53 protein-coding genes and 1 riboswitch (1 of these 54 running past the window's edge) are annotated in these 57,671 nt (G+C 48.2%); of the genes, 23 read left to right on the plus strand and 30 right to left on the minus strand.

Annotation, left to right across the window (positions count from 1 at the left end):
- Window positions 1–929 precede the first annotated feature (929 nt).
- A complete protein-coding gene (gene phoU, locus FTT68_RS09845; protein WP_005181619.1) occupies window positions 930–1,652 on the minus strand; it encodes a phosphate signaling complex protein PhoU in 723 nt (240 codons plus the stop codon).
- 124 nt (window positions 1,653–1,776) lie between these two features.
- Window positions 1,777–3,117, minus strand: coding sequence for a TolC family outer membrane protein (locus tag FTT68_RS09850; RefSeq protein WP_075174910.1), 1,341 nt, complete (start codon window positions 3,115–3,117; stop codon window positions 1,777–1,779).
- 348 nt (window positions 3,118–3,465) lie between these two features.
- On the opposite strand from FTT68_RS09850, the gene FTT68_RS09855 reads away from it, so the two are divergent.
- The 7 genes from FTT68_RS09855 (at window position 3,466) to FTT68_RS09885 (ending at window position 10,147) form a co-directional block, all read left to right on the plus strand.
- Window positions 3,466–4,488, plus strand: coding sequence for a hypothetical protein (locus FTT68_RS09855; RefSeq protein WP_042119428.1), 1,023 nt, complete (start codon window positions 3,466–3,468; stop codon window positions 4,486–4,488).
- Between the two features lie 60 nt (window positions 4,489–4,548).
- A riboswitch (TPP riboswitch) is annotated at window positions 4,549–4,679 on the plus strand.
- Between the two features lie 84 nt (window positions 4,680–4,763).
- Entirely contained in the window at window positions 4,764–6,659 is a 1,896-nt protein-coding gene (gene thiC, locus FTT68_RS09860) for a phosphomethylpyrimidine synthase ThiC (RefSeq protein WP_005181616.1), read from the plus strand.
- Between the two features lie 77 nt (window positions 6,660–6,736).
- Window positions 6,737–7,345 carry an NUDIX domain-containing protein gene (locus tag FTT68_RS09865; RefSeq protein ID WP_005181612.1) on the plus strand — a complete coding sequence of 203 codons (609 nt, stop codon included), beginning with the start codon at window positions 6,737–6,739 and terminating at the stop codon, window positions 7,343–7,345.
- A 21-nt stretch (window positions 7,346–7,366) separates the two neighbouring features.
- Entirely contained in the window at window positions 7,367–8,170 is an 804-nt protein-coding gene (locus FTT68_RS09870) for a metallophosphoesterase (protein WP_168370316.1), read from the plus strand.
- A 214-nt stretch (window positions 8,171–8,384) separates the two neighbouring features.
- A complete protein-coding gene (gene dksA, locus FTT68_RS09875) occupies window positions 8,385–8,912 on the plus strand; it encodes an RNA polymerase-binding protein DksA (RefSeq protein WP_016659695.1) in 528 nt (175 codons plus the stop codon).
- A gap of 2 nt (window positions 8,913–8,914) precedes the next feature.
- Window positions 8,915–9,835 carry a tRNA glutamyl-Q(34) synthetase GluQRS gene (gene gluQRS, locus FTT68_RS09880; protein ID WP_168370315.1) on the plus strand — a complete coding sequence of 307 codons (921 nt, stop codon included), beginning with the start codon at window positions 8,915–8,917 and terminating at the stop codon, window positions 9,833–9,835.
- A 51-nt stretch (window positions 9,836–9,886) separates the two neighbouring features.
- Window positions 9,887–10,147, plus strand: coding sequence for a zinc-ribbon domain-containing protein (locus tag FTT68_RS09885; RefSeq protein WP_075167819.1), 261 nt, complete (start codon window positions 9,887–9,889; stop codon window positions 10,145–10,147).
- Here FTT68_RS09885 and ftsW read toward each other — a convergent pair.
- The 5 genes from ftsW to FTT68_RS09910 all read right to left on the minus strand — a co-directional run bounded on the left by ftsW (window position 10,136) and on the right by FTT68_RS09910 (window position 15,238).
- Entirely contained in the window at window positions 10,136–11,332 is a 1,197-nt protein-coding gene (gene ftsW, locus FTT68_RS09890) for a putative lipid II flippase FtsW (RefSeq protein WP_160241699.1), read from the minus strand. The two genes, FTT68_RS09885 and ftsW, sit on opposite strands and share 12 nt — an antisense overlap.
- 14 nt (window positions 11,333–11,346) lie before the next feature.
- On the minus strand, window positions 11,347–12,699 hold the full coding sequence (murD, locus tag FTT68_RS09895) for a UDP-N-acetylmuramoyl-L-alanine--D-glutamate ligase (protein ID WP_160241700.1): 1,353 nt from the start codon (window positions 12,697–12,699) through the stop codon (window positions 11,347–11,349).
- Between the two features lie 154 nt (window positions 12,700–12,853).
- Window positions 12,854–13,102, minus strand: coding sequence for a DUF6587 family protein (locus FTT68_RS09900; protein WP_016659699.1), 249 nt, complete (start codon window positions 13,100–13,102; stop codon window positions 12,854–12,856).
- A 25-nt stretch (window positions 13,103–13,127) separates the two neighbouring features.
- Window positions 13,128–14,981: a ferrous iron transporter B gene (locus FTT68_RS09905; protein ID WP_168370314.1), complete on the minus strand. Its 1,854-nt coding sequence runs from the start codon at window positions 14,979–14,981 to the stop codon at window positions 13,128–13,130.
- Window positions 14,978–15,238: a FeoA family protein gene (locus tag FTT68_RS09910; protein WP_005181588.1), complete on the minus strand. Its 261-nt coding sequence runs from the start codon at window positions 15,236–15,238 to the stop codon at window positions 14,978–14,980. The genes FTT68_RS09905 and FTT68_RS09910 overlap by 4 nt, the downstream gene beginning before the upstream one ends.
- 168 nt (window positions 15,239–15,406) lie before the next feature.
- Here FTT68_RS09910 and xerD point away from each other — a divergent pair, with 168 nt between their 5' ends.
- From xerD to thrC, 4 genes are all read left to right on the plus strand, one after another.
- Complete coding sequence (gene xerD / locus FTT68_RS09915) at window positions 15,407–16,324, plus strand: site-specific tyrosine recombinase XerD (RefSeq protein WP_005181586.1); 918 nt, start codon at window positions 15,407–15,409, stop codon at window positions 16,322–16,324.
- Window positions 16,325–16,421: 97 nt separating this feature from the next.
- Window positions 16,422–17,234, plus strand: coding sequence for a DsbC family protein (locus tag FTT68_RS09920; RefSeq protein ID WP_104473377.1), 813 nt, complete (start codon window positions 16,422–16,424; stop codon window positions 17,232–17,234).
- A 122-nt stretch (window positions 17,235–17,356) separates the two neighbouring features.
- Complete coding sequence (locus FTT68_RS09925; protein WP_016659702.1) at window positions 17,357–18,661, plus strand: homoserine dehydrogenase; 1,305 nt, start codon at window positions 17,357–17,359, stop codon at window positions 18,659–18,661.
- Window positions 18,662–18,718: 57 nt separating this feature from the next.
- Window positions 18,719–19,864, plus strand: coding sequence for a threonine synthase (gene thrC, locus FTT68_RS09930; RefSeq protein ID WP_005181581.1), 1,146 nt, complete (start codon window positions 18,719–18,721; stop codon window positions 19,862–19,864).
- A gap of 92 nt (window positions 19,865–19,956) precedes the next feature.
- Here the strand turns inward: thrC and FTT68_RS09935 are convergent, their stop codons facing one another.
- Complete coding sequence (locus FTT68_RS09935) at window positions 19,957–21,039, minus strand: serine hydrolase (RefSeq protein ID WP_127799456.1); 1,083 nt, start codon at window positions 21,037–21,039, stop codon at window positions 19,957–19,959.
- Window positions 21,040–21,256: 217 nt separating this feature from the next.
- Here FTT68_RS09935 and FTT68_RS09940 point away from each other — a divergent pair, with 217 nt between their 5' ends.
- The 3 genes from FTT68_RS09940 (at window position 21,257) to FTT68_RS09950 (ending at window position 24,902) form a co-directional block, all read left to right on the plus strand.
- Window positions 21,257–21,892, plus strand: a complete 636-nt coding sequence (locus tag FTT68_RS09940) for a response regulator (protein WP_005181577.1) — start codon at window positions 21,257–21,259, stop codon at window positions 21,890–21,892.
- A 14-nt stretch (window positions 21,893–21,906) separates the two neighbouring features.
- On the plus strand, window positions 21,907–23,475 hold the full coding sequence (locus FTT68_RS09945; RefSeq protein ID WP_180006911.1) for a PAS domain-containing sensor histidine kinase: 1,569 nt from the start codon (window positions 21,907–21,909) through the stop codon (window positions 23,473–23,475).
- Between the two features lie 71 nt (window positions 23,476–23,546).
- A complete protein-coding gene (locus tag FTT68_RS09950; protein WP_171526345.1) occupies window positions 23,547–24,902 on the plus strand; it encodes a sigma-54 dependent transcriptional regulator in 1,356 nt (451 codons plus the stop codon).
- A gap of 16 nt (window positions 24,903–24,918) precedes the next feature.
- On the opposite strand, the gene FTT68_RS09955 is transcribed toward FTT68_RS09950, so the two are convergent.
- From FTT68_RS09955 to lptF, 4 genes are all read right to left on the minus strand, one after another.
- Window positions 24,919–26,088, minus strand: a complete 1,170-nt coding sequence (locus tag FTT68_RS09955; protein ID WP_005181572.1) for a S41 family peptidase — start codon at window positions 26,086–26,088, stop codon at window positions 24,919–24,921.
- Window positions 26,089–26,111: 23 nt separating this feature from the next.
- Window positions 26,112–27,659, minus strand: coding sequence for a 2,3-bisphosphoglycerate-independent phosphoglycerate mutase (gene gpmI / locus FTT68_RS09960; protein ID WP_005181570.1), 1,548 nt, complete (start codon window positions 27,657–27,659; stop codon window positions 26,112–26,114).
- Between the two features lie 118 nt (window positions 27,660–27,777).
- The gene (lptG, locus tag FTT68_RS09965) at window positions 27,778–28,848 is read right to left on the minus strand and encodes an LPS export ABC transporter permease LptG (protein ID WP_127801557.1); all 1,071 of its coding nucleotides are present in this window, start codon (window positions 28,846–28,848) and stop codon (window positions 27,778–27,780) included.
- Window position 28,849: 1 nt separating this feature from the next.
- On the minus strand, window positions 28,850–29,950 hold the full coding sequence (gene lptF, locus FTT68_RS09970) for an LPS export ABC transporter permease LptF (protein WP_005181567.1): 1,101 nt from the start codon (window positions 29,948–29,950) through the stop codon (window positions 28,850–28,852).
- 158 nt (window positions 29,951–30,108) lie between these two features.
- On the opposite strand from lptF, the gene FTT68_RS09975 reads away from it, so the two are divergent.
- The 4 genes from FTT68_RS09975 to FTT68_RS09990 all read left to right on the plus strand — a co-directional run bounded on the left by FTT68_RS09975 (window position 30,109) and on the right by FTT68_RS09990 (window position 33,028).
- Window positions 30,109–31,557: a leucyl aminopeptidase gene (locus FTT68_RS09975; RefSeq protein WP_005181565.1), complete on the plus strand. Its 1,449-nt coding sequence runs from the start codon at window positions 30,109–30,111 to the stop codon at window positions 31,555–31,557.
- Window positions 31,550–31,957: a DNA polymerase III subunit chi gene (locus tag FTT68_RS09980; RefSeq protein ID WP_075167829.1), complete on the plus strand. Its 408-nt coding sequence runs from the start codon at window positions 31,550–31,552 to the stop codon at window positions 31,955–31,957. The genes FTT68_RS09975 and FTT68_RS09980 overlap by 8 nt, the downstream gene beginning before the upstream one ends.
- Before the next feature lie 23 nt (window positions 31,958–31,980).
- Window positions 31,981–32,601 (plus strand): hypothetical protein, encoded by a 621-nt coding sequence (locus tag FTT68_RS09985; protein WP_016659708.1) that lies wholly within the window; start codon window positions 31,981–31,983, stop codon window positions 32,599–32,601.
- A gap of 208 nt (window positions 32,602–32,809) precedes the next feature.
- Window positions 32,810–33,028 (plus strand): hypothetical protein, encoded by a 219-nt coding sequence (locus FTT68_RS09990; protein WP_005181560.1) that lies wholly within the window; start codon window positions 32,810–32,812, stop codon window positions 33,026–33,028.
- A gap of 82 nt (window positions 33,029–33,110) precedes the next feature.
- Here the strand turns inward: FTT68_RS09990 and FTT68_RS09995 are convergent, their stop codons facing one another.
- The 7 genes from FTT68_RS09995 to glnK all read right to left on the minus strand — a co-directional run bounded on the left by FTT68_RS09995 (window position 33,111) and on the right by glnK (window position 39,256).
- Window positions 33,111–33,656, minus strand: coding sequence for a VTT domain-containing protein (locus tag FTT68_RS09995; RefSeq protein ID WP_005181559.1), 546 nt, complete (start codon window positions 33,654–33,656; stop codon window positions 33,111–33,113).
- A gap of 112 nt (window positions 33,657–33,768) precedes the next feature.
- Window positions 33,769–34,428, minus strand: coding sequence for a riboflavin synthase (locus FTT68_RS10000; protein WP_005181557.1), 660 nt, complete (start codon window positions 34,426–34,428; stop codon window positions 33,769–33,771).
- A 27-nt stretch (window positions 34,429–34,455) separates the two neighbouring features.
- Complete coding sequence (locus tag FTT68_RS10005) at window positions 34,456–35,745, minus strand: DNA adenine methylase (protein WP_005181555.1); 1,290 nt, start codon at window positions 35,743–35,745, stop codon at window positions 34,456–34,458.
- Window positions 35,742–36,830, minus strand: coding sequence for a bifunctional diaminohydroxyphosphoribosylaminopyrimidine deaminase/5-amino-6-(5-phosphoribosylamino)uracil reductase RibD (gene ribD / locus FTT68_RS10010; protein ID WP_168370312.1), 1,089 nt, complete (start codon window positions 36,828–36,830; stop codon window positions 35,742–35,744). The genes FTT68_RS10005 and ribD overlap by 4 nt, the downstream gene beginning before the upstream one ends.
- Before the next feature lie 23 nt (window positions 36,831–36,853).
- Window positions 36,854–37,312, minus strand: a complete 459-nt coding sequence (gene nrdR, locus FTT68_RS10015) for a transcriptional regulator NrdR (RefSeq protein WP_005181550.1) — start codon at window positions 37,310–37,312, stop codon at window positions 36,854–36,856.
- A 139-nt stretch (window positions 37,313–37,451) separates the two neighbouring features.
- Window positions 37,452–38,855, minus strand: coding sequence for an ammonium transporter (locus tag FTT68_RS10020; RefSeq protein WP_075174920.1), 1,404 nt, complete (start codon window positions 38,853–38,855; stop codon window positions 37,452–37,454).
- 62 nt (window positions 38,856–38,917) lie between these two features.
- Entirely contained in the window at window positions 38,918–39,256 is a 339-nt protein-coding gene (gene glnK / locus FTT68_RS10025) for a P-II family nitrogen regulator (RefSeq protein WP_004650081.1), read from the minus strand.
- A 276-nt stretch (window positions 39,257–39,532) separates the two neighbouring features.
- On the opposite strand from glnK, the gene FTT68_RS10030 reads away from it, so the two are divergent.
- Complete coding sequence (locus FTT68_RS10030) at window positions 39,533–39,760, plus strand: accessory factor UbiK family protein (RefSeq protein WP_005181545.1); 228 nt, start codon at window positions 39,533–39,535, stop codon at window positions 39,758–39,760.
- Window positions 39,761–39,829: 69 nt separating this feature from the next.
- Window positions 39,830–41,320 carry a YifB family Mg chelatase-like AAA ATPase gene (locus tag FTT68_RS10035; protein WP_075167834.1) on the plus strand — a complete coding sequence of 497 codons (1,491 nt, stop codon included), beginning with the start codon at window positions 39,830–39,832 and terminating at the stop codon, window positions 41,318–41,320.
- Between the two features lie 73 nt (window positions 41,321–41,393).
- Here FTT68_RS10035 and FTT68_RS10040 read toward each other — a convergent pair whose 3' ends face one another.
- On the minus strand, window positions 41,394–42,158 hold the full coding sequence (locus FTT68_RS10040; RefSeq protein ID WP_171526192.1) for a TorF family putative porin: 765 nt from the start codon (window positions 42,156–42,158) through the stop codon (window positions 41,394–41,396).
- 756 nt (window positions 42,159–42,914) lie between these two features.
- On the opposite strand from FTT68_RS10040, the gene FTT68_RS10045 reads away from it, so the two are divergent.
- On the plus strand, window positions 42,915–44,228 hold the full coding sequence (locus tag FTT68_RS10045; protein ID WP_168370311.1) for an OprD family outer membrane porin: 1,314 nt from the start codon (window positions 42,915–42,917) through the stop codon (window positions 44,226–44,228).
- A gap of 102 nt (window positions 44,229–44,330) precedes the next feature.
- Here FTT68_RS10045 and ppa read toward each other — a convergent pair whose 3' ends face one another.
- The gene (ppa, locus tag FTT68_RS10050) at window positions 44,331–44,855 is read right to left on the minus strand and encodes an inorganic diphosphatase (protein ID WP_005181532.1); all 525 of its coding nucleotides are present in this window, start codon (window positions 44,853–44,855) and stop codon (window positions 44,331–44,333) included.
- A gap of 117 nt (window positions 44,856–44,972) precedes the next feature.
- Window positions 44,973–45,374, minus strand: a complete 402-nt coding sequence (locus FTT68_RS10055; protein ID WP_005181530.1) for an MAPEG family protein — start codon at window positions 45,372–45,374, stop codon at window positions 44,973–44,975.
- A 103-nt stretch (window positions 45,375–45,477) separates the two neighbouring features.
- On the opposite strand from FTT68_RS10055, the gene FTT68_RS10060 reads away from it, so the two are divergent.
- Window positions 45,478–45,864 carry a hypothetical protein gene (locus tag FTT68_RS10060; RefSeq protein ID WP_016659719.1) on the plus strand — a complete coding sequence of 129 codons (387 nt, stop codon included), beginning with the start codon at window positions 45,478–45,480 and terminating at the stop codon, window positions 45,862–45,864.
- A 36-nt stretch (window positions 45,865–45,900) separates the two neighbouring features.
- Here FTT68_RS10060 and FTT68_RS10065 read toward each other — a convergent pair whose 3' ends face one another.
- From FTT68_RS10065 to FTT68_RS10090, 6 genes are all read right to left on the minus strand, one after another.
- The gene (locus tag FTT68_RS10065) at window positions 45,901–47,577 is read right to left on the minus strand and encodes an AMP-binding protein (RefSeq protein ID WP_168370310.1); all 1,677 of its coding nucleotides are present in this window, start codon (window positions 47,575–47,577) and stop codon (window positions 45,901–45,903) included.
- A 149-nt stretch (window positions 47,578–47,726) separates the two neighbouring features.
- Window positions 47,727–49,946, minus strand: coding sequence for a DNA topoisomerase IV subunit A (parC, locus tag FTT68_RS10070; RefSeq protein ID WP_016659721.1), 2,220 nt, complete (start codon window positions 49,944–49,946; stop codon window positions 47,727–47,729).
- A 257-nt stretch (window positions 49,947–50,203) separates the two neighbouring features.
- Window positions 50,204–51,523 carry an MFS transporter gene (locus tag FTT68_RS10075; RefSeq protein WP_005181520.1) on the minus strand — a complete coding sequence of 440 codons (1,320 nt, stop codon included), beginning with the start codon at window positions 51,521–51,523 and terminating at the stop codon, window positions 50,204–50,206.
- Window positions 51,524–51,667: 144 nt separating this feature from the next.
- Complete coding sequence (locus tag FTT68_RS10080) at window positions 51,668–52,312, minus strand: trimeric intracellular cation channel family protein (RefSeq protein ID WP_005181518.1); 645 nt, start codon at window positions 52,310–52,312, stop codon at window positions 51,668–51,670.
- A 63-nt stretch (window positions 52,313–52,375) separates the two neighbouring features.
- Window positions 52,376–52,843, minus strand: coding sequence for a YchJ family protein (locus tag FTT68_RS10085; protein ID WP_168406375.1), 468 nt, complete (start codon window positions 52,841–52,843; stop codon window positions 52,376–52,378).
- Window positions 52,844–52,922: 79 nt separating this feature from the next.
- Window positions 52,923–54,500 (minus strand): TerC family protein, encoded by a 1,578-nt coding sequence (locus FTT68_RS10090; RefSeq protein ID WP_075167841.1) that lies wholly within the window; start codon window positions 54,498–54,500, stop codon window positions 52,923–52,925.
- Window positions 54,501–54,836: 336 nt separating this feature from the next.
- On the opposite strand from FTT68_RS10090, the gene FTT68_RS10095 reads away from it, so the two are divergent.
- A complete protein-coding gene (locus FTT68_RS10095) occupies window positions 54,837–55,457 on the plus strand; it encodes a TIGR00730 family Rossman fold protein (RefSeq protein WP_104470536.1) in 621 nt (206 codons plus the stop codon).
- A 78-nt stretch (window positions 55,458–55,535) separates the two neighbouring features.
- Here FTT68_RS10095 and FTT68_RS10100 read toward each other — a convergent pair whose 3' ends face one another.
- Window positions 55,536–56,501: a hypothetical protein gene (locus FTT68_RS10100; protein WP_016659723.1), complete on the minus strand. Its 966-nt coding sequence runs from the start codon at window positions 56,499–56,501 to the stop codon at window positions 55,536–55,538.
- 159 nt (window positions 56,502–56,660) lie between these two features.
- On the minus strand, window positions 56,661–57,671 hold the 3' portion of the coding sequence (locus tag FTT68_RS10105) for a choice-of-anchor I family protein (protein WP_218947879.1). It continues 804 nt past the right edge of the window; only the last 1,011 of its 1,815 coding nucleotides appear in the window; its start codon lies off the right edge, out of view; its stop codon occupies window positions 56,661–56,663.

Consider the following 57,671-nt stretch of genomic DNA (forward strand, 5'->3'; position numbering starts at 1 on the left):
AATAATTCAAGTGAATTTGTTTGAAAGAAGAACTTTAAAAGCTTTATTTTCACCCGATAAAATACCCATAAAACAAGAGGAAGCTCAAATGAGCTTCCTCTTGTGAAAAATTGTGGGACAGCAATGCTGAAGAGGCTCCTTTTTTATACTCGATACTGCTCCGCCACGCCGCAAGACGAGAAGCTGTGCTTCGAGTAAAAAAGAAAGCGCTGCTTTAAGTTTTACGCAAGACAAGGACGAAGTCCGCGTAGACTTTCATGCAAAAAGAATCTCCATTTTTTGGGGATTTTTTTATGCACGGTTGTAAAAATTACGTAAGACAAGCGAAGCGCGTAGACTTAAATTTGAAAGGCTCCAGAAATGGAGCTTTTCTTTTACTCTATCCAAACCCAAGATCAACCACTGCACATAGGGTTTTATCTCGGAAGATGCTTTTAGCCTTTAATCCAAAAAAATTTCATCGATAAAAAATGAATTCCTCTTCATTCACCCATTTCAGGCTTGGCACAGAAAAAGTAGATGAACTTTGTTGTTTTCCAGCCGCAAGCTCCCTGTTTATAGTGAGCGTTGAGGTGATCTGTTTTTGTTGAATTGATAGGTGTATCTGGACAACTATAAAGTTTTACTTCACCAAAATCAGGGGTTTATAATTTAGATTAAAATTACCCTATTTAACCGATTGGTATTGTAACTGGCCGATACATTTGTTCATAAAACTCAACATTAGACTACAATAAGCTTAAAGATTTCCGCGCATCATCTTCCTATAATAACAATCAAGGAGATGGAAGCATCTCTTATAATAGATATAAATATCCCCGATTTCGATCTCAGATTTCCCCCAAAATCTGGGATTTTTTTTATCCATTTTATGCGTAATCCATAAAAAAAAGCCTGAAATTATTTCAGGCTGTTTCTGGTATTCAAACTTAGCGTTCTTGAACTTTCTGTTCAATTTCTTCCATGCTGGTATGACGCACATCCAGACCTTTGACCATATAAATCACTTGCTCGGAAATATTACGCGCATGGTCACCAATCCGCTCTAGGGAACGCAGTACCCACATTACATTGATGACGCGGGAAATATGACGTGGATCTTCAATCATATAGGTCATTAAAGTCCGGGTGGCCGACTGGTATTCACGGTCGATATCGGCATCGGCCAGCAGTACGCGTAAAGCCTGATCGACATCTAAACGGGCAAAAGCATCCAGCGCATCATGAATCATGACTCGCACCTGGTTGCCAATATGACGGGTTTCCATATAACCGCGCGGCGAGCCACCTTCTTCACACAAGCTTTGTGCAATCCGGGCAATTTTGGCCGCTTCATCGCCAATACGTTCCAGGTCGGTATTGGCCTTGCTCATGGCAATCACCATGCGCAGGTCAATTGCTGCAGGATGACGGCGCGCCAAAATCAGGGTTAATGCTTCATCAATTTCAGTTTCCAGACGGTTCACCGCATTGTCCTGAAATTGCACCTCTATTGCCATCGCGGCATCTGTGTCCAGCAATGCATGAATCGCATTGGCCACCTGCTGCTCTACCAAGCCACCCATGGTCATGAATTTTGTATTGACATCCTGTAGATCTTCATTAAATTGAGAAGAAATATGGTGATTTAACACAGGATTATTTGGACTCAAGAGATGTACTCCAATGCAATAATAACGGACTTATTTGATCATTGATTATTAAATCACATTAAACATTAAGCTTTTATGACAATTTAAACAAGTGCCCGATTGCATCATTTTATTTTATTGAAATTTAAGGTTTTTCTATTAACCACAAGTTCATCTCAGCCAGATCTTTTTCACTGAGTTGCCCCACCGATGCCCGGAGGCGCAGCACATTAATCAGATAATCATATTTGGCATTCAAATAGTCCTGCTTGGCCGAAAAAGCATTACGCTGGGCCAGCAGGACATCGACCATGGTTTTTAGGCCTTCATGATATTGGGCACGGGAGGCGCGCGATACCAGTTGCGCCGATTGCATGGCCGCCTGTCGTGCCTGTAATTTGGACTGATCGGTTTCCACCTGCAAATAGGCACTTTTTACATCGGTATTGGCTTTACGGATGGCCGCATCCAGCTCGGCTTCGGCTTTATCGACATTCACTGCTGCTTTCTGGATATTGCGCTGGGTACGGCCGCCGGTAAACACATTCCAGTTCATTTCAATGCCGACCTGATCAAACTGACCATCCTGAGAAATCAGGCTTTGTGGCGTCTGCTTGTTATAGCCATAAGTACCGACCGCTTCAATTTGCGGATAACGCGCGGCCTGCTCGACCCGTTTCTGGTCTTCGGCATAACGCTGCTGCAAGCGGGCCTGTAAAATGGACAGGTTCTGACTTTGTGCCAGCTCGGTCCATGCCTCTAAACTGGCCGGATAAGGCTTTTGGAACTGAAAGTCATCTCGCAATACCGCCAGATTTTCACGATATGGCCCGATCAGCTGCGCCAGTTGTTCCTGTGCCAGCACCAGCTGCACATGGGTAGCAATCCGGTTGGCCTTGGCATTTTGATATTGCGCCTCGGCTTCGCTGACATCACTGCGCGCAACCAGTCCTTCACGCAGCTTGGCATTCATCATGTTCAGCTGTTCCAGCAGCGCCTGCTCTTCCTGTAAATAGGCGGTGGTTAAAGACTGCTGACGTAGCACATTAAAATAGGCTTCGGCCACATTTAAGATATGCTCCTGCTTTTGCAGTCTTAAGGTGACTTCACTGAGACTGAGTGAGGTTTTGACCTGTTTTAGGCCTTCCCAGGCATCCCAGCGGAATAAAGGCTGGCGTGCAGTGACACTCACCTGACGGGTGGTGGTTGCTGAAGGCGACAGGCTTTCAGAGCTGACTGGAAAACCTGGAATTGTCGCAGCATTGGCGTCCTGACTGCGCCGGGTGATATTGCCAGACACAGTCACGGTCGGCAGCAAATTGCCTTTGGCAATGCCTAAATTCAGTTGATCGGCTTCATATTGCAACAGATTGGCCTGCCAGTTCGGGTCGGTGGCTTTGGCACGCTCATAGGCCTCGACCAGATCCAAGGCTTGCGCCCAAGGGCTAAACAACAGCAGGCCCAATACACATATTTTTTTCTTCATTTTATTCGTTTAACTCATCTCGCCAAAATGGCCATGTCTCAGTCAAGCATTGACTCAATTTGCTCCATAGTAGCGATTTATCGCATTTTTTTCGTATGTTTTTGATTATTTTTTTATATTTTACCGCTTTAACTCAAGCAGCAAGCTGTCCAGTTGAGTTGAGTCAGGAGCGCACTCACAGCCACGTAACCAAACTTCAGCACAACGCTACAATTCACCGGCCCGAAGCTGGTTACAATAGCGCCATACATTCCGCACTTGTTGTTTTTTGCTGCTTTTTTTAATTGGGTTATCGTGAAGCTTATTTCTCCCCGCTGGCGTACTTTACTGCTCAGTTTATGTTCTGCAATGGTTTTGACCGCGTGTCAAAGGCCAGAACCTCCTGTGGTCATTGAACAGAAGCCGAAGCAGGCTGTGGCTGAACAGGCGGTCGATTTAAAGTCGATCTGCCGCGGTATTGAACAGGAAATGCGCGAGATTAACCAGCAGCGCACCACCTTTGCCCTGGAACAGATTAACCAGGATTTAAAAGTCTGTTTGCCACTAATGGATTTCCCCGACCAGCAGCATCTGCTGGAACTGTCTGCCCAGATGTACCAGAATTTTCTGAAAGTCGAACGTACCGCCCAGCAGCAGACCGCTTTTGATCAGTATGCCTTTGATCTGGCCCAGCATCCCACCATTCAGCAAAGCCATTTCGAACAGTTTGCCTTACGCGACCAGTATCTGCTGAAACACAAAGGTCAGGCCTATGTCGACCTGTATGATGCCGGTGAAGGGCAACTGGTCTATCGGCGTAATCCGCAGTACCTGGCTCGTATTTTTGCGCCTTATCTGCCCGATGCCGAACGGATTTTTATTGAAAATCTGGCCGAACAGAATATGCAGCGTCCGATTCGTGATGGCGGCCTGACCATTGATGCCCAGGAAGTGGTGCGTCGTGCCCTGTTCTGGGAAGATTATGTCAAAAACTATCCTGACAGCAGCTATATCCGCGATGCGCGTTATCTGGATCAGGTCTATCGTATGTTCCTGTTCAAAGGCACCTTAAATACCCCGGTTTCAGACAGCTATGAAGCAGAATATGCGATTCAGCCCAGTGTCTGGTATGAAATTGAAAAGCTGGCCAAGCTGGAGCAGTCGCGACTGGCAGATCAGGCGCGTAAATTCCGCAGCTTTGTACAGATGTCGCCACAGGAACGGCGTAACCGTATTCCAGTCAGCCTGACTGCACAGGAACAAAACAATGAACGTGCCAATACCCTGGCGCTAAAGCAGCTGTCCCATTATCTGGATTTACCGCTAAACGGCTTAAGCCCGACCCGTGACTGTTTTAGCGATGCGGTCTGTATGCCCTATCAGAATAACTAAGCCATCCACCAATTTGGCAGTTTTATCACTGGCCTTTTTAAGCCAACCTGTTAAGATTTAAGCAGCTTGACGGAGCGCGAGTAAATCCTCGCTGAGATTGTGTAATTGTCTAACCGTATAGATGATTAAGCACAAGTACCGTTGAACCTGATCAGGTTAACACCTGCGTAGGAATCAAGCGCAACTAAACCTTAAGTTTCGATTTATTGTTCAGGATAAATCCGTTTCGTTTTGGTCGTGCTTGATTCGTTGATGCTCTTCATAAGGATCATGGTATGAACCAATTAACGAATCTTTCTTCTGAGGCCATTTCTGCTCAACACGAGCAAGATGCCAAAGACCTCACCCGTATTTTACCCGCTTCGAGCAAAGTCTATATTCAGGGCTCACGTGAGGATATCCGTGTCCCGATGCGCCAGATTGAACTGACTGAAACCCCAACCAGTTTAGGCGGTGAACACAATCCGCCGGTAATGGTCTATGACACCTCTGGCGTTTACACCGACCCGGAAGTCAATATTGATCTGAACCAGGGTTTACCGAATGTGCGTGAACGCTGGATTGAAGAGCGTAACGATACTGAAATTCTGGATCAGCTCAGTTCTAAATTCGGTCAGGAACGCCTGCGTGACATCCGCACTGCCGACATCCGTTTTGCCCATATCCAGAAACCGCGCCGGGCCAAACGCGGGCATAACGTGACCCAAATGCACTATGCCAAACAGGGCATTATTACCCCGGAAATGGAATACATCGCCATCCGTGAAAACCTGCGCCAGCAGCAAGGCGTCGATATGCGCCAGCATCCGGGACAAAACTTTGGCGCACAAAACCTGCGTGAAATTACCCCGGAATTTGTACGTCAGGAAGTCGCTGCCGGCCGCGCCATTATTCCCGCCAACATTAACCACCCTGAAATTGAGCCAATGATTATTGGCCGTAATTTCCTGGTGAAAATTAATGCCAATATTGGTAACTCGGCACTGGGTTCCGACATTGCCGAAGAAGTGGCAAAAATGACCTGGGCCACCCGCTGGGGCGCCGACACCATCATGGATTTATCGACCGGGAAAAATATTCATGAAACCCGCGAATGGATTATCCGTAACTCACCCGTGCCAATTGGTACCGTGCCCATTTATCAGGCCCTGGAAAAAGTCAACGGCGTGGCAGAAGACCTGACCTGGGAAATCTTTAAAGACACCCTGATTGAACAGGCCGAACAAGGTGTGGATTACTTCACCATTCATGCCGGGGTACTGCTGCGTTATGTACCGCTGACCGCCAACCGTCTCACCGGTATTGTGTCACGTGGCGGTTCAATCATGGCGCAGTGGTGTCTGGCGCATCATGAAGAAAACTTCCTGTACACCCACTTCGATGAAATCTGTGAAATCATGAAAGCCTATGACGTGTCATTCAGTCTGGGCGATGGCCTGCGTCCGGGCTGTATTCAGGATGCCAATGATGAAGCACAATTCAGCGAACTTCGTACCCTGGGCGAGTTAACGCATCGCGCATGGGAACATGATGTACAGGTGATGATTGAAGGCCCGGGTCATGTGCCAATGCATATGATCAAGGAAAATATGGATCTGCAACTGGAAGTCTGCAAAGAGGCGCCGTTCTATACCCTTGGTCCGCTAACCACCGATATTGCACCGGGCTATGACCATATTACCTCGGCCATTGGGGCCGCCATGATTGGCTGGTATGGCACGGCCATGCTGTGCTATGTGACGCCAAAAGAGCATTTAGGTCTGCCGAACAAGAAAGATGTTAAAGACGGTATTATCACCTACAAGATTGCTGCACATGCCGCCGATCTGGCCAAAGGTCATCCGGGTGCGCAGGCGCGTGACAATGCCCTGTCCAAAGCCCGCTTTGAATTCCGCTGGGAAGATCAGTTTAACCTGAGTCTGGACCCGGATACGGCGCGCAGTATGCATGATGAAACCTTGCCGAAAGAAGCACACAAATCAGCGCACTTCTGTTCGATGTGTGGACCGAAATTCTGCTCCATGAAAATCACCCAAAATGTGAGAGATTATGCGCAAAATCAGAATCTTGCTAAAGAAGCCATGCAAAGTGATACAGAGGTTGCGGAAGGTCTCAAAGCCATGAAGGAGACCTATCAGCAGACTGGTCAAAAATTGTACCACGACGTCTAAACTATCGAAAAAGAGTTTGTGTTCCATTTAATCTCAGTTAGGATGAAAACTGATGTTCTTCATCCGTATGATGTTTTATGGAAATACTTAAACAGGCGACCTATGGTCGAAATGAACTGCGCATTCAACAGCGTGAATTCTTGTTTCGTGGCTTTATTCAGGTTGAAAAAGTCAGTCTGAGCCATCGCCTGTTTAATCAAAACCACTATACACCGGTCATTCATCGGGAGTTGATTCAACGCCCGGAGGCAGCCGGTGTATTGTTATATGATGAAAAAAAACATAAATTTGCATTAATAGAACAATTTCGTATTGGGGCAATGGATGATCAGGATTCTCCCTGGCAACTCGAAGTCATTGCGGGCGTACTCGATGGTGATGAGTCACCGGAAAGCTGCATTCGCCGTGAAACCCTAGAAGAATCAGGCTGCGAAGTTGAAGAACTGCAGCATCTGTTTACCTTCTATCCTTCTGCAGGAGCTTGTGCGGAAATCTTTCATTTATATAGTGCGAAAGTAAATTTGCCTGAACAAGGCGGTGTGTTTGGTCTTAGTGAGGAAGGCGAAAATATTCAATTGCATATTTTTGAATATGAGCACTTACCCATCTTATTGGCCAATGGTCGGCTCAGGAATGCGCCGCTGATCATCGCCCTGCAATGGTTACAACAACAAATTAAACCATAAGGAATGTCTAAGGGGTCAGGCATGACTTTTATAAGCAAAAATACACAAAGCTGGACCATCGTCCAGATTTCAGACACACATTTAATGGATCAGGAAGAGCTTAAATTTGTGCAGATGAATCCGGAACACAGCTTTCATGGCATCATGCGTGATATTCAGCAACGTTATCCTGAGCTGGATGCCATTTTTCATACCGGGGATCTGGCACAGGTGCCAGTGCCGGCGACCTATGCGCGCTATCTGGCATTTATGCACCGCCTGAATATTCCGTTTTATCAGATTCCGGGCAATCATGATGAGGTGGAGTATTTTCCGTTTCACCAGCAGCAAAACCGGGTACATGCCATTCATTTGGGTCGCTGGACCATCATGCTGCTGAACAGTGCGGTCAAGAATCAGATTGATGGCCGGATTGAACCCTCCCAGCTCGCGCAACTGGACCAGCTGTTAACCGAACATGCCGGCCAGCATGTGATTCTGGCCTGTCATCATCATCCTTTTGCCATGCAGTCGCATTGGGTCGATCAGCATAAACTGAAAAATACCGCCGATCTGACTGAAGTGATGGTCAAGCACCAGAATATTAAAGCGGTTTTATTTGGCCACGTGCATCAGGATTCACTGAACATCTGGAACAATATTCCTTTTTATTCAACGCCTTCGACTTCAGTACAATTTAAACCGCATAGTGATGATTTTGCCCTGGGACAGGAAGCACCGGGCTATCGGGTCTTACATTTAAAGGATAACGGCGAGTTCGACACACAGGTGCATCGTGTTGAAAATTTAGTCGGTCAAATAAATAATGAAATTTCAGGTTATTAACTTTTCATTTTAATCTTTTTGCTTTAAGTTATGGCTGCGAAGGAAAACGTGATACGACGAAATCCAAACATCAAAGACTATCAATATACATAAAAAGTCTATATGATGACGACCCCCGAAGGGATAATCTTCTCCTTGGGAGTGGATAAAAACACTTGCATATCACCATATTTTTTGCGTATAGATAATACGTATATGATGAGGAATGCCCTACATGGCGAATGACAACCAAAATCAAGTCTTGGACGAACAAACAGATGTTGTAGAGGAAAAATCTACAAAGCGCGTGCGTAAGACAAAGCCAAAGGCGTCAGAAGGTGGTTCTACTGCTAGCTTATTTGGTATTGAGCCTTATCAGCCGAAAAAAAATGAAGAATATATGTCTGAGGGCCAGCTTGAGCACTTCCGTCAGATTCTCTTGGCCTGGAAAGCCGAGCTGATGTCTGAAGTTGATCGTACGCTAAACACAATGCAAGATGAAAATACTGCATTGCCTGACGTAAACGACCGCGCCACTCAGGAAGAAGAGTTTGCTATCGAGTTACGTACCCGTGACCGTGAACGCAAACTGATCCGTAAAATTGAACAATCCATTGAAGCCATTAAAAACGATGACTACGGTTTCTGTGAAACCTGCGGAATCGAAATTGGTTTACGCCGTTTAGAAGCGCGTCCAACTGCGACTTTATGTATTGACTGCAAAACTTTGGCAGAAATCAAAGAGAAGCAAAATAACGGTTAAGCATGTCTATTCGTAATCCCTCCCTGCCCCTCCCTTTAATAAAGGGAGGGAAAGCTGAAGAGAATTACGTGGGCCGGTTTGCGCCATCGCCAACCGGCCCTTTGCATTTTGGTTCCCTCATTACCGCGGTGGCCAGTTATTGTGACGCCAAGGCCCAGCATGGGCGCTGGCTGGTCCGTATTGAAGACACTGACATTCCCCGTATTTATCCCGGCAGTGAAGCGCATATCCTACGTTCTTTAGATGCCTTTCAGTTCGAGCCGGATGGCGAGATTCTGTTTCAAAAAGACCGTTTGGCCATTTACGAAGACGTTCTTGAGCAACTCGCCGAGCAAGGCTGGGTCTATGCCTGTCAGTGCACGCGTAAAATGCTCGGTTCCAATCATATTTATGCTGGCACCTGCCGCAATCTGCAACTCCCCTTTGCACAGCAGGCCATCCGCCTGAAAGTGACCGATACAGACATCTGCTTTGAAGACCGCTTGCAGGGCCGGCATTGCTCCAACCTGCAGCAGGATCTGGGTGATTTTGTCTTAAAACGCCGTGACGGGATTATTAACTATCAACTGGCCGTGGTGGTCGATGACTATCTGCAAGGCATTACCGATGTGGTCCGCGGCGCAGACCTCTTGGACAATACCGAACGGCAAATCTGGCTTGGGCAGGTGCTGGGCTATCCGGAACTGCGCTATCTGCATTTGCCGCTGGCCATGAATGATCAGGGGCAAAAACTCTCCAAGCAGAACCTGGCTCAGCCACTGGATTTGAATCAGGCTCCTCTGCTGTTACAACAGGCGCTCACGGCTTTGCACCAACCCCCGGTAGTTTTAGATACCCCGGCACGTATGCTGCAGCAAGCCATTGCCCAGTGGTCAATTGACGCCATTCCACATACAACTCAGCTACAGGGCAGCTACGCATAACTACACAATTTGCGCTAATCTAGAAAAAAATAACTGCAAGATGGGATTACTATGTTTTTTATTTTCGGGATTGGTCCAAAAACCAAAGTGCTAGAGAAAAACCAGTTTGTCTGTCCGGTCTGTCGCAGCCGCACCAGCTATGAACTGAAGCAGCAGCGCAATTATTTTTCCTTATTTTTTATTCCTTTAATTCCGCTATCCAAAGCCAAAGGCAGCTTTGTCAAATGTCTTAACTGTAAAACGGAAATGCCAAGCACAGTGTTGCACCATGCTCAGCCAGATCCATTTCAGCAGAGCAATCTAGAAGCTTGATTCCTCACGGCTTGGATTGGTCTGCTGGGTAGTACTTTCAATTTTCAGAATCAGACTGACCATCACCGCACACATAATTAGCGATGAACCACCATAACTGATAAATGGCAGGGTCAGCCCTTTAGTCGGCAACATGCCCATATTCATGCCGGCATTCACCAGAATCTGTAACAGGAAGATGATGCTGATGCCATAGGCCAGATAACCAGCACGTAAATACTGATGTCGCAAGGCACGATGACCAATGCGAATACAGCAGACCAGCATGGTGAAAGACAGGCTCAGCACCACCAGGATACCAAAAAAGCCAAATTCTTCGCCTAAAACGGCCAGCATAAAGTCAGTATGTGCTTCCGGCAGATAGGACATTTTCTGGATACTATGCCCCAACCCCACCCCGGCCCATTCACCCCGGCCAAAAGCCATTAAGGCATTTGACAGCTGATAACCGGCCCCGAGCGGATCATTCCACGGGTTAGAGAAAGACATTAAACGTTCAAAACGGTAGGGCTCAAACACCACCAGGAAGGTAAACGCACCCAGCATCGCACCCAAGGCAATCCCGAACTGAATCAGTGGTGCACCGGCCAGGAAGAACACCCCGAGCATGGTCAACGCAATCACCACAGTCGCACCCAAATCCGGTTCTGCCGTAATCAGGCCCACAGTCGCCGCCATAATCACTGCCAGCCGTACCAGACCTTTAATATTATTACGCACTTCTTCGGCACGACGTACCACGTAGTCGGCGGTAAAAATCGCCATCATCACCTTGGCCACTTCTGAAGCCTGCAAGGTAAACCCGGCCACCCGAATCCAGCGTTTGGAACCATTGACTTCGGTACCGACCACCAGTACCGCAATCAGCAAGGCAATGGTAATAATCCATAAAAAGAAGGTGTTATTGAACCAGAGGTTTAAGGGAACTTTATACACGGTATAGGCGGCAATTAGCGCTACCGCAATTGAAATACCATGCCGCAGTACATAATGGAAGGCATTTTCATGCATACGCTCGGCATAGGGCATTGAGGCAGACGCCACCATAATCGAGCCGATACAGAGCAAGGCCAATACGCTAAAAATGAGCACATTGCGTACATTCACTTCGGCCGGTAACCGCGGTAACCAGCGCTCATAGACCTGATTGATTTTATTGATCGTTGTCTGAGCAAAGCCAGCCATATCCCAAATCCTTATTATTCTTGACCAAGTTCGTTGACATAAGCCACGAACTGACGACCACGTTCCGGATAGCCCGAGAACATATCAAAACTTGCACATGCAGGTGACAATAACACGACATCCTGCGGCTGGGTATGCTGCTGGCACAGTGTGACCGCCTGTTGCAGACTGTCGGCATGGAGCAGCGTGGTAGTGCCCTGTACCGCCGCTTCAATCAGCGCGGCATCTTCACCAATCAACACTGCCAGTTTGGCGTATTGACTGAGCGCCTGACGCAGTGCCTTAAAGTCCTGGCCTTTGCCCTGCCCGCCTAAAATAATGGCCACCTGACCACCATACGGCTGAATTGCTGCACCCAAGCCTTCCAGTGCCGCAAGGGTGGCACCAATATTGGTGCCTTTGGAGTCGTTATAATAACGCACGCCTGCGACCTCTTTGACGAATTCACAGCGATGCTCCAGACCTTTAAAGCTTTTTAAGGTGTTCAGCATGCTGTCCATCGGCAGGCCAATCGCTTCACCCAGCGCCAGACAGGCCAAGGCATTGGCAATATTATGCGTACCCTGAATATACATGTCGCTGCTTTTCAGCAGACGTTCACGGCCACGCGCCAGCCAAATGGTGCCATCTGTTTCTTTTAAAATACCAAACTGGTTGATATCTGGTGCGTTCAGGCCAAAGCTCTGCATAGGGGTGGTATCTGGCACCAGTGGACGGGTCAGTGCATCATCACGGTTATACACCACCTGTTTCACGCCCTGAAAAATACGGTGTTTGGCGGTGTGATAACCGAGCATGTCACCATGACGGTCCAGATGGTCTTCACTCATGTTCAGCACCACCGCCACTTCAGCATTCAGGTTTGAGGTGGTTTCTAACTGAAAGCTGGAAAGTTCCAGAATATACAGCTCCGGATCATCTTTGGTTAAATCCAGCGCCGGACGGCCCAGATTACCCCCAACCGCGACCTTCTTGCCAGCATCGGCAGCCATCAGGCCAATTAGTGTGGTTACGGTACTTTTGGCATTGGAACCGGTAATGGCCACAATTGGCTTGTCAGTGGCACGGCGCAAAATCTGGATTTCACTGACCACCGGAATGCCCTGCGCTATTGCCGTCTGAATTTCTGGCAGTTTTGGATCAAGCCCCGGACTGATGATAATTTCTTCAGCAGACAACAGCAGTTCCTGGTCAAACTGGCCAAAACTGGTCTGAACCTCGGCCGGAATCTGGTCATAACCGGGGGGTGTCGCTCGAGAGTCTGTTACGGCAACGCGGTAGCCCTGATCATGCAAGAAGTTGACTGCTGCAACACCTGAAATGCCAAGACCTGCCACAACTTTTAATCCACCGCGTTGTATTAACATTTGAGCTCCATCAATGATTTGGATTTTAAACTGCGGAAATGTTAGCACTTTGGGGTTTTGAATGCTTTTTCTGTTTGCAGTTTCTGGAAAAAATTTTGTGTCAGTGCGTAAAAAAGCCGTCATAGAGATGACGGCTTTTTTGATGCTCAAGGGCTTACTTCCACTTGACCCCTTGTACTTCAGTTTTCTTGCTGGCCTGCTCCGACACCGGACAATCACAGCCACCGCCACAACCGGCAGCCATTTTCGGTCTGAACCATTTGCCCAGCGTGTGCCAGCCTTTTGCCGTACAGGCATCCGACAACTTCAGAAAGACTGAATTTGAAGTCTTCGGGAATACCTTTTTGAAGACCACCAGCGTGCTCCACATCACCAATACCGCCACAATCAATACTTCAATCATTTCAGTCTCCTTTTTTTGTTTCGGCTTAAGCCAACAGGTTGGATGCAATCTGATAGGTCAGGAATGACATCAAATAGGCCAGACCAAACAGATACACGGTCATAAAGCCCACTATTTTCCACGATGCCGTTTCACGGCGTACCGTGGCCAGCGTCGCCAGACAGTGCGGTGCATAAATAAACCAGACCAGTAGCGATAAACCGGTCGCCAATGACCAGCCCAAGTCACCACCGCTGCTGATGATGCTGGCCAGACCATCGGCCATGGCATCTTCGTCCCCTGACAGGGCGTAAATGGTACCCAGTGCAGCCACCACCACTTCACGGGCTGCCATTGCTGGAATCAAGGCAATACAGATCTGCCAGTTAAAGCCCAGTGGGGCAAAAATTGGCTGCATGATATGGCCCAGCATCCCGGCAAAGGTATAATCAATCGCCGGCATGGTCGCGCCTTCTGGCGGCTGCGGGAAGGTACACAGGAACCAGAGCAGAATCGACAGGGCAAAGATGATGCCACCGACCCGTTTCAGGAAGATTCGGGCGCGATCCAGCAAACCAATCCAGACGTTTTTGATGTCCGGGAAACGGTAACTTGGCAGTTCCATCAACAGCATGTGATCGGACTTGTCTTTCTGGAAAAACTTCAGCACAAAAGACACGCCCAGCGCACTTAAAATACCAGCCATATACAGCGCAAACAGCACCAGACCCTGCAGGTTAAACAGGCCCCATACCGTTTGTTCCGGAATAAAGGCGGCAATTAACAGCGCATACACCGGTAAACGCGCGGAACAGGTCATCAGCGGTGCCACAAAAATAGTGGTTAAACGGTCACGCGGGTCGCTGATACTGCGCGTTGCCATAATCCCCGGAATCGCGCAGGCAAAGCTGGACAGTAACGGAATAAAGGCACGGCCACTTAAACCGGCTTTAAACATCAGTTTATCCAGCAAGAATGCGGCACGCGGTAAATAACCCGATTCTTCCAGAACCAGAATAAAGAAGAACAGAATCAGAATTTGCGGCAGGAACACCACCACACCACCGGCACCGGCAATAATCCCGTCCACAACCAGACTGTTCAGTAAAGGATGAGCAATACTGCCACCAATCACTTCACCCAGCCAGCCAAAGAAGGTTTCAATCCCGTCCATAAACGGGGCTGCCCAGGCAAAGACCGCCTGGAAAATGATAAACATCATGACTGCCAGACTGACCAGACCCAGCACCGGATGCAGGAACACCTTATCGAGGAAATCGGAACGTTTATCTTCCTGATCAACGTATTGCACCACATCATTCAGCAGGGTTTCGACCTTCTGATGGGCATCGCCTTTCAGACCGGTCAATTCGGTATGTGGCAGCGCATATTTACCCTGATCCAGCGCATTCATCAGGTTTTCAATCCCGGAACGGCGCACGGCCACGGTTTCTACCACCGGCACACCGAGGCGCTCAGACAGTTTCTGGGTGTTGATCTGCATGCCACGACGACGCGCTTCGTCCATCATGTTCAGCACCAGCAACATTGGACGACCCAGTTCAATCATTTCCAGTACCAGACTCAGATGCAGCTTCAGATTGGTGGCATCAACCACGCACAGGAAAGCATCCTGCTGGCCTTCTTCTGCCAGTTTGCCCTGTACCACATCACGGGTAATGGCTTCATCCGGACTGGCAGCATTTAAACTATAGGTACCAGGTAAATCCAGCACCCGTACCGGCTTGCCTGAAGGTAAATTAAAATGACCGACTTTACGTTCGACCGTTACGCCGGCATAGTTGGCAACTTTCTGACGTGTACCGGTTAAATGGTTGAATAATGAGGTTTTACCGCAGTTAGGATTCCCTACAAGGGCAATACGTAAGGCATCACTCATGTAGTGACTCCATCTTCAATTTCAATTTTCTCTGCTTCATTTTTGCGTAAGGCAAAACGGGTAAAACCGACCTGAATCAGAATCGGATCCCCGCCAAAAACACCTTTGGTAATGACCTGAACGCGCGTGCCCGGCACAAACCCCAATGTTTCCAGACGGCTGGCCACCAAGTCATTGTGTGACTCGCCCCCCTCATCCTGCCGGATAATCTGGCGGATAATAGCCGTCTGCTTTACCTTTAACTCTGATAAACGCACTGTGAAATTCCTAAGCTCTTTTAAATAGTATACAAACAAATGAGAATAATTAACAAATAAGGATTGATTACGTTTCCGTTCTTATATCACATCGACAGCCCGGAAAAATTACTCTACATTGGAGAATTCCAATGATCTTGATCGAATTCTTAAATTAAAGTGATCCACATGCTCAATAAAAAGCCCCGCATTCCTGCACCTGTCACCATTCCGGAACATTTAAGCTATTTGCAGGGCTTTCGCGATCATCTAGTAGCACAAACCGTCAGTCCACATACCCGCAATGCCTATCTGTCCGACTTAATGTTATGCAGTGCCTGCGTGCCCAGTTCGATGCTGGACTGGAGTCATGATGATATTTCCGATGTCCTGATTGAATTGACCAAACAGCAAAAAAGCCCACGTTCGATTGCCCGCTGCCTATCGGCCTTAAGGGCCTTTTATAAATTTCTGCGTGAACAGAAACTGCGCGCCGACAATCCGGTCGCCGCACATAAAACCCCAAAACTGGGCCGGGCCTTGCCCAAAGATCTGTCCGAAGCCGATGTTGAAGCGCTAATTCAGGCACCGGATGTCAATACAGCGCTGGGCCTGCGTGACCGGGCCATGTTTGAAGTGCTGTATGCCTGTGGGTTACGGGTGTCTGAATTGCTGAATTTACGTCTGGAGCTGATTAACCTGAAACAGGGTTATTTGCGCATTGTCGGCAAAGGCAATAAAGAACGTCTGGTGCCTTTAGGCCAGGTCGCCTGTGAATGGGTAGAACACTATCTGCAAGAGGCGCGGCCGCAGCTATATAAAACCAGCACCGATTATTTATTTCTGACCCAGCATGGCGGCATCATGAGCCGGCAGAACTTCTGGTATGCGATTAAACGCTATGCACTACAGGCCGGGATTCAGGCCGAATTATCGCCGCATACCTTACGCCATGCCTTTGCCACGCATCTGCTCAATCATGGCGCGGACCTGCGCGTGGTGCAAATGCTGCTGGGGCATAGCGACCTGTCGACCACACAAATTTATACCCATGTCGCGCAGATTCGCATGCAGCAGCTGCACGCGACCCATCATCCTCGCGCTTAACCGCACTGCCGAAATACGACCAAGAAGTTTTCGATCGGTCATTTTTTTTTGTTATGCTAGCCTCCTTGTTTTTATATCGATAAGAAAAGGGTTAGCAATGACATTTACCCGCGCGAAAATTGTAATGGCCATGACACTTGCTGCAGGCCTGGGCCTGACGGCATGCTCGAGCAATAATGATGAGAAAAAACAAACCACGCTTACGGCCAGTGCACCGGCAACCGGGGAAGCCTCTACCCTTTCTGAACGTAATGCCCAGCAGCGTCTGGTCAAAACCCTGGAACAGCATTTTAAAACTGCTGGCATTCAGGCCAAAATCACGGAAGTTAAAACCACGGAAGTTCCCAATCTGTACTGGGTCAGCCTGGAAGGCATGTCTGCGGTCTATGCCACCAGCGATGGCAAATACATTTTCCAGGGCGATGTGATCCGTTTAGGCGACAAACAGCTACATAACGTCGGTGAGAGCCTGCAAGCCGGCACCAATAAACAGATTTTTGCCAGCCTGAAAGAGCAGGATCTGCTGATCTATAAAGCCAAGGGCGAAACCAAACACGTCATTTATGTGTTTACCGATGTCAGCTGTCCATACTGCCACAAGCTGCATGAACATATGGATGAGCTGAACAGCAAAGGCATTGAAGTGCGCTATATTGCCTGGCCACGTGGTGAACAGTTTATTCCGGCCATGGAAAGCGTCTGGTGTAGCCAAGACCGCCATGCGGCTTTTGATCAGGCCATTGCCGGTGCTGAACTGCCTGCCGCCAGCTGCAAAACGCCAGTACGTGAACACTATCAGCTGGGTCTGAATATTGGGGTGAACGGTACACCGGCAATCTATAGTGCAGATGGGGTTTACCTTGGTGGTTATCTGTCGCCAAGCGAATTGCTGAAGCGTTTAAATAACTAATTTTAATGGGTTAAATTACTGTTTTTTATAGATCAAGAGAAAGTGATTTCTACGCTAGAGTCTTCAGCTTTTTTTAGCTATGATCTAAGCTCGCTTAAAATTGATTAAATATGGAGTGTGACGTGAAACCAGTTCGTCTGGCAATCCTCGGTCTTGGTACTGTGGGTGGTGGTGCCCTTAAACTATTAAAAGAAAATGCTGCTGAGATTAAACGTCGCACCGGTCGTGAAATTGAAATTACCTATGTCGGCACCCGTCGTCCGCGTCCAGACCTGAACCTGCCAGAAACGGTCAAACAAAGCTCGGATCTGCTGGATATCGTGCGTCAACCGGATGTAGATGTCGTGGTTGAAGTCATGGGCGGGATTCATCCTGCATATGAAGTCATTATGGAAGCGATGAAACACGGCAAACATATTGTCACCGCAAACAAGGCCTTGCTGGCTGAACACGGCAACGAACTGTTTAAAGCCGCGGATGATCATGCCGTTCAGATCGCTTATGAAGCTGCGGTAGCTGGTGGTATTCCAATCATCAAGGTGATTCGTGAAGGTCTGGCCGCGAACAAGATTGAATGGCTGGCGGGTATCATTAACGGTACCGGTAACTTCATCTTAAGCGAAATGCGTGAAAAAGGCCGTGCCTTTGCCGATGTGCTGAAAGAAGCGCAAGAGCTGGGTTATGCCGAAGCCGATCCAACCTTCGACGTTGAAGGCATTGATGCAGCGCACAAGCTGACCATTCTGGCCTCATGTGCATTTGGTATTCCGCTGCAATTTGACAAGGTGTATACCGAAGGCATTAGCAAAATTACCGCGCAAGATGTCAAATATGCCGAAGATTTAGGTTTCCGTATCAAGCATTTAGGAATTGCACGCCGTACCGATGCCGGCATTGAACTACGTGTGCATCCAACCCTGATTCCTGAAGAAGAACTGATTGCCAATGTGAATGGCGTGAAAAATGCGGTGCTGGTGCAGGCCAATGCAGTCGGTCCAACCCTGTATTATGGCGCCGGTGCCGGTGCAGGCCCAACCGCTTCAGCAGTGGTTGCTGACGTGGTCGATATTGTCCGTGACATCTCCTATACCGAAGATGGCGCAGGTACAATTCCGCAACTGGCCTTCGAAGCCTTAACTGACCTGCCAATTTTAAGCCGTGAACAGATGACCACGGGTTACTATATTCGCATTAATGCCGAAGACCAGACCGGTGTACTGGCCGATGTCACCACTATTTTAAGCCGTGCCGGTATCAGTATTGATGCCATCATGCAGCAATCTCGCTTAAAAGACCTTATCCCTATCGTGATTCTAACTGACCCAGTTCAGGAATCAAAAATGGATGAAGCGTTACAACAAATTCAAGCTTTGCCTGTGATTCATGGCGAAATTGTACGAATTCGTTTAGAATCGCTTGATAATTAATCGGGTCAAGGGGAATATTTCCCCTTGCCAAGCTCTACACACAATTGGAACATCATCATGTCGAATGCCAATCGTTATACTGGTTTAGTTGACCGTTATCGTGACCGTTTACCAGTGTCTGCAACTACACGTGCAATCTCTCTCGGTGAAGGGAATACCCCGCTAATCAAGCTTGAGAACATTCCACGTATTATTGGCAAGAACGTTGAAATTTATGTGAAGTATGAAGGCTTAAACCCGACAGGTTCATTTAAAGACCGTGGTATGACCATGGCCGTAACCAAAGCGGTTGAAGAAGGTTCAAAAGCCATTATCTGCGCCTCTACCGGTAACACTTCTGCAGCGGCAGCAGCCTATGCAGCGCGTGCTGGTATCAAAGCGTTTGTCTTGATTCCTGAAGGCAAAATTGCCATGGGTAAAATGGCACAGGCCATGATGTACGGTGCCATCACCATGCAGATTCGCGGTAACTTTGACGATGGTATGCGTCTGGTGAAAGAAGTGGCCGATCAGGCTCCTGTAACCATCGTAAACTCGATCAACCCGTACCGTCTGCAAGGTCAAAAGACCATTGCCTACGAAATCGTGGATGAACTCGGCCGTGCCCCAGACTACCACTGCCTGCCAGTTGGTAACGCGGGCAATATTACTGCACACTGGATGGGTTATACCGAAGCTGTGGCTAACCAGCCTGCAGACCAGTTTGAACAAGTGGTGTATGATGCGGCAACGGATGCCTTTACTGGTCCAAAACCGGAAGGTTTACCAGTTATGGTCGGTTATCAAGCCTCTGGCGCTGCGCCATTCTTACGTGGTGCGCCAGTTGAAAACCCGGAAACTGTAGCCACTGCAATCCGTATTGGTAACCCGCAAAGCTGGAACCATGCCAAAGCTGTAGTTCGTGATTCACAAGGCTGGTTCGATGAACTGACCGATGCAGAAATTCTGGAAGCTCAGCGCATGCTGTCCATGTACGAAGGCGTGTTTGTTGAGCCTGCATCTGCAGCATCCATTGGCGGCGCGATGCGTGACATTAAAGCCGGTAAAATTGCAGAAGGTTCAGTAATTGTATGTACTGTTACTGGTAACGGTCTGAAAGACCCAGACACTGCAATGAAACAGTGCCAGGATGCGGTGATGCTGTCGATTGACGCTACCATGGATCAGGTTCGTGATTCTATCCTTTCAAACATGGATCAATAATTCCGGTTTGAAACAAAAATCCCTGCTCATGCAGGGATTTTTTTATGGCTGAGGTTTGAAGTTCTGCACGATTTCGCACAGAACAGTTCAGCTTAAATCCGTTTTGGTAACTGGCTGGTCCAGGACATTAAACGGGTGGCATCGTTATTACGCGCCTGGGTATTGCTGGCCCCTAAAATAATCACCACCGCCGGACGTGAATTTAAAGTGGTGTGCATCACCAGACAACGCCCTGCTTCATTAATAAAGCCGGTTTTAGACAGGTTAATATTCCAGCCACCATTACGCACCAGCGAATTGGTATTGTTCGATTTCAGCACCCGATAACCCAGGTTAAAGTCATAGCTTGGCGTGGTCGAAAACTGGCGAATCAGGCCATATTGTGACGCGGTACTGACCAGAATACCTAAATCACGCGCCGATGATACATTGCGTGGGTCCAAACCGGTCGATTCGGTAAAGCGGGTCGAATGCATGCCCAGCTCACGCGCTTTGTTGTTCATGGCGGCCACGAACGCGCTGCGTCCACCTGGATAGGTACGCGCCAGCGCTGCTGCGGCCGGGTTTTCTGATTTCATTAAGGCAAATAATAAGGCTTCAGCACGGTTCATCTTGTCGCCCACACGCAGGGTCGAACTCGAGTTCTTGCCTGCTGCACCGGCAAAATCAATCTGCTGCAAGGTAATTTGCTCAGACATATTTAAACGCGCATCCGCCGTCACTACCGCAGTCATCACTTTGGTAATTGAAGCAATCGGCAACGCGGTATTGGTATTTTTACTGTACAGCACTTCACCGGTATTGGCATCCATCACCAGTGCGGCACGTGCGTTCACAGTGGGCTGGTTGCTATAGGATGCAGTATCCAGAATCGGGCTGGTTCTACTGACCGTGCTGGCGGGCGCCGGTGTGCTGGAACTGCGTACCGTGGTGGTAATTTTGGTTGAGCCTTGTGGTGACGGTTCCACCACCTGCTCGGTCACAGAAGTCGTGGCGGTGGTCATCACATCGCCATTCAGCAGCTGATTGGCCTCTTCAGATGACCAGCTTAGCGTTGCCTGGGCGTTACTCCCCGAGGAAGGGTTCATGACGATTTCAGCAGTACTGACTGAACTCATGCCGAGCAAAACCGATGCTCCCAGCACATGCATTAATAACTTCTTAGAATTTTTCACTATTGCTTACTCAACTCAGGGAGGTAAGATACATTTGCGTATTACCTCAAATATGCCTTACATTTACAACACAGCACGGAACCAATTTTAGCCTCCGACATTGTGCAGAATTTTTCACTTTAGGTTAAGAATAGGATGGCCAATTTTGTCGGTTGATTGCAAGCTAATTTTGCTATATGTAACAAAAAAGATGATTTTAGTGAGAGGGAGAGTCTAGGTGATCACAGTTTTAGTGGTAGATGATCATGAATTGGTTCGTACCGGCATCTGCCGTATGCTCGAAGACCACACCGATGTTCAGGTCATTGGACAAGCTGAATCTGGGGAAGAAGCCATTAATCTGGTGCGCCAGCATCATCCCAATGTGGTCCTGCTTGACGTGAACATGCCGGGCATTGGCGGGGTGGAAACCACGCGCCGTTTATTACAGACTGCCCCGGAAACCAAGGTATTGGCGGTCAGTGGTCTGGCCGAAGAACCCTATCCTTCTTTATTACTCAAAGCCGGTGCCAAAGGCTATATCACCAAAGGTGCACCTGTCTCGGAAATGGTGCGTGCCATTAAAAAAGTCATGCAGGGCGGTAAATATTTTAGTGCCGATATTGCCGAGCAACTGGCCAGTTCCTACCTGTCAGACACCCAGCAATCACCGTTCGACAGCCTGTCGGAACGTGAAATGCAGGTGGCAATGATGGTGGTGAACTGTATTAGCGCGCAGGAAATTGCTGACAAGCTGTTCGTCAGCGTGAAAACCGTAAACACCTATCGCTACCGTATTTTTGAAAAACTGAATATCGACAGTGATGTCAAACTGACCCATCTGGCCATTCGCTACGGATTAATTAAACCTTAAGCGGTTTAAGCCTCATGGATATCCGCCGTACGCAAGCTGAACTGAACCAGTACCATCTCGGGCTATGGTACGGGGCGTATCGGCTGATAATTGCCTTCTGTTTGCTGCTGATTTATTTACTCACCACTCAAACTCTCAATCATGATTATCAGCATCCACGGCTGTATGCCGCCAGTCTGGTGCTGTATTTTATTTTTAGCTGTGCCCAGCTGCTGTATTTTCGCTATGTCCGGCACAGGATTCCGCTACAACTCACGCTGATTTTCAGTGTTGATGTACTGGTGCTCAGCAGCCTGACCTTTGCGCTGGATGGACCGAGCCTGCATTTAAGCCTGCTGTTTGTGATTGCGATTTTCGCCGCGACGTTATTGCTGGAAAAAAGCAAGGCGCTGTTCATTACTCTGGTGGCAATGATTTGTGTCACCTATCAGCATTTTGTTGGCACATTACTGGATTTTTCCTCTCTGGATCGCATCGGGCAAAGTGCCCTGCTCTCGTTCCTGTTTTTTATTATTTACCGTTTTGGCCAGATTGCCGTCCGCCGTTTCCAGATTCTGGAGCACCTGAACTTTTCCCAATCACTGGAACTGAACCGGCTAAAGAATATTAACCGCTATATTCTGGAACAGACCGATATGGGCTATCTGGTGCTGGATGAAAACTGCCATATTATGGTCAGTAATCCGGCCGCCTGCCATTTGCTGGGTATTAATCCGCTGTATGCTTTCGACAAATATCCACTGTATAAAGTACAGCCCGACCTGTTTCAATTATTGCAGTTTGACCAGCTCTCTAACGGCGAAAAATTCCAGTTTGAATCGCAGCTCAGTCATTTCCTGATCCAGATTCAGGTACAAAAGCTGGTGGTGCCGCAGCAGACCTTAACCTTGCTGGTGCTGCAGGATGCACGGCAAATCAACCAGCGTGTGCAGCAACTGAAACTGGCAGCACTGGGCCAGCTTTCAGCCAGTATTGCCCATGAAATCCGTAATCCGCTGGCGGCCATTGTCCAGGCCAATCGCTTGCTGGCCGGCAGCGATCCCGATCAGCAGCAGATGCTGAGCCAGATGATCGACAAGCAGTCGCAGCGCATTGACAAGATCATTGATGACACCCTGAGCATGGTGAAAAATAAGGAAACCACACCGGTGCAGATTGATCTGGTGCGTTTTATTCCGCAGCTGATCCAGGATGATCTGGCCGATCTGGCCAGCCAGATTCAGGTCAGCCAGCCCGAACCTCTGCAAATTCTGTTTGATGAATCCCAGCTGCGTCAGGTGCTGATTAACCTGATCCGTAATGCCCAGCGCCACAATGCGCCGGATCATCCGATTGAACTGCAACTTTATCGCCAGCAGGACACGATCTATATGGATGTCAAAGATTATGGCAGCGGCGTGGCTTCACATGATATTCGCTACCTGTTTCAACCATTTTTTAGTACCGAAATTAGTGGAACTGGTTTAGGATTATACTTATCACATAGTTTCTGCGAGGCCAATCGGGCCAAGTTGCGCTATGTAGAACAAAAACAAGGAGCATGTTTCAGGATTGAATGCTCACCTGTTGACGTAAATAAATAGTTTTTTGGGGAAGTTTAGTGGAACAACCACTCGTTCTCTTCGTCGATGACGAGGAAGATTTATGCACGCTCATGCAAATGACATTGGCGCGCATGGGGATTCAAACACACGTGGCACACCGGCTGGAGCAAGCACGTCAGCTGCTGTCCAGTCATCACTATGACGCCTGCATCACCGATCTGAATTTACCTGATGGCAATGGCCTGCAACTGGTCGAGCTGATTGCCCAGCATTTTCCGCAGCTGCCGGTTGCGGTGCTGACGGCCTATGGCAATATGGAAATTGCCATTGCCGCACTCAAAGCCGGGGCCTTTGATTTTGTCAGCAAACCGATTAACCAGAAACACCTCGAACAATTACTGGAAAAAGCACTGAATCAGCCGCTGTTTAAAGCACATAGTCAGGAAGCAGACCAGCTGGAACAGCGGATGCTGATCGGGCAATCTCTACCGATTCAGCAACTGCGCACCACCCTGAAAAAAATTGCCCGCTCGCAGGCACCGGTGTTTATTAGCGGTGAATCAGGCACCGGGAAAGAAGTAGTGGCCAATCTGGTGCATCGCCTCAGCAACCGCAGTGACGGGCCTTTTATTGCCATCAACTGTGGCGCGATTCCGGGCGATTTGATGGAAAGCGAATTCTTCGGCCATAAAAAAGGCAGCTTTACCGGTGCAGCGCAGGACAAACAGGGCCTGATTCAGTCAGCACACGGCGGTAGCCTGTTTCTGGATGAAATTGCCGAACTGCCGCTCAATATGCAGGTAAAACTGCTGCGCGCGGTGCAGGAAAAACGGATTCGTCCGGTCGGTTCCGATACGGAAATTGATGTTGATTTCCGGATTATTAGTGCCAGCCATCAGGACCTGGAAGCGTTAGTCCAGCAAGGCCGGTTCCGTCAGGATCTGTTCTTCCGGATTCATGTAATGGATATTGTGCTGCCACCGCTACGTGAGCGCGGTCAGGATATTTTATTGCTGGCCCAGCATTTTATTCAGAAAATTGCCCAGGAATGGGATATACACAGCAAAACCCTGTCAGAACGTGCCCAGCAGTTTTTGCTGGAACAGTATTATCCGGGTAATGTGCGTGAGCTACGCAATATCATTGAACGCGCCATGACCTTGAGTGATGATGATGTGATTGATCTGCCACATCTGCAGACCGCACCCTTACGCAAAATGGCACCGCTGGCCGAGCCAGAAGCTGACCCGGCAACACCGGTTACAGCTGATGCCCTGCCCGCTGCTCCGCGTAAACTGCCGGAAGAAGGACTGGAGCTGTTTCTGGAGAAAATCGAAAAAGAGATTTTGCTGAATGCACTGAATCTGACCCATTGGAACCGGACCCTGGCTGCGAAAAAACTGGGGATGTCGTTTCGTTCCCTGCGTTATCGACTAAAGAAATTCGGACTGGATACCGATGAATAAGGTGCGAACCCTGCGCCTATTTATGACTTAACAGTAGCTCTGCAACATGGTCCAGATAATTGTCTTCTTTCATATCCTGTTGCAGTGCATAGCGCTGGTTCGGTTCAATCCCGACCCCTTCAATCATTTTGCCTTGCGGGGTGTAATAGTGAGAAACCGTCATTTGTAAGGCGGTGCCATCTGACAGCGGAAACAGCTTCTGTACCACCCCTTTGCCATAACTTTTTTCACCAATCACCCAGGCACGGCCATGATCTTTTAAGGCGGCAGTAAACACTTCTGCAGCCGAGGCCGAACGCTGGTTAATCAGCACACCGACCTTTAGATTCTGGAATTCAAAACTCGGTAAAGCCTGAAATTGCTGGTCGCCTTCAGCGCGGCTTTTGGTAGAAACAATTACGCCCTGATTCAAGAACAGATCGGCTGATTCAACCGCCGAGGACAGTAAACCACCCGGATTATTGCGCAGGTCAAACAGTACCGCCTTTAGCCGTGGTGTGCTGTACTGTTCGATCAGTTCCTTGATTTCATTGGCAGTATCTTGCTGGAAGACTTTGACTTTAATCAGTAGTACCTGATTACTCAGCATCTGCGCCTGAATATCGGTTTCGACTTTTCTGTTGCGTACCAGACGAATCGGCTGCGCGCTTGCGGTCAGTTGCAAGGTGATATTGGAGCCAACCGCGCCCATCAACAAGGCATTGACCTGATCCTGATTGAGCTTTTGCAGTTCCTGATTGTCGATTTTAAAGACCGAAATACCATTACGCAGGCCTTGTTTGGCCGAGTCGGCATCGGGTCTTAAATTGTGGATCTGCCATTGATGCTGCTGGGCATCGTAACGTAAATTAAAATCGACCGAGGCCAGATCACCTTCGGTATATTGCACCAAGGCACGGTAATCTTCGGCATTCAGATAACGCGAATACTGGTCCAGTCCGGAAACCAGACCTTGAATGGCTTGAGCAAACAAAGCTTCGTCACTTTTTTCCGTGACATAATTGGCTTTGACCAGCCCATAAATTTTGACAAACTGCTGGATCGATTCGACCGGCACTTCCACATAGTCCTGCTCAGTGGTTTCTTCTAGTGCCAGCGGATCTTGATCTTCTGCCGCCCAGACAGGCAGGTTCACACACATCATCAATGTTGTTGCAACAAGCATGCGTTTCCAGTGTGGAACCATCCTTTCACCTATCTGTTGGCAGTTTATGGAGTCAGGGTAATTAAATTACGCCCTTGCATTTCTGCAGGAATTGGCAGTTGCATCAGACTCAGTAAAGTCGGTGCCACATCGGCCAGAACACCACCCTCTGCAATCACCGCCTGGGTCGGGCCGGCATAAATAAACGGCACCAGCTCGGTAGTATGCTGGGTATGGACCTGACCACTGTCATAGTCCTGCATCTGCTCGACATTACCATGGTCGGCAGTAATCAGCATATGACCCTGCTTGGCCATTACAGCTTCATACACACGGCCCAGACAGGTATCCACTGCTTCTACCGCTTTCACCGCTGCATCAAACACACCGGTATGACCCACCATATCGCCATTGGCATAGTTGACCACCAACAAGTCATATTCACCTGAATTGATCGCTGCCACCAGCTCATCTGTCACTTCATACGCGCTCATTTCTGGCTTGAGATCATAAGTTGCTACATTTGGTGATGGAATCAGAATGCGCTTTTCGCCCGGATATTCATCTTCACGGCCGCCACTAAAGAAGAAGGTCACGTGTGCATATTTTTCGGTTTCGGCAATACGCAGCTGGGTTTTACCCAGGTCTGACAGGTATTCACCGAGCGAGTTTTTTAATGCTTCTGGCATATAAGCCACAGGTGCATCAATGGTGGCCTGGTAACGGGTCAGCATCACAAACTTGGCCAGCTGCGGCACCACTTTACGCTCAAAACCGGCAAAGTCGGTTTCCACAAAGGCTTTGGTCAGTTCACGGGCACGGTCTGCACGGAAGTTCATGAACACCACGCTGTCGCCATCCTGAATTGCCGCAACCTCACCAATACGGGTAGCTTTAACAAATTCATCGCTTTCATCGGCTGCATAAGCTGCGTCCAGACCAGCTACGGCGGTTGCTGCAGTACGGACTGCTTCACCTTCTGTTAACAGACGATAAGCCTGTTCTACACGATCCCAACGATTGTCGCGGTCCATGGCAAAATAACGGCCGATCATGCTGGCAATCCGGCCTTGGCCTGGATATTGGGCAAACAGGGCATCCAGTTTTTGCAAAGAGGGCTGCGCACTTTTTGGCGGAGTATCACGGCCATCCAGAAATGCGTGTAAATAAACAGTTGCACCACGTTTCAGCGCCAGCTCCGCCATTGCCACAATATGGTCTTCATGTGAGTGCACACCACCTTCCGACAGCAGGCCCATTAAGTGCACGGCACCGCCCGCAGCTTTGGCTTTCTCGACTGCATCGACCAGCACTTCATGTTCAAAGAAAGCACCGGTACGGATATCTTTGGTAATGCGGGTAAAGTCCTGATATAGCACACGGCCGGCACCCAGGTTCATATGGCCCACTTCGGAGTTACCCATCTGACCATCTGGCAGGCCCACATCTTCACCTGAACCTGAAATCAACCCATGCGGATGCTTTTCCTGCATAGCGGTCAAATTTGGACGTTGTGCCGCCAGGAACGCATTGTCCTCAACAGCTTCACGATGCCCAATACCATCCATAATGACCAGTACGTGAGGGATTTTGCCTGCAGTTGCATCCGTCATAGTTCACACTCTTTTAGTCTACAAATTAATCGCATATCTTACCGAATTTTCAGTTCGGACACCATGCACGGCTGATGGTTTCAACCGTGCCACACTATCGTTTTGTTCAATTGCCGGCTTATCGGGCGCGTTGCAGCAGATAACCACCCACCACAAACATCAGAATAATCGGGATAAACACAAACCAGGCCGGAGATGGCGCATAAATCAGGCTGGCATAACCGAGGAAATCCTGTAAATAGAAGAAGCCCAGGCCGACAAACAAGGCAATCACCAGACGGAAACCCATCGACTGCTGGCGCAGCGGTCCAAAAATAAAGGAACAGGCAATCAGCACCAGCGCAATCAGGGCAAATGGAGAACCAACTTTTTGCCAGAAAGCCAGCTGATAGCTTTTCGGCACCTGACTGTACTCATGCATATAGCTCATGAAACTGACCAGCTGACTGGGTGATAAATCTTCCGGGTCGATGGTGACCATGTGTACATATTTTGGTTGCAAGGCCAGCGATAAAGGCTGCGTGGCCTGCTGATCAGCAATAGCATTGCCCTCTGGCAGAATGTCCATTTGGCGGCTGTTTTGCAGTGACCAGGCGCCATCTTCGACAAACTGGCCCTGTTCGGCATTTAAGGTACCGCGTAAGCGGAAGTTATCATCGAAGTCGATGACCTGAATATTCTTCAGTGTGCCCTGCGAGTTGGCATAGTCAATATAAATAAAGCGCTGCCCTTCGCGGGTCCAGTAGCCTTTGACTTCACCGAGTTCAGCCACGCTGCGATATTTCTTGACGCTTTCTGCGCGCTCGTTGGTATAGGGAATCACCCATTCACTTAAGGCAAAAGACAGCACCACCAGAATAAGCGCCGAACGCACCACCCAGCCGACAATCCGCCACAGGCTGATACCAGCGGCACGCATCACAATCAACTCACTGTTTGAAGCCAGCGTGCCCAGGCCCAGCACCGCGCCAATTAATGCGGCAATCGGGAGAATTTCATACAGATAACCGGGCGCACCCCAGAGCACATGCCATAAGGCATCCAGCGCGCCATAGCCTTCTTTTAGGGAACCGAGTTCACCCAGATAGGTAAATAATACCTGTAAGCCGGACAACACCGCGGTTGCCCCCAACATCGCCAGTGCGGTCGTTTTGGTCACATGCTTGGCCACTATACGACGTGCGAACATATTAAGACCTCACTCGCTGAATCTGTTTCTTGATTTTGGGTGCCAGTTTCTGTTTACGCGAGAACAGCGCCGCCGCAATGGCATAGACCATCAGCACCAGCGGATAGGCCCAGATACCCATTTCTTCTTTACTGATCCGGGTTTTGACCGCCATTAGCGCCACAATCAGGCTGGCAAAAATCAGCAGGGCCGGAAACAGTTTTAAATAACGTCCCTGACGCGGACTGACTTCTGATAAAGCCACCGCCAGCAGCAGCGCCACCAGAATTGAAAACGGTACGAAGATGCGCCAGCCCAGCTCACTGGCCACCACCGGGTCCTGACGGTTATCCCACAATTGCCCGATTGGCAGGGCTTCCACTTCGGTGCTCTGGAATTTGGCTTCCTGATCACTTTCCAGACGCAAACGATAGCTGGCAAATTCAGCCTGAGAATACTGCGGACGATCCGGATAAATTTCATAACGGCGCCCTTCGACCAGATCGACCACATTGGCCGGATCATTGGACAGTTCAATCCGGGTCGCCTCTTTGGCCAGAATCATGATATCCGGTTTGCCCGGACGGTCAGCACGCTGGTAGAAGAAAATATCTTTCAGATTACGCCGGTCTTCTGACAGGTCGCCGGCATAAATGGTATAGGGCCCCGAAGAAATAAACTCTTTTGGCCGCACCAGATCGAAACCGGTACGGACCGCCTGATTGGTGGTCAATTCTTCAAACTGGCGAATCCCCCACGGTGCTGCCCAAACCATCAGCATGGCCTGCACCGCCAGAAATACCACCGTCATCGGGACTAATAAACGTGCCAGTTGGTTACGACTGACACCGCTGCCGTTTAATACTGCCATTTCATGGTCGACATAAAGCCGGCCAAACACCAGCATCAGGCCAATAAAAAAGCCCAGTGGCAAAATCAGGGTTAAAAATTCCGGCAGACGGTAGCCAATAATGCTAAACAGAATCCCCGCATCCAGACGCCCCTGCGCGGCGACGCCAAAATACTTGATCAGCCGGCCACCCATCATGATCAAGGTCAATAAGGCAATCACAACCAAGGATGTCGACACAACTTGCTTGACCAGATAACGCCGAATAATCAAATTAATGCTTCCAGAAAACGAGGGAATAAAACTAGCGATAGTTTACCCGAATGTTGAAAATATAAAACCTATACTGTTGTTTCACATTGAAACTCTATTCATGAAAATGTTTCAATGGTTTAATGGTTTTAAAATTTTAAAAGGCCTATATAACGCATATGAAACTGACGATTCATCCGACATACCAAGACAATGTCACCGCAGCTGCTTTATTTATTCTGGTCGATGCCAATACCCTTCGTACAACCGCAGATCACTATAAAATCAAAAATTTAGATAGCATCACCCAGGCCGTACAATTTAAATCCGGCTTTAATGAAAGCTTAAGCCTGACAGCACAGGACAACTTGCCGGCATTCAGCCAGCTGATTGGCCTTGGTTCAAGCAGCGAATTACAGCCGGCTAAACTGGCCAAACTGGCGCAAACTATTGTAAAAACCGCACAGAAGAAATTTAGCAGTATTGCGGTAGATCTATCAGTCCTGCCACAAGAACTGCATTATATTTTTGCCTTGAGCCTGACCCAGGCCGCCTACGGTTTTGATGAATTTAAAACCAAAAAGAATGAATTTGTATTAGAGCAGATTCAATTGATTGCCACACAAAGCCCGTTAACTGCCCATCAGCTGAAATTTATTGAAGCGGTACATACTGGTCAGAATTTTGCCCGCGATTTAGGCAACCGTCCGGGGAACATCTGCTTCCCGGAATATCTGGCTGATCAGGCACTGGCACTGGCAGAAGAATTCCCGGATTTACTCAAAGTAACCGTGCTGAATGAACAGCATATGGCTGACCTGGGCATGGGTGCGTTCCTTGCGGTCAGCAAGGGTTCCGAGCGTCCGGGCCGCATGATTACCCTGGAATACAAGGCCAATCTTGAGCAGGCACCTATTGTACTGGTCGGTAAGGGTATTACCTTTGATACCGGCGGTATTTCCCTGAAACCGGGTGCTGGCATGGACGAAATGAAATTCGATATGTGCGGTGCAGCCTCAGTCTTGGGGACCGTGCGTGCGCTGTGTGAATCACGCTTGCCGATTCATGTGGTGGCAGCCATTGCGGCAGCTGAAAATATGCCATCGGGTAAAGCCACCCGTCCGGGCGATATTGTCACCACCATGAGCGGTCAGACTGTCGAAATCCTGAACACCGATGCCGAAGGCCGTCTGGTGCTGTGTGATGCGCTGACCTATATCCAGCGTTTTAACCCGGCACTGGTCATTGACGTGGCGACCCTGACCGGTGCCTGTGTGATTGCGCTCGGTTCGGTGTTAACCGGTCTGTTCACACCAGATGATGAACTGGCACAGGAACTGACCCAGGCCGGCCAGCAGAGTTTTGACCGCGTATGGCGTATGCCGGTGATTGATGACTATCAGGAACAATTAGATTCACCTTTTGCCGATATTGGCAATATTGGTGGTCCAAAAGCCGGTTCTGTGACTGCAGCCTGCTTCCTGCAACGCTTTACTCGTGACTATCGCTGGGCGCATCTGGATATTGCCGGCACTGCCTGGAATTCAGGAACCCATAAAGGTGCAACAGGCCGTCCGGTACCGCTACTGATGCAATTCCTGGCCAACCGTGCAGAGCAGCATGGCTAAAGTCAGCTTTTATCTGTTTGAAAAAAGTCCTGAACGGCAAGTGGACAGCACTTGCCGTTTATGCCGGAAAATCCTGCGTGAACCACAGCGCATCTGGCTGTATAGCGCAGACCCGGCATTGCAACAGGCGCTGGATGAACGGCTGTGGAGCTTTGATGCCAGCAGTTTTATTCCACATGGTATTGATGAGCCTACGGCCCAGGTCTGTATTTCAGCGCAGTTGCCAACTGAAAATGATTGGATTGTGTTTAATTTTAACGAACAGGCTCTTGAACAGTTCGCCAAATTTAGTCACATTATCGAAATCATTGAAAATCATGAAACCGCCAAACAGCTTGGTCGGGAAAAATATAAACAATATCGTCGTTTAGGTATTGAGCCGCAAACCCACAAATTATAGAACCACCCCAAAGGAGATGCAGCGTGGCATTAAATGTTGGTCCAGATTTTAAACAGCGCTGGTTAACTGCGCCTGAAGCTGTGCGTCAGACCTTTATTGATGACCTGCATCGGATTAGCGAGGTGCTGCAACCGGACAGCGACCTCAAACGCTGGGTAGAGTACGATCAGCAGCAACAGCAACAGTCCTTTCAGAAAATTGATCAGGCCTATGCCGAACTGAAAATCCAGTTAATTGAAGAAGCGCGTATTCGCCGCCAGCAGATGCTGGAGCAACGTCTGGCCCAACAACGCGCCGATCAGGCCGCGTATGCGCAGGCTCTGTATCAGGATGAACTGCAACAGTTTGCCGCGCAGACCGAAACCCTGGCCAGTTTACGCACCCAGCTGGATCAGGAGATTCTGGACTACACTGCGCGTTATCAAAAAAATCCGGAAAATGGTAGTTTCAATTTTGCCAAAGGCGTGCGTATTGCCGATGAACAGATTCTGTCGGAACTCGACAGTGTCCGGGTACGTCTGGAACTGGAAGCCGAAACCCGGATTGAAGAAGCAGTACAACAGTTCCGCAGCCAGCTACAAGCCGCTGCCCAGGAAGAAATTGAATATATTTTAAAACATTCCCAATTTTCCAAAGAGGCCTAAATGTCGGCCTTCTGGCGTGAAAAACCCGGTACGGTGTCAGTAAATGCAGATTTAAACCGGCCCATCTGAAAGATCAATCGGGTGTGAGGCAGAATTTCTCGCCCAAGCGTCATGAAAGTGAAATATTTTTGTCACAAGATAGTCATACTTTAAACAGCAGTACTGCTGCCTTTTAAAGTAAAAATTATTTTTATAATTAGGGTTTAAAATGGGTATCTTGACACAAATATCGAGCAAAATTGACCATCTGCATAGTGGTGAACAATGGCATATTACTGCTCAGGATTTATTAATCAGCCGTGCAGATTTCCAGTCGCTTTATATTTACCTGACCAAAGAAGCTGAAAAAGGTACATTTTCTTTAGCACCGGTTGCCGAAGCCAGTCCACGTTTAGGCGGTACCTCTGTCACAGTGATCAAGCACTAAGGTCAGCGAATTTCTCCCCGCAAGATAAAAGTCCACCCCGCGTGGGCTTTTTTGTACGTGCGGTTTTTCAACACTGTTTATATTAAAAAATATGACCCAGCCACGACAGGATATTGCCCAGACCGTAACCGATGGCCAATAAAGACACAATCCAGATAATGCCACCGGCAATGTTATAGGCCGTAAAGCTGGCGATGGGCATATGTCCGGAACCGGCAGCAAACGGTGCAAAAGAACGGACAAAAGGAATAAACCGTGCAATGAGAATGGTTTTACCGCCATGCTTCATAAAATAGCGGTTGGTTTTGACGATATATTCCGGTTTGAAATAACGCGAATGGTCATTAAAAAACTTCAGCCCCAAGACCTTGCCGGTATAGTAATTCACGCTATAGCCAAGAATAGAGGCCAGGCACAGTAAAATCGCCATATAGTGTAAATGCACCACATCGGTGGTTGAACATAAGGCGCCAATGGCAATCAGCAGACTGTCTCCCGGCAGGAAAAACATAAATACCGAACCGGTTTCCGCAAAGATAATTAAAAATAAAATTGCATAAATCCAGACCCCATAGTTGTTGAGCAACACAGGCAGCCACTGTTCAAAATTTAGCAAAAAATCAATCATCTACACTTAACCAACGTAAGTTACTCTGTTTCGCGCAGCCTGAATTATCGCTAAAAATAAAAAAACAGTCTAATTTTTTCAATCAGACTGTTCTGTACAGCAGCGTCAGGACTTATTTTAAGAAACCATTTTCGGCCAGAAAGTCCATGCTGATTTTTGACTGTGCCGTGGTTTCTGCGGCTTTTTCACCGAGCAGTAAACGCTCGATATAACGCGCCAAAACATCCACTTCCAGATTGACTTTGCTGCCAGTTTTCCAGGTACCAATATTGGTACGCTCTGCGGTATGCGGAATCAGGTTCAGGCTGATTACACTGCCACGTAAATGGTTAATGGTCAGGCTGATGCCATCTACAGTCACCGAACCTTTTTCGGCCAGATATTTGGCAATTTCAGCCGGTGCAGTCACTTCGAAATATAAAGAACGCGCATCTTCACGCACCAAGGTAATTTCACCGACCGCATCGACATGGCCACTAACAATATGCCCGCCAAAACGGGTGGTCGGTAACATGGCTTTTTCCACATTCACCGGCTGGCCAACTTTCCAGTTACCTAAGGTAGTCCGGTTTAAACTTTCCCGTGACACATCGGCCGCGTACCAGTTATCGCCCCACTCAATCACGGTCAGGCAGATGCCGTTGGTGGCAATCGAATCCCCCAGATGCACATCGGACATATCCAGATCGGTTTGAATACGCAGGCGGACATCACCACCGACACTTTGCAGGCTGTCCACTTTGCCCACGCTTTCAATAATTCCTGTAAACATAGTCTTTTCTCTTATTGTCTCTAGTGCTTACCACAAGGCCAGTTGGGTGCTGACACCACTGGTATCGACCCCGCCCAGCTCGGCAAAGTGATGCAACTGCCCCAGCAACTGCCGGATTGGCGGGCCAGACTTGGCATGGGTATCGGTAATCACAATAAATTCCAGTACCCGTGCGCGTTCAGACTGACGCTGCTTGCTGACCCGGTAACGCGGTACATCCTGGGTTAACAGGCTGACCCGGCCACGTTTTAAATTGGCCTGCAACAAATCCACTGCACTGATATTGCCATCGGTGGAGTAACTGGTCAGGATATAACGTGCATTAATGGTTTCTAACAGTTTCTCATACGCTTCTTTGGCGTGCTTGGACGAGTTATACGGACTCGGACGCTCTTTGCGCCAAGCACGGTCAATGCCGCTCTTAAAGCCTTTGGTATCCGGGGTTGGTAAATCGACCTGATCCCATAAGGTTAAGGCATTTAACACATGATAGTTACTGCTATAGGCATGCTGGTTATACGGCGGATCTAAATACGCCACATCCACTTCAAAACCGCTCATCTGGTTGGCCAGATGCTGGGCATCAACACACCACATTTCGGCAGCCGGACGTTTCGGATCACCAATTTCACAGAAGCGGCTTGGAGTTAACCACAGTAAAGATTCAATCCGTTCCAGTGCAGTCTGGGTTTTACCGCCCCAGCCATGATGGAAACTTTTAAAGACCCCGGAGGTGTTGCTGACAAAACTGGCCGAATACAGCAAAGGCGCCAGCAGCGCACTCATCTCGACATCATCAATCGCGCCTTGCGCCTGCCAGGTGGCAATCTGCTGGCGGATGGCATCAATACGCATCCCGTTACGGCGTTTAAAGAATAAACGGTCGCGGGTCGGATCATAAATTTCATCATTGCGTGGGCACAGGTTATGCGTGACCCAGCCTTTGACTTCTGGCAAACGGTTTAAATAATCAATCGCTTTCTGATAACCGCCCAGCTCTTTAAACGCCGGTGCTTCCACACAAGCCAAAATCGCATGATTCAGCGCATGGCTATACGGTTCCCAGTCATTGGCAATTACCCGATAGCCATTTTGTCGGGCCAGACGTGAAACCACGCCTGAACCGGCAAAAAAGTCAGCGAAGATCGGGGCGCGGCCGCCTTTGTTCAGGGTGCCGGTCTGCTCCAGCGCTTCCAGAATCAGATGTAACAGACGACGTTTATTCCCCAGATAAGGAACCAGCTGATGGAAAAGATATTCATCTGTCGTACGTGCGGCGTGACGACGTTTGTGATAAACCGTAGACTCTGAATTCATAACGTCTCTTGAGAAGGGGTTAACCTTAAGCGCACATCATCACCGAATTGAGTGACGTCGCAAAGTTTAAATCGAAGTTGTTGTGCCATACGCTCAAATTCTGCCTGAAACATGGCACGTGCAGACCGGCCTAACAGGGTCGGAGCCACATAACTGATCACTTCGTCGACCAATTGCTGCTGTAAAAAGGCGGTCGATAATGTTGCACCGGCTTCAATCAGCACATCATACAGCTGATACTGCTGCACCAAAGTTCGAAGTAGTTGATCCAAAGGCTGAACCTCGAGCTGGATCACGCCCAGCGCTTCCAGCTCGGCCCGATACGGACCCATCACCATCACACTGTCCGGCTGCTCGAGCATTTTGGCGGTTAAGGGCAAGCGTCCCTGACGATCCAGCACCAGCCGTTTCGGCTGGACAATGCTGCTGATGTCCTGATGTATCGCCAGCTGGCGGACATTGAGCTGACAGTCATCGGCCAGTACGGTTTCAATCCCGGTAATCACCACTGCTGAAATTGCGCGCCAGTGCTGCACATCCAGACGGGCCGGATTGCCGGTAATCCATTTCGATTCACCGGAGGCCATGGCAGTACGGCCATCCAGACTTGACGCCACTTTTAAGCGGACATAAGGCTGACCCGTGGCCATGGCTTTTAAAAAGCCCAGATTCAGCTGATGCGCCTGCTGTTCCAGCACGCCTACCTCCACCTGAATTCCGGCATCGCGCAGAATCTGCACGCCTTTACCAGCCACCAGCGGATTCGGATCAGGACAGGCCACTACCACTCTGGCCACACCGGCTTCGACCAGACCTTTGGCACAAGGCGGGGTACGTCCATAATGCGCACAAGGTTCCAGAGTCACGTAAGCGGTTGCACCGCGGGCGGCATCGCCGGCATCACGTAAGGCAAATACTTCGGCATGTGGCTGTCCGGCACGCGGATGATAGCCCTCACCCACCAGCTGTCCATCTTTAACCAGCACACAGCCCACATTCGGATTCGGTTTGGTCGAGTACTGTCCGAGTCGTGCCAGTTCAATGGCACGCTGCATCCAGATTTGGTCTTGAGTTAACTCGGACATGTCACCACTCTTGCGCGTTGAGCTTAGTATTCACGTTGCTGCATTTGTTCAATTTGACGGCGGAAGGCTTCCACATCCTGAAAGTCCTGATACACCGAAGCAAAACGCACATAGGCCACATGATCCAGCGAGAATAAAGACTGCATGACAATTTCCCCGATGGTGCGTGATTTAACATCACGTTCGCCCAGACGGCGGATTTGCAGCTGGATATCACTGAGTACCGTTTCAATCTGTTCCTGAGTCACGGGACGTTTTTGCAAGGCATGCATCAATGAACGGCGCAGTTTGGCTTCATCAAAGGGCTCATTTTTACCGTCCGATTTAATGACGCGTGGCATCACCACTTCATAACTTTCAAAGGTGGTAAAACGTTCACCACAGCTAATACATTCACGACGTCGGCGAATTTGACAGCCTTCAGCTGCCAGCCGTGAATCAATCACTTTACTGTCTGCGGCGTTGCAAAATGGACAATGCATAGTGGTTTAATTGAACAAATCCAGTTGATTTGAGAGTGTAGCAAAAAAACAGGATTTTGTAGAGTTTTACGCAATATATAGAAAAAAAACAGCCCTTTTGGGCTGTTTTACACAATATATTGATTATGCTGCTGAAAGATTATTCAACCCGTTCACCATGCTGGCTTAAATCCAGACCCATGCGTTCATCATCAGATTCAACACGGATACCAATTACCAGATCAATCACTTTCAGGATGATGAAGGTTAATACTGCAGAGTACACAATGGTGGCAATCACACCTTCCACTTGCACCCACAGCTGACCCATCAGGCTGGCAGGTGCCGCATCGCCCATAATGAATTCGCTGGCAAAGAAGGCGGTTAAAATTGCACCTACAATACCACCCACGCCATGCAGGCCAAAGGCATCTAAAGAGTCATCGGCTTTCAGGGCACGTTTCAGTGCAGTAATCCCCCAGAAGCAGACCACGCCACCAATCAGACCCATGGCTAAGGCACCACCGACGGTGACAAAACCTGCTGCCGGGGTAATGACCACCAGACCAGCCACGGCACCTGAAGCACCGCCTAATACAGAGGCTTTACCACGGACCACTTTTTCAGTCACTAACCAGGCCAGTGCGGCTGCAGCTGCGGCAACTTGAGTCACCACTAAAGCATAACCTGCTGAACCATTGGCGCCCAGCGCAGAACCACCATTGAAACCAAACCAGCCTACCCACAGCAAGCTTGCACCCACCACAGTTAAGGTCAGGTTGTGCGGTGCCATCGATTCACGGCCCAAGCCCATACGTTTGCCCAGCATATAGGCAGCCACCAGACCAGCCACACCAGAGTTAATGTGTACCACGGTACCACCAGCGAAATCCAGCGCGCCATCATTGCCTAACCAGCCGCCACCCCAGACCCAGTGGGTAATAGGTGCATAGACCACCACCACCCAGATGGCAATGAACGCAACAAAGGCCCCAAATTTCATCCTCTCTGCAATCGAACCGCTAATAATGGCCACGGTAATAATCGCAAAGGTCATCTGGAAGATCACAAACAGAATTTCAGGAATGGTGCCACTCAAGGCATCGGTGGTAATACCGGCCAGCATGAACTTGTCCAAGCTGCCAATAAAGGCATTGCCTTCGCCAAAGGCCAAGGTATAGCCAATAATTACCCAGACCAGACTGACCACTGCGGCCGCAACAAAACTGTGCGCCATGGTGCTGAGGACGTTTTTCTTGCGCACCATACCGCCATAGAACAGGGCCAAGCCCGGAATGGTCATGAGTAGGACAAGTGCTGTTGAGACCAGAATCCAAGCGGTATCACCAGTGTCTAACACGGCTTCTTCTTCAGCCGCTGCCACTTCAGGTAAAGCAGTTTCTGTAGTGATGATATCGCTTGATTCAATAAGCGCAGGTTCCACAGTATCATTTACTGTGATTTGTTCTGAAGGAGTTGGCGCTGTTACGGCTTCTTCAGCCCAAGTAACAGAACCACCCAAAAGCGCGCCGGACAGGCCGAGCGCAAGTAGCATTTTTTTCATTCGTATCCCCCAACCTAGTTTTTGTGAGTTATTAGGTACTCAGCAAACTTCGTGCCAATTACTTAAACAGCATCTGCACCTGTTTCACCTGTACGAATACGGATGACCTGTTCCAGATTCGTCACAAAAATTTTACCGTCACCGATTTTGCCGGTGCTTGCTACACGGGTGATTGATTCAATCACTGAATCCACCATCTCATCACTAATGGCGATTTCGATTTTCACTTTTGGTAGAAAATCAACAACATATTCTGCGCCACGATACAGTTCAGTGTGACCTTTCTGACGACCGAAGCCTTTGACTTCAGTGACAGTGATCCCTTGAACACCAATTTCTGACAGTGCTTCACGCACGTCATCTAATTTAAAGGGTTTTACAATTGCAGTTACGAGCTTCATGTGTGTTTTCCTTCGGCTTATTTCACCAGTAAGGTTTTATGTTCAAATTTCATGCCAAAACTCCTAAGGTCGGGGGAAATTAGAAGTTACGGCATGTGATTTATTTATATCTTATTTTATACCTTTCTCATGCACCAATCTTCAAAAAATAAACATTTTTCTGTAGAGATTTACGATCTCCGGCATCGAATAAAACCATATTTCATCTGAAACACTATAGTCTGGGCCAGAGCAATGCTACACTGCGCTTTTCAGTCCACTGGAATGGAATTTATGATGATAGAAACCTTATTACAGGCCATCTTAGAACAGGTCGATCAACCGAAAAAAGACTTAGAACATAACCTGCGTGCCCTGCTAAGCGAAGCCGTCAGCAAAATGGATCTGGTGTCCAAAGAAGAGCTGGACCGTCAGCGCACTGCACTGAATAATGCCAATCTTCGTTTAAATGAACTGCTGCAGCAGGTAGAAGCACTCGAACAAAAGATTTTGAACAAAGAATAAGCACCTTCTTAGTGCAACAAAAGACGCATAACGACCAAAAATAACGCACCAAAACGGAACATAACAACAATGTCTTTTGCCAAAATTTATACGCGGGGTCTGCTTGGACTGAATGCCCCATCTATTGAAGTTGAAGTCCATTTAAGTCAGGGTCTGCCCTCCTTAACCATTGTCGGTCTGGCCGAAGCCGCGGTCCGTGAAAGTAAAGACCGGGTCCGCTCGGCCATTATTAACAGTGGTTTTCAGTTTCCCACCAAACGTTTGACCATTAATCTGGCTCCGGCCGATTTGCCCAAAGATGGTTCGCGTCTGGATTTACCGATTGCCTTAGGCATTCTGATTGCTTCCGGACAATTGCCCGAACAGGCCGCAGAAAACCTGGAATTTATTGGTGAACTGGCGCTGGATGGCCAGTTACGCCCGGTCACCGGCACTTTAAGTATTGCCATTGCCTGTCAGGCGGCCGGCCATCAACTGGTATTACCGGAACCCAATGCACAGGAAGCCGCACAATTGCCCGACTTTCAGGTGTTTGCGGCCAGTCATCTGAAACAGGTCTGTGAGCATCTGGCGCAGGCTGCGCCCCTACAGCCTTTTGCAGCAAGCTCGGAAACCCGCTTGGAACGCTATGCTTTTGACCTGGCGGATGTCAAAGGACAGCTGCGACCTCGGCGTGCCCTGGAAATTGCCGCTGCCGGTGGCCATTCCTTGCTCTTTAAAGGTCCACCCGGTACAGGCAAGACTCTCTTGGCCTCACGTCTGGCCAGTATTTTGCCGCCCCTGAATATGCAGGAAAATCTTGAAGTTGCCAGTATTTATTCAATTGCCAATACCCCGCATCGCTTTGGACAGCGGCCATTTCGCGCCCCGCATCATACCGCTTCAGCGATTGCGCTGGTCGGTGGTGGCTCACATCCAAAACCGGGCGAAATTACCCTGGCCCATTTAGGTGTGCTGTTTTTAGATGAACTGCCGGAGTTTGACCGTAAAGTGCTGGAAGTATTGCGGCAGCCCTTGGAATCCAAGGAAATTGTAATTTCCCGGGCATCGCGGCAGATTACCTTTCCGGCCAGTTTCCAGCTGATTGCCGCGATGAACCCCTGCCCGTGTGGCTATGCATTTAATCAGGATATTCGCTGCCAATGTTCCGCAGAAAGTATTAAACGCTACCAGAACCGGATTTCTGGCCCACTCCTGGACCGGATTGATTTGCATATTGATGTACCACCATTACAGGCCCATGAGTTACATGATAAAACTGCGGTGGAAAACTCAGATACGGTTCGCCAGCGGGTGATTCAGGCCTATGAACGGCAAATGCAACGCCAAGGTATGCTGAATATGAACTTAAGTCCAAAACAGCTGGAACAGTTTGCTGCCTTAGCCACACCAGCACAGAACATGATGGATCTGGCCCAGCAGCGCTTAAACCTGTCGGCTCGCGCCTATCATCGGGTCTTAAGAGTGGCGCGCAGTATTGCCGATTTGGCCGAAAGTAGCGAGATTCAAACTGCTCATTTATCGGAAGCGCTGTCTTATCGGGCGCAGTCCAGCCCATAAAACGCATCATTAAAAACAAGCTAAAAAAATAGCCCATTTCAAATGGGCTATTTTTTCAATGTGAAGCCTTAAATTAGAATGCCTTGGTCAATGTCACGACTGCGCCTGTTTCTACGCCACGTTCAACCGCATCGGGTGTGCCTGGACCATAGTCAATATCTGAACCCACCGCAGCCAGTTCTGCAGTTAAGCCTTCAACACCGGCAAAGGCATAAGTTACGCCCAATTTCCAGTCCACATAGCTGTCATCATCACCAAAAATCTCTTCATCTGCCACGGTATAGCCTAAAGCCGCCACTCCACCAAAACCGGTCGCACCAAAAGGCACGCTATAGGTAGCATTGAAATACCAGGCATCTAAATCTGCGCCTAAAAAGTCATTGCTGTAGTTCACTGCGGTGAGCAAGCTGGCATCTTTGACCAGCACATCATTAAAGCCAAGTTTTGCATAGGCTTCTAACCAGTTTAAATCACTTTCACTTGGATAAGCGTAGTACCATAAGCCCACATCCAGTAATGGCTTGCTCGCAAATCCATCTAAGGTTGTGGCATAACCGATATATGGGTCCAGCTCTAAATGGGCCGTACCGCCGAAATCGACATTCGAGCCCCACACCCCGGCATATACACCAGATGCATGTGACAGTGCGAAACCGGCCTGTACTGCAGGATCATTAAAGGTTTGGGTCAGACCACGAAAACGGTAATCTGAAGTCAGCGCTGCAGTACCGCTAAACGATAAAGCAGATGCCGAAGAGTCTTCTGCTGCAGCCACGCTGAAGCTGGCAGTTACGGCAACAAGCGCCAGTGAAAGTGTTTTGATAGAAAATTTCATTATTTGATCCCCTGCTGCATATTTCAATGCTTTTGTGTACTTGTTTCACTCACACAGGAGATAGCAATCCCCATGCCAACACGGGCATTTGCTCACGAAAAATGATTTTGATTTTCTCTAAATTAATATCAAATATTTGTTTTATCTATAATTTAATTATGAGATTAAAATTTAAAAATAGAATAATACTTTTTCAATCCTACTGATGTGCGGATCATTTCACTGCGTTGGGAGATAAACCAGATCATTTATATTTGCTTACATCATGCGCTATTTTGAGTCGCTTAATCATGCAAAAGCCTTTTTACTGCTTAAAAAAAGTGCAATCTTGTATTCTACTAGAATGCACTGATTCACGAGGATGTTCTGATCATAGCTTCAACGAAATGCATAAAAAATTCAGCGAGATAAATCTTGTATGTACGTTTTAATCCCTGTAAAGTGCCAAATTTCCCACATCTTCACACTGTCTAAAACCGCATAATCACAAATTATTTTTTGAATAAAAAGTATAAACACAGTACATTAAAGCGCGAAAATTGCCTTCCTGTTTTGAGAAGCAAATTTTCTGCAATATGACCCAGGAAGGGTGTTTTACAAGAGCAAGGATTGAAACTGTATACGCTAGCGTTTGCATTTTTCTCAAAGAAAAATGGATAAAACGGTATCTTTTTTACAAATTCCCTATAAAATTCTTCCGATTTCTGGGTTCTTTTTAAACAAATTGAAACATAACATTCTGGATGAGGCTCTCTCCCAATGCTAAACGCGAAAAAATTAACATTAGCAGTCCTGGTACAAGCTGCTTTAATTTCTACAGCTGTTGCCAGCGAGCAAAGCGAAGCTAAAGGTTTTGTTGAAGGTGCAGAAGGTTCGGTATTATTCCGTACTGGTTTTATTCACCGTGACAAAACTAACGGTGTAAAAGATCAAAGCTCTTATGCACAAACCGCAATTGTTCAACTTGAATCTGGTTATACCCAAGGCACTGTAGGCGTGGGTGTCGGTGCCGTAGGCGACTGGTCATTTAAACTGGGCAGCAATAACAACGCTGGCAATAACATGATTCCACATGACAACAATGGCGAACCATATGACCAATGGGCTCGTGGTGGTGTCAATGTCAAAGCACGTATTTCCAATACTGAAGTACGTTACGGTACCCAAGTTCTAGACCTGCCGGTATTGGCCAGCAATACGGCGCGTTTAGTTCCAGAATATTTCACTGGTGTTTTAGCCACGAGCCGTGAAATTAATGGCCTGGAATTAACTGCCGGTAAATTTACCAAAAACCAGTTCTCTGACCAGATTGCCACCGATCAAAATGATTTAGATCGTGCCATTGTGTGGGGTGCACGTTATCAGGTGAATGATCAGCTGAATACAGCGTATTTTGGTGTAGACAATAAAGACCGTTTAGAGCGTCACTATGCCAATGTTAACTATAAGCATCCATTGGCAAACCAAAGCAGCCTGACCTTTGATTTTAGCGGTTACCACACTGATTGGGATGCAAAGGCAGACGGCACTGCTCGCACTTACTCGCATACTTCAAATGACTTTAATAACTTAAGCAACAGTATTTGGGCACTTTCAACCACCTATAATACTGGTCCACACAATATTATGGTGGCATACCAGCAAAATACAGGTAATACAGGTTATGACTATAACCTAGGTGTAGGTGTTGCAGATGGTGGCCAAACCATTTATATGCCAAACTCCTACCTGTCTGATTTCATTGGTAACGATGAGAAATCTGTACAACTCCAATACACTTATGACTTTGCTGCAATGAATGTTCCTGGTTTAACTTGGACATCAGCCTTTGTATATGGTTGGGATATTGATGTACCAACAGCTACCGACCGTTCAATGTTATTAACTGATGATGCACAAGAACGTGAATTCTTTAACCAGGTGAAATACACCGTTCAATCTGGCTTTGCTAAAGATGCCAGCTTACGTGTACGTCATTCTTACTACCGTGCAAGTGATGACTACCAAAATAACTACATTGGTGACACCAATGAATGGCGTTTATTCCTAGACATCCCAGTGAAATTATTCTAATTTCCTGACGATGGTCTAAATCAAAAAAACCTGCACACTGTGCAGGTTTTTTTATGACGTCCTCACTAAACAAGACAGATCAGTGAGGGGGAAAAAGCCGTATTATTTTGCAGCTTCAATCGCTTTTAATACTTCAGCTTTGGCAACGTCTGCGCCTTCCCAACCGGTCAATTTCACCCATTTGCCTGGCTCTAAATCTTTATAGTGAGCAAAGAAGTGTTCAACCTGTTGAATCAGTAACGGTGGAAGATCGGTATATTCTTTCACGTCTTTGTAAATTGGAGTCAATTTGTCGTGCGGTACCGCGATCAGTTTCGCATCAATACCACCGTCATCTTCCATGTTCAATTTACCGACCGGGCGGCAACGAATTACTGAACCTGGTTCAACCGGATGTGGTGTTACCACCAATACGTCTAATGGGTCACCATCTTCAGACAAAGTATTTGGTACATAACCGTAGTTTGCTGGGTAGAACATTGCAGTACCCATGAAACGGTCTACAAATAACGCATCAGAATCTTTATCAATTTCGTATTTGATTGGCGCTGCATTGGCAGGAATTTCAATGATTACATAGATATCATTTGGCGCATCTTTACCCGCTGGGATATTGCTGTAGCTCATGGCATCACTCTTTCACAAATTAAATTTTTTAAACCGCGTCAATTATAACGGGTTTCGGCTATTAATGACTTCGCGATTATACATTCATGACATAAAAATAGATATTTTGCTGTGCAATCACGCGGTCAGTTTAATCACCAGCAGCAATAAACAGATCGGGCAAAGTAACGATAATAACCAGATAATCGAGCGCAACGTCGCCCAGTTGGCCAGATAACACAGCCCGTACAGCAGACGAAACACCAGATAGGCAATGCCAAAGGTCATAATAATAAACTGCGGAATCACCATATATTCGGCCAGTAAAATGGCGGCAATAAACAGCGGCAGACTTTCAAAGCTGTTTTGCTGGGCAGCATTGGCACGCGCCGCCAGACCGGTAGTATTGGCTAAAAAAGAACGTGGATTTTGATTATCTTCAGATTTAAAGCCGCCAGCCATTTTTGCAATTACTGCAAATAAATAAGGCAACAGGCAGGCGATTAGAATCAGATAGACGATTCCACTAATACTTTGCATCTATTTTTTCTCGTCGGAATTCTTCAAAACTTTATCATAGCATGGTGTTTTAAGCATAAATTTTGTTAAATAGGGTGTTTTTATTCATTGTGTAGGATTCATGATGGTCAATCCTGATCAAAAAGAAATGTTCGATGTACTTGAAAAACAGCGCCAGCATCAGCTGCAAGTCGATCGGGCCTTAAAAATTGTGATTCCCATTGTGGCCTTTTTATTAACGGTCATCTGTTCCAACCTGAATATCTGGTCGACCCTGTTTACCTTTGTGGTGCTGTGGGTGGCCCTGTATGCTGTGGGAATTAAACGTCTACCTTTATGGCACTGGGTGACCGTAATTCTGGTGTATTGCCTGATTGATAATATTTTAAGTTATGGCAGCTTCCATTCCTCCGGTTTTAGCCGTCAGTTTGGCTCGATGTTTATTTTCCTCGGGGTGATGGGGGTTGGACGTCCTTACTTCGACCGCTGGCTAATGAAAAAAGAGAATTAAAAAAAGCGCCCTTAGGCGCTTTTTTTATTGCAGAATTTATGCAGTCTTACGTAGGTCTTTACGCAGGATTTTACCTACGTTAGATTTCGGTAATTCATCCATAAATTCAACATAACGTGGGCGTTTATAACCGGTCAGGTTTTCTTTGGCAAAGGCCAGAACTTCTTCAGTCGTCAATGAAGGATCTTTCTTCACAACGAACAGTTTTGGCACTTCACCTGATTTTTCATCTGGTACACCAATTGCAGCCACTTCCAGTACTTTTGGATGTTTCGCCACGACTTCTTCAATTTCAGAAGGATAAACGTTAAAGCCAGATACCAAAATCATGTCTTTCTTACGGTCAACAATCTTCACATAGCCTCGTGAATCCATAACACCAATGTCACCTGTACGGAAGAAACCATTAATCATCACTTTGTCGGTTTCATCTGGACGGTTCCAATAGCCTTTCATGACTTGTGGACCACGGATTGAAATTTCACCCTGCTCGCCCAATGCTACTTCATTGCCGGCATCATCCAGAATTGCCACTTCAGTTAATGGCAATGGAATACCAATCGTACCGCTGAATTCTTCAGACGCTGGCGGGTTCGCGGTAGCCACCGGTGAAGTTTCAGATAAACCGTAACCCTCAATGATGTTGGTGCCAGTCACTTTTTTCCAGGCTTCCGCTGTAGATGGTAATACAGCCATACCGCCGCCCATCGCCATTTTCAATCGGCTGTGATCAAGCTGTTTAAACTCTTCATTGTTCACAAGTGCATTGAATAAGGTGTTCACCGCAGGGAAGAAAGTTGGTTGATATTTGCGTAATTCTTTCATTACCGCAGGTAAGTCACGCGGGTTTGGAATCAATACGTTTGCCTGACCTTTATACATCCCGTAAAGCGCGCACACCATAAATGCAAAAATGTGATACAGCGGCAATGCACAGAAAATACGGTCATCTGGCGCGCCATCTTGCGCACCAAATTTACTTTGGAAAATACCATCGCATTGCAGCATGTTTGCCACTAGGTTACGGTGGGTCAGTTCTGCACCTTTAGATACCCCTGTCGTACCACCGGTATATTGCAGTACTGCCGTATCGCTTAGAGTCAGGCTTGGACGCTTGTAGTTGCTGACATTGGCTTTCGACATGGCCGCATTAAACTTGACATGACCCGGAAGGTCCCACGCCGGAATCTGTTTACGCACTGAACGTAAGACAAAGTTCACCAACGTACCTTTTAAGGTGCCTAGCATGTCACCCACAGAGGCAACCACGACGTGCTTGACTGGGGTTTTACCCAGAATCGCCTGATATACAGAAGCGAAGTTTTCAATAATCACCAGCACTTCTGCGCCAGAGTCATTTAACTGATGCTCAAGTTCACGTGAGGTATACAGCGGGTTTACATTCACCAGCACCAGACCGGCACGGAATACACCCAATGCCACCACTGGATATTGAAGAACGTTTGGCATCATCACTGCAACACGTGTGCCTTTGGCCAAGCCCAGACCTTGCAAATAGCTTGCAAATTTACGGCTTGCTTCTTCCAGTTCAGCAAAGGTCAGCACTTTATCCATAAAGATAAAGGCATCACGTGAACCAAACTTCTGGAAATTACGTTCAAAGATATCAACCAGTGACGTATTCTCCGGTGGCAACTCTACAGTTTCTGGAATCCCTGTCTTTCGGTATTCTTCAAACCAAATTTTTTCCATAATGCCAATCTCTCCAATCAGTAATCCTTAGTATTCAACTGTTTTATACACTGCCGCACTTCATTTTTTGGCTTGTTTATGTACAGCAGTGGATCCATTTTCACGAATTCGATTCATATATAACGTATTTTATGTAAACAACGCTAGTCTTATCTCTGAATCAACAGTTTATTTGCTTTTTGATATCCCCGTGGTAAAAGCTGTCCCTTAGTTCCTCTCTTACCGATATACTTCTGCAAGTCATCACCTTTTAATTTTAACTGCTGTTGTCCTGCAAACACTTGAATTATTTCATCTAAATTTAGCATTGTCATGGATACAATCTGATCTTTCGGTTCAAGTTGTATCAATTTATTACCTTTACCTTTGTTCAGCACCGGTAATTCTGCCAGATCAACAATCAGTAAACGGCCGGCAGAACTGAGTAGCGCAACATGACTGAACTGCTCAATAGTTTGCAGATTCATCACGCTGGCGCCTTCAGACAGGCTCAGGAAAGCCTTACCGGCTTTGGCATTGGTATCCAGCTGTTTGGCTTGGGTTTTAAAGCCATAACCTTTGCTGCTCATGACCAGAATTTCAGCCTGATCTTCTGCCACAAACACCTGTTTAAAGCCGACCCCGCTGGCCGGTGATAAACGTGAACTGAGCGGTTCACCCAAACCACGCGCCGATGGCAGGCTGTTAATGGCCACACCATAACTGCGTCCAGTGTCATCCAGCACATAGGCACGCTGGTTGGATTTGCCTTGGGCGTGACTTAAATACTGGTCACCAGCGCGGAAATTCAGGTTTTCGGCATCGACATCATGGCCTTTGGCACAGCGAATCCAGCCAGCTTCAGACAGCACCACGGTTACCGGATCAGCCGGCAGCATGTCCTGTTCATTAATGGCAGTGGCTTCAGCGCGCTGCACGATTGGTGAACGGCGGTCATCACCAAACTTTTTGGCGTCGTCTTTTAACTCCGTAATAATCAGGTTTTTTAATGATTCCGGATTGGCCAACTGTTCACGAATTGTGGCAGCTTTGGCCTCGAGTTCTTCCTGTTCGCGACGGATTTCCATTTCTTCCAGTCGGGCCAGATGGCGCAACTTGAGTTCCAAAATGGCTTCAGCCTGAATCTCATCAATACCAAAGTGCGCCATCAGCTCTGCTTTGGGATGATCTTCTTCGCGGATAATGCGGATCACGGTATCAATGTCTAAATAGGCAATCAGCAAGCCGGCCAGAATATGCAGGCGTTTTTCAATCTTGTTCAGATGATATTGCAGGCGGCGTGTGACGGTATGTTTACGAATCTCGATCCATTCCAATAAAATCTGGCGAATCGATTTCACCTGTGGACGACCATCGGCACCAATCATGTTCATGTTGACCCGATAGCTCGATTCCAGATCGGTGGTTGCAAACAGATGGCTCATCACTGCATCGGCATCAATCCGGTTGGAACGCAGCACAATCACCAGACGGGTCGGATTTTTATGGTCCGACTCATCCCGTACATCGGTCACCAGTGGTAGCTTTTTGGCCTGCATCTGGTCAGCAATCTGGGTAATGACTTTTGAGCCAGAGACCTGATACGGTAAATCACTGATAACAATTTCATTTTTTTCAATGGTATACACCGCACGCATGCGATAACTGCCGCGTCCAGTGGTCTGAATCTTTAACAGTTCATCTGGCGGGGTAATTACTTCAGCCCGGGTCGGTAAATCCGGGCCAGGAATATATTCTGCAACCTTGCTATCGCTTAAATTCGGATTACGGATCAGGGCGATGGTGCCTTTAATGATTTCACGCAAGTTGTGCGGCGGAATATCGGTGGCCATACCCACGGCAATGCCGGTGGTGCCATTGAGCAGGATATTTGGAACCCGTGCCGGCAAGGTCACTGGCTCTTTTAGGGAACCATCAAAGTTGTCCTGCCAGTCGCAGGTGCCCTGACCGAGTTCAGACAGTAACAGGTCACTATATGCGGATAATTTGGCTTCGGTATAACGCATTGCGGCAAAGGATTTTGGATCATCCGGTGAACCCCAGTTGCCCTGCCCTTCAATAAATGGATAACGATAGCTAAACGGCTGCGCCATTAGCACCATCGCTTCATAACAGGCCGAGTCACCATGCGGATGGTACTTACCCAGCACATCACCGACCGTACGTGCAGATTTCTTTGGTTTACTGCTTGGCTTGAGACCCAGCTCGCTCATGGCATAGACGATACGGCGCTGTACCGGTTTCAGGCCATCGCTGATATGAGGCAATGCACGGTCCATAATCACGTACATGGCATAGCTGAGATATGCTTGTTCAGTAAATTCTGCTACGGAACGGTTTTCTGTCGCATGATGCGCGAGGCTTGTCATAACAACCTGTAATCCTAAATTAATGCGTTATAGTTTTGACGTTCTTATGCTATGCCGCAGCCGCGGCCAGCACAAGGGTAGCCGATCACACTCTGCGACAATTTATGTCTTATGGCGTAAAAATATCCATTTTAGGTGCGTCAATCAACTGAAAAATGCACAAGCCTGACTGCACGTTGAAAAACATATTCCAGAAATAAAAAAGATGCGCCGGTACAATAGCCAGCGCTTCTTGAATTATCTGTATAAGCGGCTGCTTATAAACCAATCGACTCCAGGGTCTTGCCGCGGGTTTCCTCACCCAGCAGCACAATCACCAGTGCCACGGCCAGCAGCACCGCGGTAAACATCATAAATACATAGCTAAAGCCGTTGTGCATCACCATCATCTGGGTCACCACCAAAGGCGCAACAATACCGCCCATACGGCCCACCGCCGAAGCCCAGCCGGAACCAAAGGCACGGATATTGGTTGGATACTGTTCCGGCGTATAGGTATACAGCACACCCCAGGCGCCTAGGTTAAAGAAGGACATCAGGCAACCCCAGAACACGATCATGCCGACGCTGCTGGCCTGTCCAAAGAAGTAGGCTGATACCGCACACAGCCCAATAAAGCCGGCCAGTGTGGCTTTGCGGCCAAGTTTTTCTACCAGCCAGGCCGCCGCAATATAACCCGGCAACTGCGCCAGAATCATGATCAGCACATATTCAAAGGACTGCACAATAGTATAGCCTTCCTTGACCAGCAGACTTGGCAGCCAGGTAAAAATGCCATAATAGGAATAGACAATGCCGAACCAGATCAGCCACAGCATGAGGGTACGACGCGCAAATGGCCCCGACCACAGCTGGGCAAAAGAAATATTCTGTTTGGCGGCCACCGGCTTCACTTCCAGCTGTTCAATCACCTCGACACCGCAGCGGCGTTCCAGACTTTGTACTAGTTTGTGCGCTTCTTCGACCCGGCCGCGGTTAATCAAATACGGCACCGATTCCGGTACTTTTTTCCAGATGACCCAGGCATAGAGCGCCGGCAAACCACCAATTAAAAAGGCCATATGCCAGTCAAAGGTCGGAATCACAAAATAAGACACCAGCGCCGCACAGAGCCAGCCCAGCCCCCAGAAGCTTTCCAGTAGCACAATAAAGCGGCCCCGCACATGCGCCGGAATATATTCACTGACCAAAGTCACCGCAACCGGCAACTGCCCGCCCAGCCCTAAACCGACAATAAAACGGAAAAACAGTAACCAGCTTAAATTTGGGGCAAAGGCACAGGCCGCTGTGGCCAGGCTATAAATCACCAGGGTCGTGGCAAATACGGTTTTACGCCCAATCCGGTCGGCCAACCCGCCGGAGAACACCGCACCAATGGCCATGCCAACAAAACCAATTGACACCACCCAGCCTTTTTCTGCCGGGCTCATTTGCCAGTCTTCCGCCATTTTGGCCAGAATAAAGGAGATTAAACCGGTATCCATGGCATCAAACATCCAGCCCAGTCCGATAACCCATAGCAAGGTATAGTGGAACTTACCAATCGGTAAGCGTTGTACACGAGAAACTAGATCCATAATAAACGCTCTGACAGGGTGGAGAGGAAAACGCGGATGGCGCGCCTGGTTATTGTTATGACAACAGCAATCAGCTTTGATTTTAAAGACAATGACCGCTATCTGGATAGCGGTCATGCCGTTTAATTTATAGGAGATTTGTGGCTAGGAGGCATCTTTGGATGAGGCCGACTGCTCATCATCATCCTTATAAATGAATTTTGGCATTTCCAGACCAAAATAGATCGCAATTAAACGTAAGGTAAAACCAAAAATCAGCGTGGCGATAACGGTTAGTTCTAGCGACAGGCCAATTTCAATACAGACCCAATAGCAGATCACCGACACAAAAGAGATACTGGCATACAGCTCACGGCGGAACACCAGCGGCACATCATTACACAGAATATCACGCAGAATCCCGCCCGAGACGCCGGTCAGCACACCAGCCACTGCCGACACCACAAAACCGTGGCCCATTTCCAGCGCAATCTGGCAGCCAATAATGGTAAAGCCAATCAGGCCCAAAGCATCCAGCACCAGGAAGATGGAACGCAGATGGCGCATCCATTTGGCAATTAAAATGGTGACAAAGGCTGCCGCGCAGGTCAGCACCAGATATTCCGGATGCTTGACCCAGGTTAAAGGATAATGGCCCAGCAATACATCACGTACCGAGCCGCCGCCCAGTGCGGTGACACAGGCAATCAGGGTCACCCCGAACCAGTCCATGCTTCGCCGTCCTGCCGACAATGCACCTGTCATTGCTTCTGCAGTAATGGCAATAATATAAATGACCAACAGCAACATGAACTGCCCTTCTTTCACTAGGGGAATTGATGCGCGTTATCATAAGCGAAAATACGGCAAATGTTATAAAAATTGTGCACAACATTGCTTAAATTTCTTGCCCGAACCGCAGATACAGGGCTGTTTCATGGTAATCTGCTGATCGGTGGTCGGATCAAGAAAATACCACGCACCCTGATGTTTGACGAAATGCGATACTTCATGATGTATCTGCGGCTGGTTGCCATCATGATAATAGGCCTTGAATTCGACCTGGGCATGGCTTTTGTCCAGCTTTTCCTGAGCACTTACGATTTCCAGTTTTAACCACTGGTTGGCGCTGCTCCAGTCCCGAATAGCGGCCACATCCAGAGCCTGCTGCTGACCAAGTGCGGTGGTTTTGACAATATAACCAATCTGCTGCAAGGCAAAGGCACTATAGCGTGAACGCATTAGCTGAGCGGCAGTTTGGGCCTGCTGCTGACCTAAATGCAAAGGCTGGCAACAACTGTGATAAAACCCAGCGCCACAAGGACAAGGCTGTTCTGACATAAATTTTTTCCAAAAAAATAGCCTGACAATGCAGGCTATTTTAACGGAACTGAATCGGAAAACAGGAATATTCTGAGTGCTACTCGGCTGGCGGCTGTGGCAGCACATGCACCTTCTCGATTTTATGCCCGTCCATGGTGACCACTTCAAAAATATGATCATCAGCCAGCAGACGTTGGCCATTTTCCGGCAAACGGCCGAGATGGAACAGGATATAACCCGACAGGGTCGAATATTCTTCCAGCTCATTGACCAGATCACGACCGAGCAATAACGAGACATGGCGGATATCAGTCGAGCCATCCAGCATCAGGCTGCCATCTTCCAGGGTTTCTGCAACCGCGTCGAGGGTATCTTCATCCGGGAATTCACCGGCAATGGCTTCCAGTACATCAATCGGGGTGACCACACCTTCAATCGAGCCATATTCATTCAGTACAATTGCCATTTGCAGCGGCGCCTGACGCAGCTGTTCCATCACCATCAACACCTGTGCATTTTCATGCACAATCACCGGTTCGCGCAGATGTTTTTCAAAATTCAGTACGCCGGTTTCAATAAATTCATTCATAACCTTATGGGTCAGCACCACCCCGGCAATATTGTCCAGCTCGCCATGTACCACAATTAAACGTGAATGCGAGGTATTCATCAGCTGGGCCTGAATGCTGTCCTGGTCTTCATCTAAATCCAGCCATTCCAGTTCCGGTCGCGGGGTCATCACCGATTTTACCGGACGCTCGGCCAGACTGAGTACGCCCTGCACCATCACGGTATGGTAAACGCTGTTCTCTTCGGCAAAGACTTCATCGGCAAAAGCACGTGTCGCCAGCACTTCTTCCGGACTTGGATGCTCCGGTTCCGGCCCGTTCGGTTTGCCGCCGAGCATCCGCATCACCGCAGAAGCGGTACGATAACGCAGGTCGGTGGTGGTGACCATTTTTTCCTGATTTTTGCGCATGGCCTGGTTCAGGAACTCGATCATCACCGAGAAACCAATCGCGGCATATAAATAGCCTTTTGGAATGTGATAACCAAAACCTTCCACCACCAGCGAGAAACCGATCATCATCAGGAAGCACAGGCACAGAATCACCACAGTTGGATGTTTGTTGACAAAATCCATCAGCGGTTTAGAGGCCCAAAGCATAATACCGATGGCAATGGTCACCGCGATCATCATCACCGACAGCTCTTTGACCATGCCGACCGCGGTAATCACACTGTCGAGCGAGAACACCGCATCCAGCACCACAATCTGCACAATCACCATCCAGAAAGTGGCGTGTACCGGATTTTCTTCTTTCAGCTGCGGCTTGCCTTCAATACGCTCACGCAGCTCCATGGTGCCTTTAAACAGCAGGAACACCCCACCAAACAGCAAGATCAGATCACGACCCGAAAACGGATGATCAAAAATATGGAACAGCGGATTGGTCAGGGTGACCACCCAAGCAATTGAAGCCAGCAGAATCAGGCGCATGCCTAAAGCCAGAATCAGCCCGACCACCCGCGCGGCATTACGCTGTTCTGGCGGCAATTTTTCAGCCAGAATGGCAATAAACACCAGGTTATCAATACCCAGCACAATTTCCAGAATAATCAGGGTCAGCAAACCCACCCATGCGGCTGGATCAGACATCCATTCAAAAATCATGGGCGATGCTCCACGAGTATCGTTTTGGCTGTGCGACAGCCAAGGCCGGCTGTTTCAAAACCTGGGGAATGAAAGGGAAAAGAAAAGAGATTAAAAGCGGCTGTTGTTGTATGGTGCAATAGTGTCCACTACCCATGACGGTTCTATTGTTGTCAAACACGATTTCAGTATAGAAAAGATTGGCGCCAGAATCACTCTTTTTTTGGCCTGATCACGGTTGTGCTGCATGCTTTAACAATTCTTTGCAATCACACTGCACGGCGCTGGCATTGTTTGTCATATTTTTTGCATAAGCTAGAGCAGACAAAAAGAACATGTTAAGGTGAAACAAGAATCATGAATAGCGTAGTAAAAATGACTGATAATTTAAAACATCCTTCTCCTAAAACAACACAACCTTTAATTGCTTTATATTGCGGCTCACGTTCTGGAAATAAACCGGTCTATCAGGAAAAGGCCGTGGCACTGGCACGCCGTCTGGCGGAAAATGGCTTTGGTCTGGTCTATGGCGGCGCCAGTATCGGTTTAATGGGCCAGGTCGCCGATGCCGTGGTTGATCACGGTGGTGAAACTGTAGGTGTGATTCCGGAATTTATGCTGGATTATGAAATTGCCCATCATCGTCTGACCGAGTTGCATATTGTACACAGCATGCATGAGCGTAAAGCCCTCATGGCCGAACGTGCCAGCGCCTTTGTGGCCTTGCCGGGCGGACTGGGTACCTTTGAAGAAATTCTGGAAATTGCCACCTGGGGCCAATTGAACCAGCATCAAAAACCGATGATGCTGTATAACGTCAATGGCTTCTATGATGCGCTGATTGCCCAGCTTGACCATGCCGTAGCCGAAGGCTTCCTGCCGCCGCAGCACCGCGCCAAGCTGATTGTCTGCAATCATGCCGATGAAATCCTGACTGCCTTGCATAATCTGGATGCCCCACAGCACGTTGCCATTTAAAGCGCTTGAACCCAAAAGTCCAGAAAGAAAAAAGCGAGCCGAAGCTCGCTTTTTTTGTACTTGATGTTCAGTCCATGCTTAGCCTGAAATCAGGTTATAGAACCATGGCAAAGTGGTCGCCAGGAATACCGACATGGCCAGACCAAACATCAGTTTCATCGCATCTTTGCTGACATTGCGTGAGGTACGGTATTTGCTAACCCCGTTCACAATCATTGAGATGGCAAATTCACGACCGGCCAACAGACCCAGGAATACCCAGGTGGTACTCATCGGGATATTGCTCCACTCTTTGAAAATCAGCAGGATCATTGCATAGATAAAGTCCACGATGGTCGCAGCACGTACATCGGTAACATCGGTTTTGGTATCGACAATCTTCTGGATGGCACCACCACGCTGGTACAGAATAACCCCCAGCAAGATCACAAAGACCGTAATGGCAAACATCAGGAATTCAAACGGTACCTGACGCGGCACATACACGAAGATGTTGGCCAGATCCTGAATCAGCCACTGGCTCCACAGGAAACCGGTAGATAACCATTGTAGAATCACCCATTTGGTCGAATGTTCCTGATCTTTGGTCTGGTTAAAGTACACCGTCATTTTGTTGGCCACAAAACGATAGATGATCAGCGCCGCCAAGAAGGCCACGGCATAGCCCATCATGGATTTGACCATCATCGAGCCCAAGCTCGCAGGAGAGAAGATGGTCAACACCAAGAAGGTGGTACTGACCGGAATACCATATTTGGTCAGTAGCAACAGTAAAACCGGCGGCACAATATACAGCCAGGTAATTCCGCCTTCAGGGAACGGAATAGTTTCCAGTCGCCCATAAGAGGCATCACCGACGCCCGATGCATACCAGCCATAGACCAAGACCACAACCAGGATACTGCTGATATACACCCACAGTACCCACCAAGGACGATGGGAGTTAGAAGAAATAAAAGTCCCTAAGGTTTGAGGTACATCATTTCCGACAATAGAATAGGCCGCCAAACAGAAGCCGATTACCATTAAAAGTTCAATTGTCATAAGAACAAAGCCTATGTTCAAAAAGGGAATACCACCCCCAATCGGGCTGGCATTAGCTTAAAATGATGACAATACTATTTCAGTTCTATGACATTTTAGTGACAATGAAAATTTAAAATAAAAAAGAGCACCGTAGTGCCCTTTCTCTTTTTTGCTCACTTATTTCAGATTCAGCTGATATACCGCGGTGCTGCCGCTGACTTCATTGCCCACCACCAGTAATGGCTGGCCATTAGGCGAGTCCTTTGCCGCAATAAAGACCAGACCTTCCGGACCTAAATCGCCAGCCTGACCCAGCTCGATTTGTTCAGTGCTCGCACTCATCTCGCGGCTATTCAGATACTGTACAAAACTTGGTGCTGCCGGAGTCGACACATCATAGACCATCACCCCGCCAGCACGTTCCAGACCAATAAAGGCAAAGGTTTTGCTGCCAATCTGGCCCAGCGTCACGCCTTCAGGTTCAGGACCTTTGTTGTCACTGCGGTTATCCATGCCTGCTTCTTCATGGTTGGCATTGAAAATTTCCGGATGATGCTCGGCAATGTACTGCTCAAAATCATCCCCTGAATCCCAGACCCGTTCCAGACCGTTTTGCGCGCTATTTTCTGTCCAGATACTGACCGAGCGTGCACCAAAACTATAAAGATGGTCATATACCAGATTGCCGCGTTCATTCAGCTTTGGCGTACCATCGGCATTTTTCTGGTAGCCTTCAGTCCAGGTAATATTCAGACGACCCAGCAGATGATCTTTACGGCAGTCACCGGCATTGCCTGCCGTGGCACCGCAGTAACCAAAATTATCCGGATTCAGCTCGGCACCTTTGGCCAGCTGGCTTAAGTGCGCCGGTAAATCATCGCCTAAACGGCGGGAAAAGCCATCGGCATGTACCAGATGTTTTACTCGCCATTCTTCTACAAAACCTTTGCTGGTGTCATTATTAAAATATTCTGGCGTGTCTTCACCCCAAGCGCGTGCATCGCCTTCATTGGCGGTCACAATATAGGTTTTGCCGGCCACATCAAAGCTGGCAATCGCATCTGGCATATACAGACCGCGCACATTGGCCCAAGTCTGGATCTTAATACTGCCCGCTCCATCGACACCATCCATATCGCTGACATCCATGCCATTGCCGTCCAGACCATGGTCTTTAAAGCCCAATGG

This window comes from Acinetobacter sp. Q85-2 (assembly GCF_013420555.1).
In the GTDB taxonomy this organism is placed as follows: Bacteria; Pseudomonadota; Gammaproteobacteria; order Pseudomonadales; family Moraxellaceae; genus Acinetobacter; species Acinetobacter indicus.

What these genes read in the sequence shown, in the direction of transcription:
- thrC (WP_005181581.1), top strand. Translation starts at nt 18,719, where the DNA reads ATGTCGAATGCCAATCGTTATACTGGTTTAGTTGACCGTTATCGTGAC.
- FTT68_RS09885 (WP_075167819.1), top strand. Translation starts at nt 9,887, where the DNA reads ATGTTTTTTATTTTCGGGATTGGTCCAAAAACCAAAGTGCTAGAGAAA.
- FTT68_RS09905 (WP_168370314.1), bottom strand. Translation starts at nt 14,981, where the DNA reads ATGAGTGATGCCTTACGTATTGCCCTTGTAGGGAATCCTAACTGCGGT.
- dksA (WP_016659695.1), top strand. Translation starts at nt 8,385, where the DNA reads ATGGCGAATGACAACCAAAATCAAGTCTTGGACGAACAAACAGATGTT.
- FTT68_RS10030 (WP_005181545.1), top strand. Translation starts at nt 39,533, where the DNA reads ATGATAGAAACCTTATTACAGGCCATCTTAGAACAGGTCGATCAACCG.
- FTT68_RS10065 (WP_168370310.1), bottom strand. Translation starts at nt 47,577, where the DNA reads ATGGAAAAAATTTGGTTTGAAGAATACCGAAAGACAGGGATTCCAGAA.
- FTT68_RS09945 (WP_180006911.1), top strand. Translation starts at nt 21,907, where the DNA reads ATGGATATCCGCCGTACGCAAGCTGAACTGAACCAGTACCATCTCGGG.
- lptG (WP_127801557.1), bottom strand. Translation starts at nt 28,848, where the DNA reads ATGTTCGCACGTCGTATAGTGGCCAAGCATGTGACCAAAACGACCGCA.
- FTT68_RS10055 (WP_005181530.1), bottom strand. Translation starts at nt 45,374, where the DNA reads ATGCAAAGTATTAGTGGAATCGTCTATCTGATTCTAATCGCCTGCCTG.
- FTT68_RS09955 (WP_005181572.1), bottom strand. Translation starts at nt 26,088, where the DNA reads ATGGTTCCACACTGGAAACGCATGCTTGTTGCAACAACATTGATGATG.
- glnK (WP_004650081.1), bottom strand. Translation starts at nt 39,256, where the DNA reads ATGAAGCTCGTAACTGCAATTGTAAAACCCTTTAAATTAGATGACGTG.
- ftsW (WP_160241699.1), bottom strand. Translation starts at nt 11,332, where the DNA reads ATGGCTGGCTTTGCTCAGACAACGATCAATAAAATCAATCAGGTCTAT.
- FTT68_RS09865 (WP_005181612.1), top strand. Translation starts at nt 6,737, where the DNA reads ATGGAAATACTTAAACAGGCGACCTATGGTCGAAATGAACTGCGCATT.
- FTT68_RS09975 (WP_005181565.1), top strand. Translation starts at nt 30,109, where the DNA reads ATGAAACTGACGATTCATCCGACATACCAAGACAATGTCACCGCAGCT.
- FTT68_RS09990 (WP_005181560.1), top strand. Translation starts at nt 32,810, where the DNA reads ATGGGTATCTTGACACAAATATCGAGCAAAATTGACCATCTGCATAGT.
- gpmI (WP_005181570.1), bottom strand. Translation starts at nt 27,659, where the DNA reads ATGACGGATGCAACTGCAGGCAAAATCCCTCACGTACTGGTCATTATG.
- FTT68_RS10005 (WP_005181555.1), bottom strand. Translation starts at nt 35,745, where the DNA reads ATGAATTCAGAGTCTACGGTTTATCACAAACGTCGTCACGCCGCACGT.
- FTT68_RS09870 (WP_168370316.1), top strand. Translation starts at nt 7,367, where the DNA reads ATGACTTTTATAAGCAAAAATACACAAAGCTGGACCATCGTCCAGATT.
- FTT68_RS09920 (WP_104473377.1), top strand. Translation starts at nt 16,422, where the DNA reads ATGACATTTACCCGCGCGAAAATTGTAATGGCCATGACACTTGCTGCA.
- FTT68_RS10100 (WP_016659723.1), bottom strand. Translation starts at nt 56,501, where the DNA reads ATGACAATTGAACTTTTAATGGTAATCGGCTTCTGTTTGGCGGCCTAT.
- parC (WP_016659721.1), bottom strand. Translation starts at nt 49,946, where the DNA reads ATGACAAGCCTCGCGCATCATGCGACAGAAAACCGTTCCGTAGCAGAA.
- FTT68_RS10045 (WP_168370311.1), top strand. Translation starts at nt 42,915, where the DNA reads ATGCTAAACGCGAAAAAATTAACATTAGCAGTCCTGGTACAAGCTGCT.
- FTT68_RS09980 (WP_075167829.1), top strand. Translation starts at nt 31,550, where the DNA reads ATGGCTAAAGTCAGCTTTTATCTGTTTGAAAAAAGTCCTGAACGGCAA.
- ppa (WP_005181532.1), bottom strand. Translation starts at nt 44,855, where the DNA reads ATGAGCTACAGCAATATCCCAGCGGGTAAAGATGCGCCAAATGATATC.
- FTT68_RS10085 (WP_168406375.1), bottom strand. Translation starts at nt 52,843, where the DNA reads ATGTCAGAACAGCCTTGTCCTTGTGGCGCTGGGTTTTATCACAGTTGT.
- murD (WP_160241700.1), bottom strand. Translation starts at nt 12,699, where the DNA reads ATGTTAATACAACGCGGTGGATTAAAAGTTGTGGCAGGTCTTGGCATT.
- FTT68_RS10020 (WP_075174920.1), bottom strand. Translation starts at nt 38,855, where the DNA reads ATGAAAAAAATGCTACTTGCGCTCGGCCTGTCCGGCGCGCTTTTGGGT.
- FTT68_RS10035 (WP_075167834.1), top strand. Translation starts at nt 39,830, where the DNA reads ATGTCTTTTGCCAAAATTTATACGCGGGGTCTGCTTGGACTGAATGCC.
- FTT68_RS09995 (WP_005181559.1), bottom strand. Translation starts at nt 33,656, where the DNA reads ATGATTGATTTTTTGCTAAATTTTGAACAGTGGCTGCCTGTGTTGCTC.
- xerD (WP_005181586.1), top strand. Translation starts at nt 15,407, where the DNA reads ATGCTCAATAAAAAGCCCCGCATTCCTGCACCTGTCACCATTCCGGAA.
- FTT68_RS10080 (WP_005181518.1), bottom strand. Translation starts at nt 52,312, where the DNA reads ATGTTGCTGTTGGTCATTTATATTATTGCCATTACTGCAGAAGCAATG.
- FTT68_RS10060 (WP_016659719.1), top strand. Translation starts at nt 45,478, where the DNA reads ATGGTCAATCCTGATCAAAAAGAAATGTTCGATGTACTTGAAAAACAG.
- FTT68_RS09900 (WP_016659699.1), bottom strand. Translation starts at nt 13,102, where the DNA reads ATGATTGAAGTATTGATTGTGGCGGTATTGGTGATGTGGAGCACGCTG.
- nrdR (WP_005181550.1), bottom strand. Translation starts at nt 37,312, where the DNA reads ATGCATTGTCCATTTTGCAACGCCGCAGACAGTAAAGTGATTGATTCA.
- FTT68_RS10095 (WP_104470536.1), top strand. Translation starts at nt 54,837, where the DNA reads ATGAATAGCGTAGTAAAAATGACTGATAATTTAAAACATCCTTCTCCT.
- FTT68_RS10000 (WP_005181557.1), bottom strand. Translation starts at nt 34,428, where the DNA reads ATGTTTACAGGAATTATTGAAAGCGTGGGCAAAGTGGACAGCCTGCAA.
- FTT68_RS09950 (WP_171526345.1), top strand. Translation starts at nt 23,547, where the DNA reads ATGCAAATGACATTGGCGCGCATGGGGATTCAAACACACGTGGCACAC.
- thiC (WP_005181616.1), top strand. Translation starts at nt 4,764, where the DNA reads ATGAACCAATTAACGAATCTTTCTTCTGAGGCCATTTCTGCTCAACAC.
- FTT68_RS09855 (WP_042119428.1), top strand. Translation starts at nt 3,466, where the DNA reads ATGGTTTTGACCGCGTGTCAAAGGCCAGAACCTCCTGTGGTCATTGAA.
- FTT68_RS10075 (WP_005181520.1), bottom strand. Translation starts at nt 51,523, where the DNA reads ATGGATCTAGTTTCTCGTGTACAACGCTTACCGATTGGTAAGTTCCAC.
- FTT68_RS09850 (WP_075174910.1), bottom strand. Translation starts at nt 3,117, where the DNA reads ATGAAGAAAAAAATATGTGTATTGGGCCTGCTGTTGTTTAGCCCTTGG.
- FTT68_RS10090 (WP_075167841.1), bottom strand. Translation starts at nt 54,500, where the DNA reads ATGATTTTTGAATGGATGTCTGATCCAGCCGCATGGGTGGGTTTGCTG.
- ribD (WP_168370312.1), bottom strand. Translation starts at nt 36,830, where the DNA reads ATGTCCGAGTTAACTCAAGACCAAATCTGGATGCAGCGTGCCATTGAA.
- gluQRS (WP_168370315.1), top strand. Translation starts at nt 8,915, where the DNA reads ATGTCTATTCGTAATCCCTCCCTGCCCCTCCCTTTAATAAAGGGAGGG.